The 56394-nt window shown below is 69.5% G+C and carries 56 protein-coding genes (1 of these 56 only partly in view); 19 read left to right on the top strand and 37 right to left on the bottom strand.

The features are described from left to right. The 3 genes from pyk to CFP71_RS33945 form a co-directional block, all read right to left on the bottom strand. Nucleotides 1-457, bottom strand: partial view of a pyruvate kinase gene (pyk, locus tag CFP71_RS33955; RefSeq protein WP_007033718.1) — the 5' end (the start) only. Its footprint begins 968 nt before the window's first position; 457 of the gene's 1425 nt are visible here — the first part of the coding sequence; its start codon is at nt 455-457; its stop codon lies beyond the left edge, outside the window. Between the two features lie 110 nt (nt 458-567). Further along, nucleotides 568-1233 (bottom strand): DUF2461 domain-containing protein, encoded by a 666-nt coding sequence (locus CFP71_RS33950; protein WP_093938033.1) that lies wholly within the window; start codon nt 1231-1233, stop codon nt 568-570. Between the two features lie 92 nt (nt 1234-1325). Beyond that, complete coding sequence (locus tag CFP71_RS33945; protein ID WP_093938032.1) at nt 1326-2546, bottom strand: glycoside hydrolase family 18 protein; 1221 nt, start codon at nt 2544-2546, stop codon at nt 1326-1328. 164 nt (nt 2547-2710) lie between these two features. Between CFP71_RS33945 and CFP71_RS33940 the strand changes: the two genes are divergently transcribed. Then, nucleotides 2711-3019, top strand: coding sequence for an ArsR/SmtB family transcription factor (locus CFP71_RS33940; RefSeq protein WP_005164545.1), 309 nt, complete (start codon nt 2711-2713; stop codon nt 3017-3019). Here CFP71_RS33940 and CFP71_RS33935 read toward each other — a convergent pair. Then, entirely contained in the window at nt 3013-3354 is a 342-nt protein-coding gene (locus tag CFP71_RS33935; protein WP_093938042.1) for a winged helix-turn-helix transcriptional regulator, read from the bottom strand. The two genes, CFP71_RS33940 and CFP71_RS33935, sit on opposite strands and share 7 nt — an antisense overlap. A gap of 104 nt (nt 3355-3458) precedes the next feature. Here CFP71_RS33935 and CFP71_RS33930 point away from each other — a divergent pair, with 104 nt between their 5' ends. The 3 genes from CFP71_RS33930 (at nt 3459) to CFP71_RS33920 (ending at nt 5992) form a co-directional block, all read left to right on the top strand. Continuing rightward, on the top strand, nt 3459-3929 hold the full coding sequence (locus CFP71_RS33930) for a group II truncated hemoglobin (protein ID WP_093938031.1): 471 nt from the start codon (nt 3459-3461) through the stop codon (nt 3927-3929). Between the two features lie 36 nt (nt 3930-3965). Beyond that, complete coding sequence (locus CFP71_RS33925; RefSeq protein ID WP_093938030.1) at nt 3966-5414, top strand: aromatic amino acid ammonia-lyase; 1449 nt, start codon at nt 3966-3968, stop codon at nt 5412-5414. Between the two features lie 140 nt (nt 5415-5554). After that, a complete protein-coding gene (locus tag CFP71_RS33920; protein WP_093938029.1) occupies nt 5555-5992 on the top strand; it encodes a VOC family protein in 438 nt (145 codons plus the stop codon). Here the strand turns inward: CFP71_RS33920 and CFP71_RS33915 are convergent. After that, nucleotides 5989-7506 carry an amidohydrolase family protein gene (locus CFP71_RS33915; protein ID WP_093938028.1) on the bottom strand — a complete coding sequence of 506 codons (1518 nt, stop codon included), beginning with the start codon at nt 7504-7506 and terminating at the stop codon, nt 5989-5991. The genes CFP71_RS33920 and CFP71_RS33915 overlap by 4 nt on opposite strands. Nucleotides 7507-7640: 134 nt before the next feature. Next, on the bottom strand, nt 7641-8666 hold the full coding sequence (locus CFP71_RS33910; protein WP_005164556.1) for a 6-phosphofructokinase: 1026 nt from the start codon (nt 8664-8666) through the stop codon (nt 7641-7643). A gap of 284 nt (nt 8667-8950) precedes the next feature. Here CFP71_RS33910 and CFP71_RS33905 point away from each other — a divergent pair, with 284 nt between their 5' ends. Then, nucleotides 8951-10027 carry a 3-deoxy-7-phosphoheptulonate synthase gene (locus tag CFP71_RS33905; protein WP_093938027.1) on the top strand — a complete coding sequence of 359 codons (1077 nt, stop codon included), beginning with the start codon at nt 8951-8953 and terminating at the stop codon, nt 10025-10027. A 207-nt stretch (nt 10028-10234) separates the two neighbouring features. Here the strand turns inward: CFP71_RS33905 and CFP71_RS33900 are convergent, their stop codons facing one another. Both CFP71_RS33900 and CFP71_RS33895 read right to left on the bottom strand, forming a co-directional pair. Beyond that, nucleotides 10235-10720, bottom strand: a complete 486-nt coding sequence (locus tag CFP71_RS33900; protein ID WP_093938026.1) for a polyadenylate-specific 3'-exoribonuclease AS — start codon at nt 10718-10720, stop codon at nt 10235-10237. Nucleotides 10721-10740: 20 nt separating this feature from the next. Then, on the bottom strand, nt 10741-11502 hold the full coding sequence (locus tag CFP71_RS33895) for a lysophospholipid acyltransferase family protein (RefSeq protein ID WP_093938025.1): 762 nt from the start codon (nt 11500-11502) through the stop codon (nt 10741-10743). A gap of 214 nt (nt 11503-11716) precedes the next feature. Between CFP71_RS33895 and CFP71_RS33890 the strand changes: the two genes are divergently transcribed. The 3 genes from CFP71_RS33890 to CFP71_RS33880 are packed head-to-tail and all read left to right on the top strand — an operon-like array spanning nt 11717 to nt 14165. Continuing rightward, a complete protein-coding gene (locus CFP71_RS33890) occupies nt 11717-12487 on the top strand; it encodes an alpha/beta hydrolase (RefSeq protein ID WP_093938024.1) in 771 nt (256 codons plus the stop codon). After that, nucleotides 12484-13002 carry a hypothetical protein gene (locus CFP71_RS33885; protein ID WP_093938023.1) on the top strand — a complete coding sequence of 173 codons (519 nt, stop codon included), beginning with the start codon at nt 12484-12486 and terminating at the stop codon, nt 13000-13002. The genes CFP71_RS33890 and CFP71_RS33885 overlap by 4 nt, the downstream gene beginning before the upstream one ends. Nucleotides 13003-13022: 20 nt before the next feature. Continuing rightward, nucleotides 13023-14165 (top strand): glutamate--cysteine ligase, encoded by a 1143-nt coding sequence (locus tag CFP71_RS33880; RefSeq protein ID WP_093938022.1) that lies wholly within the window; start codon nt 13023-13025, stop codon nt 14163-14165. Between the two features lie 59 nt (nt 14166-14224). Here CFP71_RS33880 and CFP71_RS33875 read toward each other — a convergent pair whose 3' ends face one another. Genes CFP71_RS33875 through CFP71_RS33845 form a run of 7 tightly spaced genes read right to left on the bottom strand, consistent with a single transcriptional unit; the run spans nt 14225 to nt 19326 of the window. Next, nucleotides 14225-15094, bottom strand: coding sequence for an NUDIX domain-containing protein (locus CFP71_RS33875; protein ID WP_093938021.1), 870 nt, complete (start codon nt 15092-15094; stop codon nt 14225-14227). Between the two features lie 4 nt (nt 15095-15098). Then, nucleotides 15099-16058 (bottom strand): ROK family protein, encoded by a 960-nt coding sequence (locus tag CFP71_RS33870; protein ID WP_093938020.1) that lies wholly within the window; start codon nt 16056-16058, stop codon nt 15099-15101. Nucleotides 16059-16074: 16 nt separating this feature from the next. Beyond that, entirely contained in the window at nt 16075-16497 is a 423-nt protein-coding gene (locus tag CFP71_RS33865; RefSeq protein WP_093938019.1) for a hypothetical protein, read from the bottom strand. Continuing rightward, on the bottom strand, nt 16494-17636 hold the full coding sequence (locus CFP71_RS33860; protein ID WP_093938018.1) for an ArsA family ATPase: 1143 nt from the start codon (nt 17634-17636) through the stop codon (nt 16494-16496). The genes CFP71_RS33865 and CFP71_RS33860 overlap by 4 nt, the downstream gene beginning before the upstream one ends. A gap of 14 nt (nt 17637-17650) precedes the next feature. After that, a complete protein-coding gene (locus CFP71_RS33855; RefSeq protein WP_093938017.1) occupies nt 17651-18091 on the bottom strand; it encodes an SRPBCC family protein in 441 nt (146 codons plus the stop codon). Between the two features lie 27 nt (nt 18092-18118). Further along, nucleotides 18119-18907: a metallophosphoesterase family protein gene (locus CFP71_RS33850; protein WP_093938041.1), complete on the bottom strand. Its 789-nt coding sequence runs from the start codon at nt 18905-18907 to the stop codon at nt 18119-18121. Nucleotides 18908-18915: 8 nt separating this feature from the next. Continuing rightward, nucleotides 18916-19326, bottom strand: coding sequence for a polyketide cyclase / dehydrase and lipid transport (locus CFP71_RS33845; protein WP_167406370.1), 411 nt, complete (start codon nt 19324-19326; stop codon nt 18916-18918). A 127-nt stretch (nt 19327-19453) separates the two neighbouring features. On the opposite strand from CFP71_RS33845, the gene CFP71_RS33840 reads away from it, so the two are divergent. Further along, nucleotides 19454-21250, top strand: coding sequence for an AMP-dependent synthetase/ligase (locus tag CFP71_RS33840; protein WP_093938015.1), 1797 nt, complete (start codon nt 19454-19456; stop codon nt 21248-21250). A 332-nt stretch (nt 21251-21582) separates the two neighbouring features. On the opposite strand, the gene CFP71_RS33835 is transcribed toward CFP71_RS33840, so the two are convergent. The 3 genes from CFP71_RS33835 to CFP71_RS33820 all read right to left on the bottom strand — a co-directional run bounded on the left by CFP71_RS33835 (nt 21583) and on the right by CFP71_RS33820 (nt 25323). After that, complete coding sequence (locus CFP71_RS33835) at nt 21583-22677, bottom strand: FAD-dependent oxidoreductase (RefSeq protein WP_093938014.1); 1095 nt, start codon at nt 22675-22677, stop codon at nt 21583-21585. 67 nt (nt 22678-22744) lie between these two features. Further along, entirely contained in the window at nt 22745-23692 is a 948-nt protein-coding gene (locus tag CFP71_RS33830) for a ferritin-like domain-containing protein (RefSeq protein ID WP_093938013.1), read from the bottom strand. Nucleotides 23693-24078: 386 nt separating this feature from the next. After that, complete coding sequence (locus CFP71_RS33820; protein WP_093938011.1) at nt 24079-25323, bottom strand: aspartate aminotransferase type Ic; 1245 nt, start codon at nt 25321-25323, stop codon at nt 24079-24081. A 176-nt stretch (nt 25324-25499) separates the two neighbouring features. Between CFP71_RS33820 and CFP71_RS33815 the strand changes: the two genes are divergently transcribed. Beyond that, on the top strand, nt 25500-26003 hold the full coding sequence (locus CFP71_RS33815) for a hypothetical protein (protein WP_093938010.1): 504 nt from the start codon (nt 25500-25502) through the stop codon (nt 26001-26003). Nucleotides 26004-26011: 8 nt separating this feature from the next. On the opposite strand, the gene CFP71_RS33810 is transcribed toward CFP71_RS33815, so the two are convergent. The 13 genes from CFP71_RS33810 to CFP71_RS33750 all read right to left on the bottom strand — a co-directional run bounded on the left by CFP71_RS33810 (nt 26012) and on the right by CFP71_RS33750 (nt 37782). Beyond that, the gene (locus CFP71_RS33810; RefSeq protein WP_093938009.1) at nt 26012-26506 is read right to left on the bottom strand and encodes a hypothetical protein; all 495 of its coding nucleotides are present in this window, start codon (nt 26504-26506) and stop codon (nt 26012-26014) included. Then, nucleotides 26503-26991 (bottom strand): hypothetical protein, encoded by a 489-nt coding sequence (locus tag CFP71_RS33805; protein ID WP_093938008.1) that lies wholly within the window; start codon nt 26989-26991, stop codon nt 26503-26505. The genes CFP71_RS33810 and CFP71_RS33805 overlap by 4 nt, the downstream gene beginning before the upstream one ends. After that, on the bottom strand, nt 26991-28226 hold the full coding sequence (locus CFP71_RS33800) for an MCE family protein (RefSeq protein ID WP_208636090.1): 1236 nt from the start codon (nt 28224-28226) through the stop codon (nt 26991-26993). The genes CFP71_RS33805 and CFP71_RS33800 overlap by 1 nt, the downstream gene beginning before the upstream one ends. Then, nucleotides 28223-29431: an MCE family protein gene (locus CFP71_RS33795; RefSeq protein ID WP_093938007.1), complete on the bottom strand. Its 1209-nt coding sequence runs from the start codon at nt 29429-29431 to the stop codon at nt 28223-28225. The genes CFP71_RS33800 and CFP71_RS33795 overlap by 4 nt, the downstream gene beginning before the upstream one ends. Further along, complete coding sequence (locus CFP71_RS33790) at nt 29428-30609, bottom strand: MCE family protein (protein ID WP_093938006.1); 1182 nt, start codon at nt 30607-30609, stop codon at nt 29428-29430. The genes CFP71_RS33795 and CFP71_RS33790 overlap by 4 nt, the downstream gene beginning before the upstream one ends. Then, nucleotides 30606-31637, bottom strand: a complete 1032-nt coding sequence (locus CFP71_RS33785; RefSeq protein WP_167406369.1) for an MCE family protein — start codon at nt 31635-31637, stop codon at nt 30606-30608. Before CFP71_RS33785 ends, CFP71_RS33790 begins: the two co-directional genes overlap by 4 nt. Further along, a complete protein-coding gene (locus tag CFP71_RS33780) occupies nt 31634-32671 on the bottom strand; it encodes an MCE family protein (RefSeq protein WP_093938004.1) in 1038 nt (345 codons plus the stop codon). Before CFP71_RS33780 ends, CFP71_RS33785 begins: the two co-directional genes overlap by 4 nt. Nucleotides 32672-32804: 133 nt before the next feature. Further along, entirely contained in the window at nt 32805-34139 is a 1335-nt protein-coding gene (locus CFP71_RS33775; RefSeq protein WP_093938003.1) for an MCE family protein, read from the bottom strand. Beyond that, complete coding sequence (locus CFP71_RS33770; RefSeq protein ID WP_093938002.1) at nt 34136-34984, bottom strand: MlaE family ABC transporter permease; 849 nt, start codon at nt 34982-34984, stop codon at nt 34136-34138. The genes CFP71_RS33775 and CFP71_RS33770 overlap by 4 nt, the downstream gene beginning before the upstream one ends. A gap of 1 nt (nt 34985) precedes the next feature. Then, nucleotides 34986-35744 carry an MlaE family ABC transporter permease gene (locus CFP71_RS33765; RefSeq protein WP_093938001.1) on the bottom strand — a complete coding sequence of 253 codons (759 nt, stop codon included), beginning with the start codon at nt 35742-35744 and terminating at the stop codon, nt 34986-34988. A 118-nt stretch (nt 35745-35862) separates the two neighbouring features. Next, nucleotides 35863-36624, bottom strand: a complete 762-nt coding sequence (locus CFP71_RS33760; protein WP_093938039.1) for a glucose 1-dehydrogenase — start codon at nt 36622-36624, stop codon at nt 35863-35865. 10 nt (nt 36625-36634) lie between these two features. Continuing rightward, nucleotides 36635-37519: a 3-oxoacyl-ACP reductase gene (locus CFP71_RS33755; RefSeq protein ID WP_093938000.1), complete on the bottom strand. Its 885-nt coding sequence runs from the start codon at nt 37517-37519 to the stop codon at nt 36635-36637. 71 nt (nt 37520-37590) lie between these two features. Next, entirely contained in the window at nt 37591-37782 is a 192-nt protein-coding gene (locus tag CFP71_RS33750; RefSeq protein WP_093937999.1) for a ferredoxin, read from the bottom strand. A gap of 103 nt (nt 37783-37885) precedes the next feature. Between CFP71_RS33750 and CFP71_RS33745 the strand changes: the two genes are divergently transcribed. The 5 genes from CFP71_RS33745 to CFP71_RS33725 all read left to right on the top strand — a co-directional run bounded on the left by CFP71_RS33745 (nt 37886) and on the right by CFP71_RS33725 (nt 43360). After that, entirely contained in the window at nt 37886-39067 is a 1182-nt protein-coding gene (locus tag CFP71_RS33745) for an acyl-CoA dehydrogenase family protein (RefSeq protein WP_093937998.1), read from the top strand. An 8-nt stretch (nt 39068-39075) separates the two neighbouring features. Then, entirely contained in the window at nt 39076-40149 is a 1074-nt protein-coding gene (locus tag CFP71_RS33740; protein WP_093937997.1) for an acyl-CoA dehydrogenase family protein, read from the top strand. After that, a complete protein-coding gene (locus CFP71_RS33735; RefSeq protein ID WP_093937996.1) occupies nt 40146-41657 on the top strand; it encodes a long-chain-fatty-acid--CoA ligase in 1512 nt (503 codons plus the stop codon). The genes CFP71_RS33740 and CFP71_RS33735 overlap by 4 nt, the downstream gene beginning before the upstream one ends. Nucleotides 41658-41723: 66 nt before the next feature. Beyond that, entirely contained in the window at nt 41724-42821 is a 1098-nt protein-coding gene (locus CFP71_RS33730; RefSeq protein ID WP_093937995.1) for an alpha/beta hydrolase family protein, read from the top strand. Nucleotides 42822-42934: 113 nt separating this feature from the next. After that, entirely contained in the window at nt 42935-43360 is a 426-nt protein-coding gene (locus tag CFP71_RS33725) for an SgcJ/EcaC family oxidoreductase (RefSeq protein ID WP_093937994.1), read from the top strand. Nucleotides 43361-43525: 165 nt separating this feature from the next. Here the strand turns inward: CFP71_RS33725 and CFP71_RS33720 are convergent, their stop codons facing one another. Genes CFP71_RS33720 through CFP71_RS33710 form a run of 3 tightly spaced genes read right to left on the bottom strand, consistent with a single transcriptional unit; the run spans nt 43526 to nt 48306 of the window. Beyond that, on the bottom strand, nt 43526-46228 hold the full coding sequence (locus CFP71_RS33720; protein WP_093937993.1) for a bifunctional acetate--CoA ligase family protein/GNAT family N-acetyltransferase: 2703 nt from the start codon (nt 46226-46228) through the stop codon (nt 43526-43528). 1 nt (nt 46229) lies between these two features. Continuing rightward, complete coding sequence (locus tag CFP71_RS33715; protein ID WP_093937992.1) at nt 46230-47402, bottom strand: acetoin utilization protein AcuC; 1173 nt, start codon at nt 47400-47402, stop codon at nt 46230-46232. Nucleotides 47403-47457: 55 nt separating this feature from the next. Further along, nucleotides 47458-48306 carry a sulfurtransferase gene (locus tag CFP71_RS33710; RefSeq protein WP_093937991.1) on the bottom strand — a complete coding sequence of 283 codons (849 nt, stop codon included), beginning with the start codon at nt 48304-48306 and terminating at the stop codon, nt 47458-47460. A gap of 108 nt (nt 48307-48414) precedes the next feature. Here CFP71_RS33710 and CFP71_RS33705 point away from each other — a divergent pair, with 108 nt between their 5' ends. The 3 genes from CFP71_RS33705 (at nt 48415) to galE (ending at nt 51389) form a co-directional block, all read left to right on the top strand. Beyond that, on the top strand, nt 48415-49134 hold the full coding sequence (locus tag CFP71_RS33705; RefSeq protein ID WP_093937990.1) for an iron-dependent transcriptional repressor DtxR: 720 nt from the start codon (nt 48415-48417) through the stop codon (nt 49132-49134). After that, nucleotides 49131-50312 carry a galactokinase gene (gene galK / locus CFP71_RS33700; protein WP_093937989.1) on the top strand — a complete coding sequence of 394 codons (1182 nt, stop codon included), beginning with the start codon at nt 49131-49133 and terminating at the stop codon, nt 50310-50312. The genes CFP71_RS33705 and galK overlap by 4 nt, the downstream gene beginning before the upstream one ends. A gap of 123 nt (nt 50313-50435) precedes the next feature. After that, nucleotides 50436-51389 (top strand): UDP-glucose 4-epimerase GalE, encoded by a 954-nt coding sequence (galE, locus tag CFP71_RS33695; RefSeq protein ID WP_093938038.1) that lies wholly within the window; start codon nt 50436-50438, stop codon nt 51387-51389. On the opposite strand, the gene CFP71_RS33690 is transcribed toward galE, so the two are convergent. The 3 genes from CFP71_RS33690 to CFP71_RS33680 form a co-directional block, all read right to left on the bottom strand. Further along, on the bottom strand, nt 51364-52428 hold the full coding sequence (locus tag CFP71_RS33690) for a DUF4192 domain-containing protein (RefSeq protein WP_093937988.1): 1065 nt from the start codon (nt 52426-52428) through the stop codon (nt 51364-51366). The genes galE and CFP71_RS33690 overlap by 26 nt on opposite strands. A gap of 150 nt (nt 52429-52578) precedes the next feature. Then, nucleotides 52579-53433, bottom strand: coding sequence for a M23 family metallopeptidase (locus CFP71_RS33685; RefSeq protein ID WP_093937987.1), 855 nt, complete (start codon nt 53431-53433; stop codon nt 52579-52581). A gap of 152 nt (nt 53434-53585) precedes the next feature. Continuing rightward, nucleotides 53586-55397, bottom strand: a complete 1812-nt coding sequence (locus CFP71_RS33680; RefSeq protein ID WP_093937986.1) for a Xaa-Pro dipeptidyl-peptidase — start codon at nt 55395-55397, stop codon at nt 53586-53588. Nucleotides 55398-55480: 83 nt separating this feature from the next. Here CFP71_RS33680 and CFP71_RS33675 point away from each other — a divergent pair. Next, nucleotides 55481-56394 (top strand): mucoidy inhibitor MuiA family protein (locus CFP71_RS33675; RefSeq protein WP_143267225.1); only part of this gene is annotated, 914 nt, incomplete at its 3' end.

Genomic DNA, 56394 nt, shown 5'->3' with positions numbered 1-56394 from the left:
TGCTGACGGGGCCGCCTTCGGTGACCTCGCAGACGACGTCCGGGCCCTCGACCTGCTTGACCACGAGGCCGACCTTGCCGTCGTCCACGAGGAGACGGTCGCCGGGCTTCGCGTCGTCGGCGAGTCCCTTGTAGGTGGTCGAGACGCGGTCGTGCGTACCCGCGACGTCCTCGACGGTGATGCGCACGATGTCGCCGTTGTGCCACTCGACCGGGCCGCCCGCGAAGGTGCCGAGACGGATCTTCGGCCCCTGAAGGTCGGCGAGGATGCCCACCGCGCGGCCGGATTCGGCGGCGGCGGTGCGGATGAGGTCGTAGACCTGCTTGTGGTCGCTGTGCGTCCCGTGGCTGAAGTTCATCCTCGCGACGTCCATCCCGGCGTCGACGAGTTGCCGCATCTTCTCCGGCGTAGCGGTCGCGGGGCCCAGGGTACAAACGATCTTCGCGCGTCGGCTCACGTTCGCACAGCGTAGTCCCTCATCGGACGTACGTCTTTACCGATACCGAAAGTTCAAGAAAAGTGTCAGTTGACCTGGGAGATGGGCAACCGGCGAACCAAGTTCGGTGGTTATCGGCGCGGCTTCTCGCTCGGTCCGACGCGGTCCCGGACCCATTCGTTGAACACCCGCAGTTGCCGCCACGACTTCCGCACCCGGTCGAACGTGCCTCGTTCGTGCAGGACGTCGTCCGGCTCCCAGCCACGGACCGCGTACACGGAGCGGTACTTCAGCAGGTCGATGCGCGGGTGGTCTTCCGCGAACCCGCGCGGCTTCGACTTGAGCCTGTCCCCCTTGACCTCCCAGCCCGCCTTCTCCAGTTTCGCGAGGATCTTGGCCAGTTCGGTGCCGTGCACTTCGGTGTCGACGGCTCGGCGGAAGCGGGCAAGCTGATCGGACTCGAAGTGGAAGCCACCACCGCCGACGCGCAGCCCGGCCGGGCCGACCTCGACGTAGTACGCGCCACCGCCCCGGCCCTGCTCGATCACGGCGCCACAGTGGGTCTTGTACGGCGTCTTGTCCTTGGCGAACCGGACGTCGCGGTACGGGCGGAAGACCTTCCCCTCGCCGAAGCCGTCGCCGAACTCCGGGACCAGCTCCGCGAGCAGCGCCTCCATCGGCGCGCGGACGTCGGCCTTGTAGGTGGCCAGGTTCGCGTCCCAGTAGGACTTGGAGTTGTCGGCCTCGAGACCGTCGTAGAAGTCGATCGCGTACTCGCCGAAACCCTCGAAACCCATGCGGTGACGTTAATCCTCACCACCGACAAGTACATGAAGGCCCCCTTCCTGTACCTAGGCGCAAGGAAGGGGGCCTTCATGTACTGAGGAGATTACTTCGCCAGAGCGGTGATCAGCTCGCCGTCGGCCGTGTCACCGGAGAGCTCCCAGAAGAACGCGCCGCCGAGACCCTGATTCTTGGCGTAGGTGACCTTTCCACCGATGGTCGCCGGGGTGTCGTAGCTCCACCAGTCGCTGCCGCACTTGGCGTACGCGGTGCCCGCCACGGTGCCGGTGGCCGGACAGGTGGTCTTCAGGACCTTGTAATCCTGGATCCCCGGTTCGGTGCCCGCGGCCGGGCCGGTCGCGGTGCCGCCCGGGGCTTCCTGGGTGACGCCGGTCCAGCCGCGGCCGTAGAAGCCGATGCCCAGCAGCAGCTTGCTCGCCGGGACACCCTTGTTCTTCAGCTTCTGGATCGCCGCGTCGGAGTGGAAACCGGCGGTCGGGATGCCCGCGTAGTCGTTCAGCGGCGAGTGCGGGGCCGTCGGTCCCTGCGCGGCCCAGGCGCCGAAGTAGTCGTAGGTCATGACGTTGTACCAGTCGAAGTACTGCGACGCGCCGCCGTAGTCCGCGGCGTCGATCTTGCCGCCGTCGGTGCCGTCCGCGGTGATCGCGGCGGTGACCAGCTTCGAGCCGAACTTCGCCCGCAGGGCCTGCGCGAGGTCCTTGATCGCGGCCGCGCCACTGGTGTCGCAGGAGAGCCCGCAGGCGTTCGGGTACTCCCAGTCGATGTCGATACCGTCGAAGACCCCGGCCCAGCGCGGGTCGTTGACCAGGTTGTAGCAGGACTCGGCGAACTTGGCGGGGTTCTTCGCCGCCTCGCCGAAGCCGCCGGACCAGGTCCAGCCACCGAAGGACCACAGCACCTTGAGGTTCGGGTACTTGGCCTTGAGCTTCTTCAGCTGGTTGAAGTTCCCGCGCAGCGCGCCGTTGTCCCAGCTGTCGGCCACCCCGTCGACACTGCCCGCGGCGTCGTAGAACTTGCTGGTCGCCGCCTCGGCGTCACCGAGGGCGCAGCCGCCGCCGGTCACGTTGCCGAACGAGTAGTTGATGTGGGTCAACTTGCTCGCCGAACCCGAAGTGTCGATGTTCTTCACGTGATAATTCCGCTGGTAGACGCCCCATTCGGCGAAGTACCCGAGGACCTTGCCGACCGAGGCGTCCGTCGCCTCGGGAGCGGCGGTCGCCTGCTGCGCCGGCGCGGCGACGGCCAGCGCGCCCAGCGCGACGGCCGCGGCACCCACGATCGCGGTGATCCTGCTCAGACGGGGCATGCGTTCTCCCTTCGACGTCACCATCGGTGACGAAAGGACTGCGGCGGGACACGCACAAGCTAAGTGGACTAGACCACTCCGTCAATGGTTCAGACCAAGACTTTCGGATGGACATTTTCGAACATTCCTTGACGGAAATATGCCACACAAGGCACATTTCCCGGATGATGCAGACTTTCGAGATCCTCGCCGAGCCGCGGCGGAGGACCATCCTCGACCTCCTGCGCGACGGCGAACGGTCGGTCAACGAGCTGGTCGAGGTCCTCGAATTGAGCCAACCGGCCGTATCGAAACACCTGCGTGTCCTACGCGAGGCGGGTCTGGTCACCGTCCGCGTCGCGGCCCAGCGCCGGTGCTACCGGCTCCGCCCGGAACCGCTCGCGGAGGTCGACGCATGGCTCGCGCCGTACCGCCGGTTCTGGGAGGGCCGGATCGACGCACTCGAACGACACCTGGACGACGACAGTCAGTGAATAGGTAACGGCTCGAACGTGATGCCGCGTTCGGCCGCGCGCCGTGTCCCCCAGTCGTAGAGCGCTTCGAGTGCGGGGCGTAACCGGTCGCCGTCCTCGGTGAGCCGGTATTCGACATGCGGCACCCGGCCCTCCCGGCTCTCGCGGAGCACGAGGCCGTCCGCCTCCAGTTCACGCAGGTGCTGGATCAGCATCTTCTCGCTGACGTCCGGCATCCGCCGCCGCAGTTCGCCGTACCGGTGCACGCCTTCCTTCAGATGCGCCAGGATCACCGGCTTCCACTTGCCGCCGATCACGTCGACGGCGAGTTCGACCGCGCAGTGGTACCGCTTCATGACCACTCCCGTTGGCACGCACCGAAAAGTAAGCGGTTGTCCCGCGCGATCCGAGGTGGTTGCCTTGCCGGACCTGGAGAACAGTGCCGCTGGGAGGACATTACGTGACCGAGACGCCGACGTTGTACGAATGGGCGGGCGGGCTGGACGCCCTGCGGCGGCTGACCGCTGTCTTCTACGGCCACGTGCTCAAGGATCCGTTGCTGGAGCCGGTCTTCCGGAACATGGATCCCGGCCACCCCGAGCACGTCGCGATCTGGCTCGCCGAAGTGTTCGGCGGCCCGGAAACCTACAGCGGCGAGCACGGCGGGCACCGGCACATGGTCGGGCGGCACCTCGGCCGGGCCATCACCGAGGAACAGCGCCGCCGCTGGGTGAACCTGCTCTTCGACGCCGCCGACGAGGCCGGGCTCCCGGCCGATCCCGAGTTCCGCTCCGCGTTCGCCGCGTACGTCGAATGGGGCAGCCGGCTCGCGGTGATGTTCTCGCGGCCCGGCCGCGAGGTCACCGTCGAAGAGCCGATGCCGAAGTGGGACTGGGGCAACCGCCCGCCCTGGCAGCCGCCCGCCGGCTGAGGCGCCATAGTGGGGCGGTCGTGAAAGGAGGCCGCCGTGATCCGGGTGGACGGCCGGACCCTGCGCTGCGCGGACGTCGTGACCGCCGCGAGCACCGAGGGACCGCTGAGCATTGACGTCTCGATCGCCGCGCTGCGCGGCGCGGAAAGCGCGTGGAAGCTCGCCGAGGAACTGAGCACGCGCCGGATCGTCTACGGCCGCACCACCGGCGTCGGCGCCAACAAGGAGGACCCGGTCGGCGAGGGCGAGTCGCCGGATCACGGGCTGCGGCTGCTGCGCAGTCACGCCGGTGGCAGCGGCGACGTCATGTCCCCCGGCCAGACCAGGGCGATGATGCTGATCCGGCTCAACCAGCTGCTGGCCGGGCGCGCCGGGCTCAGCCCCGAGCTGATCGGGGCGCTGGCCACCGCGGTGCGGACCGGGGCGCTGCCGCTAGTGCACCGGCTCGGCGCGATCGGCACCGGTGACCTCGCGCCGCTCGCCGAGACCGCGCTCGCCCTCACCGGCGAGCGGCCGTGGCTTTCGGGCAGCGTGCCGCCGGTGCCGGTGCCGGTGCAGGCGGGTGACGCGCTCGCGTTCATGAGCAGCAACGCCGCGACGCTGGCCGAGGCGACCCTCGCGGCGATGCGGCTCGACACCTTGACGAGGGCGAGTCACGTCGTCGCGGCGCTGACGTACATCGCGCTCGACGGGAACCCGGAGGCATACGCGACTCCGGTGCACGAAGCGCGTCCGCACGCCGGGCAGGTCGCGTGCGCGGCGGAGATGCGGCGGCTGCTCGGGATGGAGGGCACGCCCAAACCGGGCAGGCGCATCCAGGACCCGTTCGGGTTGCGGGCGTTCCCGCAGGTGCAGGGGCCCGCGCTGGACGCGATCCACTACCTGCGCGACGTCCTCGCGGTGGAGATCAACGCCAGTACCGAGAATCCGATGATCTCGACGGCGCATCAGGACGCCTACCACCACGCGCACTTCCACACGGCATACGTCTCGACCGCGCTCGACCAGGTGCGCGCGACCGTCCATCAGGTCGCCGAGCTGTCGGTGGCGCGGCTGGGTGACCTGGTGGAGCCGGAGTTCACCGGGCTGCGGCCGTTCCTCGCGGCCGGGCCGTCGGGCAGTTCGGGCGTGATGATCCTGGAGTACGTCGCGCACGACGCGCTCACCGAACTGCGGCAGGCCGCGCTCCCGGCGACTCTCGGCACCGCCGTCGTCTCACGGGGGATCGAGGACCACGCGAGCTTCTCCACGCAGGCCGCGCGGGCGGCGACCGCGGCCGGGGCGGCGTACCAGCAGGTGCTGGCGTGCGAACTGGTCGCGGCCGTCCGGGCGCTGCGGATGCGGAAGGCCGAGCTCGTCGCGCTGCCCGCGCGGGACGCCTACGAGACCGCCGCGGCCGTGCTCGACCCGAGCGTCGAGGACCGGCCGCTCACCGAGGACATCGCGCGGGCCGTGTCGCTTCTGGACACCCTCGCGCTCGTCTGACCCCTCGCGTTTCGTCCTCTGGATGCGGTGGTGGCGACGCGAACCACCGCATTCAGAGGACAAAGTGCGGGGGAGGATGTCGAGAACGGCGAAGCGGCGGCGTCCCCGGGCCGGAAGCACCACAGCGAGGAGACCACAGCATGAGCATCAAGCGGATGGACCACGTCGGCGTCATCGTCAGCGACCTCACGGCCGCCATCGAGTTCTTCGTCGAGCTCGGCTTCGAATCGGAGGGCCGGATGACGATGGAAAGCGAGCTGGCGGACCGCATCACCGCGGTCGACAAGGCCAAATCGGAGATCGCGATGGTGAGCGTCCCCGGCGGTGGCGGGCGGCTCGAACTCATCCAGTACCTCACCCCCGAGGCCCACCCCGGCGACTCGCGCGCTCCGGCCAACACGCGCGGCCTGCGCCACCTCGCCTTCGAGGTCGACGACCTCCACGCCACCCTCGACCGCGTGCGCCCGCACGGCGCGACGCTCGTGGGCGAGATCGTGGACTTCGAGGGCAGCTACCTGCTCTGCTACCTCCGCGGTCCCGACGGGATCATCATCGAGCTGGCCGAAAAGCTCGGCTAGCAGCAGCAACCCCGGCGGGCCAGCGACCGTAGCCGGGTGGCCGAAGCGGGCACGGTCCGGTTCGCGGCGGTCTCGACGGCGTCGAGCATCCCGCGCCGCGCCGTCTTGTCGAGGACGCGGCCGCGGGTGATCACCAGGTCGATCTTCGACACGTTGCGGATGTCGGCGGCCGGGTTCGCGTCCAGCAGCACGAGGTCCGCCTCCTTCCCCGCCGCGATCGTGCCCGACGTCGCCTCCCGGCCGAGGAACTTCGCCGCGTCGCCGGTGACCGTCTTCAGCGCGTGCACCGGCGAAAGCCCCGCCTCGACCAGGAAGGCGAGCTCCTCGTGCAGCCCGCTGCCGGGGAAGGTGTACGGGTTGAGGCAGTCGGTGCCACCGATGAGCCCGACGCCCGCTTGGTGCGCGACCCCGACCAGCCGCAGCGTCTCCTGGTAGTACCGCTCCTGCACGACGATCTCCGCTGGGGTCTTCGGCGCGAACCGCTCGATGCCCACGGCCCAGCTCTTCCGGATGTCGGCGGGCAGGTACTTCAGCCGCGCATCCTGCTTGTGGGTCTCGGCGGGCTGCGTGACGACCCGGTTGATCGTGAGTGTCGGTGAATGCCAGGTGCCGTTGCGCCGCAGCCTGCCGAAATAGGCTCGCGCGGCACCGGGGCTGTAGGTGGAGACCGACTCGAACTCCAGCTGCCGCGCCAGGTTGAAGAAGGCACGGGGCGCCGCCGGGTCGTAGGGCGTCGCCTTCAGCCTGGCGAGGATCTCGTCGCGCCGGGACGAGCAGTGGATGGAAACGCCGAAGAAGTGCTCGAAACTGTGCTGGCCGAGGTCGCTCGTCTCGAAATGGGACAGCTTGTACGGCCAATGCCCGGAGAACCGCAGTCCCAGGTCGCGGCTCTCGTCCGCGACCGCGCGCACCTCGTCGGGGCCGAGGTAGGAGTAGATCTTGACGAACTCGGCGCCCGCGGCCTTCTCCGCGCGGACGGCAGCGCGTGCCTCGGCCGCCGTCGACACCTGGAGCACCGGCGGTTCCAGGAGGGTGACCGGTCCGTCCACGATCCCGCTGCCCAGCACGACGCGCGGGCCGAGCAGCTCACCGCGCTCGATCTTGTCCCGGGTCGCGCGGTTCTCCGCGTAGCCCCACATCTCGCGGGCGCCGGTGACGCCGTACGCGAGATGCAGCGGCGGGATGATCTCTTCGAGGTCCAGGCCGTGGGTGTGCATGTCCCACAGGCCCGGGATGAGGTACTTGCCCCGGCCGTCGATCACCCGCGCGCCACCGGTTTCCGGCATCTGGCCGGAACCGCCGACCCAGGCGATCCGATCCCCGACGAGCACGACCGAGACGTCGCGCCGCGGCGCCGCGCCCGTGCCGTCGATCAGCGTGACCTGGGAGATGACGACGATCTCGCCGGTGGCCGCGGCGGCCGTACCGGGCAGCAGTCCGGCGAGCGCCACCCCGGTCCCGCTCGCGGCGAGCCATTTCAAGAACTCGCGCCTGCTCGATCCCGCACCCACCATGAGAATCCCGCCCCTTCCACCCAAGATCCCCCGGGTGGCCGATTCAACTCGCCGCGACGGCGGGGCCGCAAGGAATGGGAAGGCCCCTTACCCGAGCACAGCACAAAGTAAGGGGCCTTCTCCTGAAACACAGCTCAGCCGAAGAAGACTTCGGCCTCTTCGTACCGCTCGGCCGGGACGGTCTTCAGCTCGGCGGTCGCCTCGGAGAGCTTGACGCGGACGATGTCCGTGCCGCGCAGCGCCACCATCACGCCGAAGTCGCCGTCGGCCACCGCGTCGACCGCGTTGAGACCGAACCGGGTGGCGAGCACGCGGTCGTACGCCGTCGGCGTGCCACCTCGCTGGACGTGCCCGAGCACGACCGCGCGGGACTCCTTGCCGGTGCGGGCGGCGATCTCGTCGGCCAGCCAGGTGCCGATGCCGCCGAGCCGGACGTGCCCGAAGGCGTCCTTCTCACCGGTCAGCAGCTTCTCCTCGCCGCCTTCGGGCAGCGCGCCCTCGGCGACCACGATGATCGGCGCGAACTCCTTCTCGAAGCGACGCTCGACCCAGGAGACGACCTGGTCGACGTTGAAGTGCCGCTCCGGCACCAGGATCACGCTCGCGCCGCCGGCGAGACCGGAGTGCAGCGCGATCCAGCCCGCGTGCCGCCCCATGACCTCGACGACCAGGGCGCGGTGGTGCGATTCGGCCGTGGTGTGCAGCCTGTCGATGGCCTCGGTGGCGATCGAAACGGCCGTGTCGAAGCCGAAGGTGTAGTCGGTGGCGCCGAGGTCGTTGTCGATCGTCTTGGGCACCCCGACGACGCCGACGCCGTCGTCCGTGAGCCGCTTCGCGACCCCCAGGGTGTCCTCGCCGCCGATCGCGATCAGCGCGTCGACCTGCTGCTCGGCGAGCACGGCCTTGATCTTGTCGACGCCGCCGTCGACCTTGTACGGGTTGGTCCGCGACGACCGCAGGATCGTTCCACCGCGGGTGAGGATGTCCTCGACGTCGTTCAGGCCGAGCGGGCGGCTGTCCCCGGTGAGGGGACCGTTCCAGCCGTTGCGGAACCCGACGATGTCCCAGCCGTGCACCTCGATGCCCTTGCGCACCACACCGCGGATCACCGCGTTGAGCCCCGGGCAGTCCCCACCGCCGGTCAGCACACCGACACGCATCAGAAGCCTCCGTCTTGTGTTCCGTAGAGATGACAGTCACATGTCCCGACGCCAGGGTAGCGGCAGTTCTCTGGATCGGTGCAGGGCGGACCACCTCGGGAATCGGTACACGTGATCGATGTGCTAGCTTGGCGTCGTGCAGCGCTATTTCTGGTTTACGAAGCCGGCCCCGGGTGGGCACGGCGGCGTGAACCTGCGCTGACCAGACCACCCCGAGCCGGAATTCACACCGGCTCGGCGAGTTCCCGCGGGTCGGTATCCCTTCGAAAGGAACCAGACCCGCGATGTCTCCCTCCGCTGACACCCTGATCGCCCTCGACGGGCACCGCACGGCGGCCATCAACCCGCTGCTGTCGCCCGCGATGCTGCGGCACGAACATCCGATGACGGCGGAAACCGCCGATACCGTCCTAGCCGGGCGGGCCTCGGCCGTCGACATCCTCGACGGCCGGGACGACCGGCTCCTCGTCGTCGTCGGGCCCTGCTCGGTGCACGACGCGGACGCCGCGCTCGACTACGCCCGCCGCCTCGCCGCCAAGGCCGAAGAACACCGCCGCGACCTGCACATCGTCATGCGCGTCTACTTCGAGAAGCCGCGGACCACGCTCGGCTGGAAGGGCCTGATCAACGATCCGGGCCTCGACGGCACCTACGAGGTCAACCACGGTCTCCGGATGGCGCGCAAACTGCTGCTCGACATCTCCGCGCTCGGCCTGCCGGTCGGCTGCGAATTCCTCGACCCGATCACCCCGCAGTTCATCTCCGACACCGTGACCTGGGGTTCCATCGGCGCACGGACCGCGGCGAGCCAGGTGCACCGGCAGCTGTGCAGCGCGCTGTCGATGCCGGTGGGCATCAAGAACTCGACCGAGGGCGACGTCCAGGTGGCCGTCGACGCCACCCGCGCGGCCGGGGCGAGCCACGTGTTCGCCGGCATCACCCCCGACGGGCTCGCCGCGCTGATCACCACCGCGGGGAACGAGGACTGCCACGTGATCCTGCGCGGCAGCTCCGCCGGTCCGAACTACGACCCCGCGACGGTGGCCGACACGCTGGCGCGGCTGGCGAAGTCGGGGCTGCCGGAGCGCGTGATCATCGACGCGAGCCACGGCAACAGCGCGAAGGACCACGTGCGCCAGGCCGCGGTGGTGCGGGAACTCGCCGGGCGGATCGGTGCCGGTGAGCGGGGCATCGCGGGGCTGATGCTGGAAAGCTTCCTGGTGGCGGGGCGACAGGATCTGACGCTGGGCTCGGCCGCTTCACTGACTTACGGGCAGTCGATCACGGACGCCTGCCTGGGGTGGGACACGACCGCGGAGCTGCTGGACACCCTCGCGGAGGCTGTCGACTCGCGGCGCTGACTTCCTCCCCCGCGGGCGGCGTGTGTGTCATGAGGGGTCCCCATGGGACAGATTTCGTCCCATGGGGACCCCTCATGACACTTCGCGGGTCCTGCGGCTGGGGCCGGGGCCGGGGCCGGGGCCGGGCCTGCCACGAGTGTCATGAAAGGGTCGTTCAAGACGAAAAACGTCTTGAACGACCCTTTCATGACATCCGGACCGAGCGGCCTACCGGTGCCAGTAGGACTCGATGATCCCCCACCGCTGGAAGTTGTGCCGCGCGTCCGCCAGAGCGTCGTGCTGGTCGTCCGGGGCCGCCGGCAGCTTCGGCTTGCCCGCGTCCTCCCAGCGTTGCCGCAGGTCACGGGTGAAGCGAGGCAGCTGGCGCGGCAGCGCGGGCATCGGCCCCCACAGCTGCGCCAGCGCGACGTGGTCGTAGGCGGCGAACCAGGCCCACAGTTCGATCCCGCCGGGCGGCTTGCCGAAGAACTCGAGCAGATCCGTGCGGATCTTCTCGCGGCTGCGCCACGCCGGGTCGGCGGGCGACGGGAGTTTCGGGAGCACGTTGTCACGGACCCAGGGGCCGGCCTTGCCGGGATCGAAATCGGTCGAGACCGCGTAGAACTCGCGGCCTCTTTCGTCCACGACACCGATCGACACCAGATCGATGGTCACGCCGTCCTCAATGAATTCGGTGTCGTAGAAAAAGCGCACCGCAGAACCCTAGTGGGGCCTCAGCCGACCTTGGTGTCCGGGATACGGGCGACGTCCTGGGCGGAGGGCTGCGCGGGCACCTTCGGGCGGAGTCCCGCCTCGTCGGCGGCGAGCAGTTCCTTCGCCTTGGCGGCGTAGATGTCGACGTACTCCTGGCCGGAAAGCTCCATGAGCGCGTACATGATCTCGTCGGTGATGGACCGCTCGATGAAGCGGTCACCGGCGAGACCCTCGTAGCGCGAGAAGTCGAGCGGCTTGCCGAAGCGGATCTCGAGACGGCGCGGCCACCACATCTTCGAGCCGATCGGGTTGACCTTGTCCGTGCCGACCATGGCGACCGGGACCACGAGCCCGCCGGACTCGAGCGCGATCCGCGCGACGCCGGTCTTGCCCTTGTACAGGCGGCCGTCCGGGGAGCGGGTGCCCTCGGGGTAGATGCCGAGGAGGTGCCCCTCGCGGACCAGCCGGGTCGCCGTGTCGAGCGCGGCCTGCGCCGCGTTGCCGCCGGAGCGATCGATCGGGATCTGGCCGACACCGCTGAAGAACCACTTCTTCAGCCGGCCCTTGATGCCCTTCTCGGTGAAGTACTCCGACTTGGCCGGGAAGGTCACCTTGCGCTTGACCCGCAGCGGCATGAAGAAGGAGTCCGCCACCGCGAGGTGGTTGCCCGCGAGGATCACGCCACCGTCGTCGGGGATGTTCTCCGCACCGACCACCTTGGTGGGCCACAGCGCCTTGAGCAGTGGCCCGATAAACACGTGTTTCATGAGCCAGTACAGCACTGCGAAAACTCCTCCTAGCAGCTCAACCCCTGTGCCCGATGGTCAAGACTACGAACCGCGCACCCCCGGCACAACGAAGTCCACCCGGTTACCCGCACCCAGCGACGGATCTCACACCCGATCCGGCCCGATTCCGGCAGTGGCCGGGGGCCCACAAGCCGCTCCGGTCGTGCGAACATAGTAGACCTACCCAGCTCTCACGGAAGGCGATCGCATGGCCGTCCTCGCCGGCGCGGAACCGTTCGCTCATACCGGTTCGACCGAAGCAGGGTTCCTGCTGTGCCACGGGTTCACCGGTACCCCCGCGAGTATGCGGCCCTGGGGCGACCACCTGGCCGAGGCCGGATACACCGTGCGCTGCCCGCTGCTGCCCGGACACGGGACCCGATGGCAGGACATGAACCGGACAGGCTGGGAAGACTGGTACGGCACGGTCCGCGAGGAGCTGCTGGCGCTCTTCTCGACCTGTGACTCGGTCTTCGTCGCCGGGATGTCGATGGGCGGGACGCTGACCCTGCGGCTCGCCGAGGAATTCGGCGACCGGATCGCCGGGATCGTCCTGGTGAACCCGTCGGTCCTGACGCTGCGGTGGGACGCCAAACTGCTGCCCGTGCTGTCGCGGATCCTGCCGTCGGTGCCGGGCGTGGCCAACGACATCGCGAAGCCGGGTGAGAAGGAGCTGGCTTACTCGCGCACGCCCGTGCGCGCGGCGGCGAGCCTCGCGAAGCTGTGGAAACTCACCCGCGCGGACCTGCCCAAGGTGACCCAGCCCGTGCTCCTGCTGCACTCGGCCGTCGACCACATCGTGGAGCCGGTCAACTCGCAGGTGATCCTCGACGGGATCGGCAGCGAAGACGTCACGGAGGTGGTGCTGGAGAACAGTTTCCACGTCGCCACCCAAGACCACGACGCAGGCCTGATCTTCACGCGTACGGTGGACTTCGCCCGGTCCGTGCGCCGGGCGGGACAGGTGGACGCCGGATGAACAGAGGCAAGGACGGGCCGGAGGACGTCGACGCGACGTTCGCCGAGATCGTGGCCGACCTCCGTGCGGAGGGCGTCGGGCTGTTCCCCGAAGAGGACCTGGAGAGACCGGCCGGGAAATCCGCGGAAAAGGCGGAGAAGGCTGAGACTTCTTCGGAGAAGGCACCCCGCCCCGAGGCGACGGAACCAGAACCCGAACCGGGCTGGCGAGGCGGCGGCACCAGCTGGGACAAGACCGTCTTCGAGGGCGACCCGGGGTCGAGCGACGACGAGGGCCACTTCGTGCCGCCCGAGCCGCCTCCCCTGCCGCGTCCGCGCAAGGGTGCGTTCGTCGTCCTGCTGTTCTTCTTGCTGGGACTGCTGCTCCTGATCGCGCCCACCCTGATCGGCATGGGCACGCGGCTCGGCACGCCGCTCGGCATCCTCGCCCTCGCGACCGCGATAGCGCTGCTCCTGCTGCGGGTGCGCCAGGGGCCGCCGCCCGGTGCGGACCCGCACAACGGCGCACAGGTCTGAGCTGCCGGACAATTCCGACCATGAAGATCGACTTCACTCCCTCGCGCCGGTCGACGGTCGGCGCGGAATGGGAACTCGCCCTCGTCGACCGGCGGACCGGTGAACTCTCGTCCGTCGCGGAGCAGGTGCTCGACGCCGTCCGTCCCGACGGCGAGGAGGAGCACCCGAAGATCAAGCAGGAGCTGCTGCTCAACACCATCGAGGTGATCAGCGGGATCTGCGACACGATCGCCGAGGTCAAGGCCGATCTGAACACCTCGCTCGACGTCGTCCACTCGGTGCTCGACCCGCTGGGCGTGGAGCTGTTCTCGGCCGGGTCGCATCCGTTCTCGACGTGGTACCAGCAGAAGGTCACCGACAAGGAGCGGTACGCCAAGCTCATCGACCGGACCCAGTGGTGGGGACGGCAGATGCTGATCTACGGCGTCCACGTGCACGTCGGGCTCGACCACCGCGACAAGGCCCTGCCGATCCTTGACGCGCTGCTCAACTACGCGCCGCATCTACAAGCGCTTTCGGCGTCGTCGCCGTACTGGGGCGCGGAGGACACCGGGTACGCGTCGAACCGCGCGCTGATGTTCCAGCAGCTGCCCACGGCGGGATTGCCGTTCCAGTTCCGGAAGTGGGAGGAGCTGGAGAGCTACGTCGACGACATGTTCACCACGGGCGTGATCGACCACTTCTCCGAGATCCGCTGGGACGTCCGGCCCGCCCCGCATTTCGGGACGATCGAGATGCGCGTCTGCGACGGGCTGCCGACGCTGGAGGAGGTCGGCGCGATCTCCGCGCTGACCCAATGCCTGGTCGACGACTTCAGCGCCCGCCTCGACGACGGCGAGATCCTGCCGACGCTGCCGCCGTGGCACGTCCAGGAGAACAAGTGGCGGGCGGCGCGCTACGGCGTCGACGCGATCGTCATCCTCGACGCCGCGGGCAACGAGCGGCTGGTCACCGATGACACCTACGACCTGCTGAACCGGCTCGAACCGGTGGCCCGGCGGCTGGACTGCGCCGACGAGCTGCGGTCGGTGGAGACGATCCTGCAATACGGGCCCAGCTACCTGCGGCAGCGCGCGGTGGCGAAGCAGTACAACGGCAGCCTGCGCGCCGTCGTCGCTTCGCTCATCTCGGAGATGCGAGAGGGCACGATCCCGCGCTCCTAGCCCTCGCGTTTAGTCCTCTGAATGCGGTAGTTCGGCGTCGAATTACCGCATCGAGAGGACTAAACGCGGTCGAGGTGGCCCAAGAGGGTGCCGGGGCCGAAGGCGGAAGCGCCCGCGGCCTCGACGCGGGAACGCAGTTCGCGGTCGGCCGTCACCACGACGACGTGGTCGTCCGGGCCGGCCTCGCGAGCGGACCGGGCGACGGCGACGATTTGGGAGTCCCCGTCCGTCTCGGCCTCGACGACCTCGACGCCGGGCACCGTTTCGACTCCGCGCGCCTTGCCTTCGACGACCAGCACGATCTTCGGCCACCACGACCATTCGTCGCCGCCGGGGAGCGCCGGATCGGCGAGCCCGGTCTCCGCCAGGATCGCGAGCTTGTCCCGCAGCCGTTCCGCGGCGCCGCGCCGATCGCGCCACCAGCCGTCCGGCCGCGAACCGACGACGTTCGCGCCGTCGACCACCAGTACCAGCCTGCGATCCAAGTGTTCCCTCAATCCCGGCCACGCCACCGCGAAATCCCGGTGCAACCGGAAGTCCGCGACCTCTCCCGCGCGGACCCAGCGCAGCTCGGCGCTCTCCGCGTTCTTCACCCTGGCCGCGAGCGTGCCGATCGGCGCGGCCAGGATCGTCGTGTAGCGCCAGTTCCCGTGGTCGACGTGCGACGCCGACAGCGGCCGGACCCGGGCGGGCGGGATGTCGGCCTCCTCGTGCGCCTCGCGGGTGGCGGCCTCTCGTGCGCTCTCCCCCGCCTCGACGGCGCCTCCGGGCAACGCCCAGGTGCGTCCATGATGGACCCACCACGCCCGGCGTTGCAGCAGGACACCGCGCGCGGGATCGGACAGCAGCAACCCGGCGGCGCCGTTCAAGCCCCAGTGAAGGTGCCCGAAGTCGCACTTCACGAAGCCGTTGCCGTCTTCCCGGGTCACGCTTTCAGCCTGTCACACCGACCTCGGCTCCGGGCGCCTTCGCCGCGTCGACGGCGAGTGCCGCGGCGCCCACGATGGCGGAATCGTCGCCGTGGTGCGCGGCCCGGATCCGGGCCAGCGGACGGTGCCCGGCACCGGTGATCTTGCCCGCGTAGCGTTCCCGCGCCTCGTCGAGGAACAGCGGGGCCGATTCGGACACGCCGCCGCCGATCACGATGATCTCGGGGTCGAAGACGTCGGCGACCAGCGCCAGGCCCTCGGCCAGCCATTTCGCGAGTTCGGTCATCGCGCGCTGGGCGATCGGGTCGCCGTCGCGGGCCGCGCCCGCCACCCGGCGCCCGGTCACCGAACCCGGGTCTCCCCTGGTCTCGCGAGCCAGCACGGTCGAGCGGCCGGGATGCCGCGCGAGCAGCTCCACCGCGGTCGCGGCCAGCGCCGTCCCGCTGCAGTACCGCTCCCAGCAGCCGTACTTCCCGCACGGACAGGGCCGTCCGCCGGGGACGACGGTCAGATGCCCGAGTTCCGGCGCGACCCCGTGCGCGCCCCGGTAGATCTTGCCGTCGAGCAGCAGACCCGCGCCGATCCCGGTGCCGAGCGCGATCAGCGCGGCGACATGGGCGCCGCGGGCGGCCCCGAACCGGTACTCGCCGACCGCGGCCGCGTTCACGTCGTGTTCCAGGGTCACCGGCAGGCCGACGCGCTTTTCGATGCGTTCGGCGACCGGCGCGGCACGCCAGGACAGATGCGGCGCGAACATCACCGTCCGCCGGTCCTTGGCGACGAAACCTGCGACAGCCAGCCCGACACCGGAGACGTCGTGCCGGTTGCGGAGGTCTTCGACGACCCCGGCGATTGCGTCTTCGAGCGCGTCCTCCTCGCCAGGCGTTCCGACCCTGGCGGTGTCCATCAGCGAGCCGTGCTCGTCCACCACGCCGGCGCGCACACTCGTGCCCCCGACGTCCACCCCTATCGTCAGCAACTCAGTTCTCCCGGTCCGGTTGCCAGGCGTCGCGCCTGGTCACCGTGATGTGCTGGACCCGCGAAGCTCCCACCGGCGCATCTTCCCGCGCGGGCTCCTTCCGCGCAGGCTGGAACCCCGGCATGTGCACCCCGCCCTCGGGCTCCCAGCGATCGGCCAGCACCGCCCGCAGCAACGCGACGAGCTGCGCGGCCTGCTCCATCAGCCGGGCCACGAACTCGGGCCGTTCCCCGCGGAAGACCCCGACGATCGCGCAGAGCGGGCACCAGCCGCCGTCGGTGTCATGTTCCGAACAGCCGTGCCCGGCGGAGATCAGGCCCTCCAGCCACGGCGCGGCGTGCTCGACGACCAATTCGACCAGCAGCCTGATCTCTTCGGCCAGCTTCAGGCCGTCGGACGGCGTGTGTCCACTGTTCTCGCTCACCCGGGTCCCCGGTTCCCGGCCAGGCTCACGACCAGGCCGTGCGCGTCGGATTCCGCACCGGTGATCCGGCACGGGCGCAACATCTCCGGCAGCGCGATGAGCCGCCGGAAACCGTCCACGGTGACGGCGAGATCATCGTCCACTCTGGCGAGGTCCACTTCGGAATCCCGGTGCAACGGCACGGCGATCCGCAGTTGATAGCCGTTGTCCGATTCGGACACCTGCAAGAGCGGGGTGACACCTTTTTCGGTTCCGGCCAAGGGATCCAGCCCTCGGTAGAGCTCGTACGCGATTTCCTGCAACGCCTCCAGGCCCACGGGCTCCACGGCGCGGTGCTCGACGGGCTTCACCTGATCGGGCCCGAATCCCGCGTCGCCGAGTTCGGCGAGGACGGCGTTCTGCTGGGTGCGCCTGGTCCGCATCCACGAGGCCGCGGCGCCGCGCCAGAACCCGGGCGCGGGCATCAGCCGGTTGACGATCAGGCCGTCGACCAGGATTCCGCGCAGGGCCAGGGAACTGAGCGTGCGGCGGGCTTCCGCGACGACGACACGTTCCGGCGTCAGGACGAGCCGCACGGTGGTGGTGGCCGGATCGGTCAGCAGGGTGCGCAGCGACTCCAGATGCGCGCCGAGCCGCCGTACCGCGGCCGCCGTCCGCCGGGCGCCCGGTTTGAACATCCTCGACAGGTAGCCCGAGACGGCTTCGGGCAAAGCCAGCAGGCGCAGGGTTTCCGCGGTCGGCCCGCAGTCGACGACGACCGTCTCCCAGGGACCGTGCTCGGCGAGCCGCTGGACCTCGGTGAGGGCGAGGAGTTCGTCGACGCCGGGCACCACGGTGAGTTCTTCGGCGTCGAGCGAGTCGAGGCCCGCGCCCGCGAGCGCGGACTGCAGTTCGTGCCGGAGTTCGCGCCAGGTGCTGTCGACGAGGCCGCGGGTGTCGATCTGGACGGCGTGGAGAAGCGTGTCTACTTCGGACGGTTCGGCGCCGAGCGCGCGGCCGAAGGCGTCACCGAGGGAATGCGCCGGGTCGGTCGAGACGACCAGTGTCTTCCTGCCCCGCCCGGCCAGGGCCGCGGCGGTCGCCGCGGCCAGCGTGGTCTTGCCGACACCCCCTTTGCCGGTGAACAGCAGGATCCGCATGCCTACCCTTCGACTCAGGATGCCTCAGCGCGCTTCTTGAGCTCCTTGAGCGCGGTGTCCATGACCATCTTCTCGGCCTTGCGGCGCAGCAGCCCGATCATCGGCAGCGCCAGCTCGACGGACAGCGTATACGTCACCTTCGTGCGGCCGCCGCCCAGCGCTTCGAGGGCGTAACGACCGTTCTGGGCCTTCTGCATCTGCCCCTTGACCAGGTGCCAGCTGACTCCCCGGCCGTCGGCGTCCCAGTCGTACTCGAGGGTGTAGACGTCCTTGATCGGCCCGGCGTCGAGGGTGAGTTTCACCTGCTTGGCGCGGCCGTCGCCGTCCTCGCCGAGCACTTCGGTCTCCCGGACGGCCTTGGCCCATTCCGGGTACGCGGGAAAGTCGGCGATGACGGCCATGACCCGCTCGGGCTCGGCGTCGACCTCGATGGATTGCGTGGACTGCTCGGCCATGCCCCGAACTCTAGCCGGGCCCGCGTGTCACCAGCGAAGCACGTACGGCTGTGCCGTCTCTTTGAAGTGACCGACGTTACGGCATTCGGTCCTGCCGACCCTCGTCCGCGCGGACAGCGGCTGGTGGACGTGCCCGAAGACCGACCAGCGCGGCCGCTGTTCGCGGATGAGGTCCACCAGCGCCGCCGACCCGATCTCGGACCGCCGCGCGACCACGTCGTAGGTCAGTTCCGGGATGGCGGGCGGGATGTGGGTGCACAGGACGTCGACGTCCTCCAGCGTGCCGACCGCGGCGTCGTACTCCTCGCGGGTGCGCAGGTACGGGCGCCAGAAGCCGTTGCGGCGCGGGACCACGTTCGGCGGGAGCAGCGCGCCGCCGATGAACCCGAAGCGCAGCCCGCCGAACTCGGCCACGCCGCCGTCGAGGACGGAAATGCCGTCGCCGGCGAACTCGGGCCACAGCGAGGGGTCGTCGACGTTGCCGGGGGTCGCGAACGTCGGCGCGGTGAGGGCACCGAACAGGACGGCGTACTGGTCGTGGATGGCCTCGCCGACGGCCGCGGCGGGATCGGCCAAAGTGGCCCACAACGATCGCGAGAAGGCAACGGTCTCATCACGAGTGCCTTCACGCCGCAGCCGCGCGAACTCGCCGACCTTCTCGGCGCCGAACAGCGCGCCCATGATGCCCTTGTCGTGCTCGCGGTAGTCGACGAAGTCCAGCAGGTCGCCCAGCACGATCAGCGCGTCGGCGCCGTCGCCCGCGCGTTTGAGCGCGTCGGCGTTTCCGTGCACGTCCGACACCACGTGAACCCGCATGCCCACCCCTACTCGCTCCGGGGACCGACCCCGGGTTCGCGCCCGTCCTCCAGGACTTCCTTGAGCCCGAGCGCGATCGCCTTGGCGGCACGGGCGCGGCGGTCGAACTCCCGCCGCAGGTCCCGGGCCTGGAGCGCACGCGGCTCCCCGTCCGGACCGGCGGGAGTGGCACGCAGGAAGTAATGCAGCAGAGTGCCGTCGAGCACCGGCTCGAGCCAGACCTCCATGGTACCGATCAAGGCGCCGCGCACGGTCCAGCGCAATCCTTCGTCGCCGCGGTCGGTGTAGACCTCGAGAACGAGGTCCGGCCAGTAACGTGACCAAGATCGTGGATCGGCGAAAGCGGCGGCCACGGTGGAGGGCGGGACCACGAGGAAGGTCTCGTCGACGATGTCGAGAGCTGGCGGCGCCTGGTTCACAAGCGGCAGAATGTCATGCCCTCGGTATGGCCGATTCGTCAGCATGGTCTTAAGGTGCACGGCACGCTAAGTTGACTGGCGGGTAACACCGGTCACACCACTTTGCACGCGAACACGGAGGTTCCTCGTGCGCGAATACAGCGCCCCCGCCGCCAATCCGGTGACCGACGACGAGAACCTCGCGGACGTCGTCTGGGCGAACGCCGAGCGGTTCTCCGATGTCGTGAGTTTCCGCCGCCAGGTCGACGGTACCTGGTTGGACGTCACCGCCAAGGATTTCGCCGCCCAGGTTCTGGCCGTGGCCAAGGGAATGGCCGAGGCGGGCATCGCACCGGGCGACCGGATCGGGCTGATGTCCAAGACCCGCTACGAATGGACCCTGATCGACTTCGCGATCTGGGCCGCCGGCGCGGTCACCGTCCCGATCTACGACACCTCCTCGGCCGAGCAGGTCCACTGGATCCTTTCGGACTCGGCCGCGAAGGGCGTGTTCGTCGAGACCGACGAGCACCTCGCGACGCTCGAATCCGTCAAGGGACGCCTCGGCACGCTGGAGCACACCTGGCAGATCGAGGCCGCCAAGCCCGCCGTCGACGCCCTCACCACGCAGGGCGCCGAGCTGAGCGACGACGACCTGCACGAGCGCCGCCGCACCGTGAAGGCGGGCGACCTCGCCACGATCGTGTACACCTCGGGCACGACCGGCCGCCCCAAGGGCGTCGAGCTGACCCACCGGAACCTCCTCGCCGAGATCCGCGCCGACATCGCCGCGTTCCCGCAGCTGATGGAGCAGGGCAACTCGCTGCTGGTGTTCCTGCCGCTCGCGCACGTCCTCGCCCGCGCCATCGCGGTGACCGCGCTCAGCGCGCGCGTGACCCTCGGGCACACGTCGGACGTCAAGAATCTCGTCGCCGACCTCGGCACCTTCCGGCCGACGTTCGTCGTCGCCGTGCCGCGCGTGTTCGAAAAGGTCTACAACAGCGCGAAGCAGAAGGCGCACGGTGACGGCAAGGGCAAGATCTTCGACGCCGCCGAAGCCACCGCCGTCGCCTACAGCCAGGCACAGGACACCGGCGGCGCCGGGCTGGGCCTCAAGGTCAAGCACGCGCTGTTCGACAAGCTCGTGTTCAGCAAGCTGCGCGCGGCGCTGGGCGGCCGGTGCGTCGCCGCGGTGTCCGGCGGTGCCCCGCTCGGCGTACGGCTGGCGCACTTCTTCCGCGGCATCGGCGTCCCGGTGTTCGAGGGCTACGGCCTGACCGAGACGTCGGCCGCGGCCTGCGTCGGCACCCAGGACGGATTCCGCGTCGGCACCGTGGGACGGCCGGTCGCCGGCACCTCGGTCCGGATCGCCGACGACGGCGAGATCCTGCTCAAGGGCGACGTCGTGTTCGGCGGCTACTTCAACAACGCCGAGGCGACCGCCGAAGCGCTGGAGGACGGCTGGTTCCACACCGGCGACCTCGGCGAACTGGACCGCGACGGGTTCCTCAAGATCACCGGGCGCAAGAAGGAGATCATCGTCACCGCGGGCGGCAAGAACGTCGCGCCGTCCGGTCTCGAAGACACCATCAAGGCCAGCCCGCTGGTCAGCCAGGCGATGGTGGTCGGCGACCAGCGGCCGTTCATCGGCGCGCTGATCACCATCGACGAGGAGTACTTCCCGTCGTGGAAGTCGCAGCACGGCAAGGCTTCCGACGCCTCCGTGTCGGATCTGGCCGACGACGCCGAGCTGCGCGCCGAGATCCAGGAAGCCGTCGACCAGGCCAACAGCGCGGTGTCGCAGGCCGAGGCGATCAAGAAGTTCACGATCCTGTCGAAGGACTTCACCGAGGCGGGCGGGGAGATCACGCCGAGCCTGAAGCTGAAGCGCAACATCGTGAACAAGAACTACGCGAACGACATCGAAGCCCTGTACAAGAAGTAGCCCTTGGTGCGTGAAGGCCCCCTTCCCTCGGCTGAGTCGCGGGAAAGAGGCCTTCACGCGCGTTCGGGTCGGGTGAGTCGCGGCTGGGTTCGGCGGGCCGACGTTGCGAAAGCCACTTCCGCAACGTTGAAGGTTGCGAAAGTGGCTTTCGCAACATCCGCGCCGGCTCGGTGAGTGTCCACAACGGACTGAGATGTCCCGAAGGCCACCCTTGAGACATTGAGTGTCCTGAAGGGGCATTCGGGACACTCGCGTGCTTCGAGCCTGCCGTGAAGGCCTCCTTCCCTACCTTCAGGGTAGGAAAGGAGGCCTTCACGGACTTGCGACCCGTGTCAGCCGATCGTCGCGTCCCAGTCGATGTGGTGCCGGTAGAGCCAGTTCCGGTCCCGGTCGGACGTCGTCGACGACGACACGGCGGCACTGTTCGCCACCAGCTTCTCGACCCGTGTCCGCCGCAGCCGTTCGTAGGCCGCGAAAGCCGTTGGCGCGTCAGGAAGATCCCGCAGGCACTGCGCCAGCACGACACTGTCCTCCAGCGCCATCGACGCGCCCTGCCCGGCGGCGGGCGAGGCCGCGTGCGCCGCGTCGCCCACGAGCACCATCGACTCGTTGAACCACACCGGCGTCGAGGGGACGTCGTAGGAGTGACCGCCGAAGACGTCGTCCCCCGTCGACTCGATGATTTCCGCCGCGGGCAACGGTTCCCCGTCGAAGGTGACGAAGGCCGCCGTGCGCCATTCCTCCGGGGTCAGCCCGGACCGGACTCCTTCGGCGGAGGGAAGCCGCGCGAACCAGTACGTCGAGCCGTCGGGAGCGCTCGTGTAGCCGAAGAAGGCGTGCAGGCTCTGGATCATCCGGTACAGCGACGGCGCCTGCGGGACGCTCGCGTCGGTCGTGTAGCCGTAGACGACGTCGAGGCCCGTCGAGCGCGGCGGCGGGCACGACGGGTCGATGACGTTGCGGAGGACAGACCGCAGGCCGTCGGCGCCGATCAGGATGTCGCCCTCGGCGAGGGTCCCGTCCTCGAAACGGGCGACACCCGGCGACGCGGAAACCAGCCGCTTCCCGCGTTCGACGGTGATCCCGCGCGAGATCGCTTCCTCTTGCAGCGCACGGTAAAGCGCCGCGCGCGTCAAGGTGCGCGGCCCAGCGAGACCGTCCACATCGAACGACCGCCGCTCGACGGTCTTCCCGTCCGGCGTGACGAGCTCCAGCCCATCGGCGGCGAAGGAGTTCGCGATCACCGGCCCGTCGGCGCCGATCGCGCGCAGGGCGTCCATGCCGTTGTGCATGATCGTCAGGAACGCGCCCGCGTCCTCGCCGCCGGACGCGTGCGCCTCGTGCACGCTTGCCTCGATCCCGGCCCGCCGCAACGCCATCGCGGTCACCGTGCCCGAGACGCCGCCGCCGATGATCACTGCCTTCACCGCGAACCCCCTGTCGTGTCGCCGACACCCGACGGTACCGGGGAATCGGCGACACGACAGAGGGGAATCACGCGCCGCCGCTGGCGACGATGTCGCCGTTGACCCCCTTGGGGAAGAACCCGCCTTTCTTCACCGGGCCCGGGTTCAGGTAGACGACGTTGAGCACCCGATCGGCGCCGCGGCCGAAGCAGACGCCGTTGTTGTCGGTGGGCACGATGTTGGCCTGGTTGCCGAGCAGGATGCCCTGATCGTCGTCGCCGGGCCCGTCGAGCGCGTCGCGGGCGTTGGAGATCTTGGCCGCCGCGTCGCCGAGGTCCCGGTCGAACAGGGACGTCCGGATGGTGGCGGCGTGGTAGGCCTCGGCGGCCAGGATGCCGGCGGCCGCGTCCAGGAACGTCTTGTTGGTGATCAGCGGGGCCGCGCCCTTGTACGCCGTCACACCGACGTCCTCGAACAGGAACGCCGCGAGCAGGAAGTTCTTCTCATTGGCGAACGGGTCGAACTGCTGGTACTCGCTGATCAGCCCGGCCGCCTTCGCGGCGGCGGTGAAGCTGTCCTTGAGGTCGATCGCGGGCCGGGACACCGCGGCCTCGCCGAGCGCGCCGCGCAGGAACTTGACGTGCGCGACCTCGTCGCCCGCGATCTCCTTGGCGAACTGGTGCAGCGCCTTGTCGTGGAACATCACCTTCTTGCCGCCGGCCACCCCGCCCTGGGTGCCGACGCCGCCGGTGAGGTCGTCCGGCAGCCCGCGGCCGTGGACGGCGAAGGAGTAGAACTCGGCTTCGAGATACTCCAGGTTGAGCGCGAAATTGAGCACGGCCGCGTCACTGGGAGCGCCCGCGGCGGCAGCGGCCTCACCCGTCGCCGAAGCGGACGACGTGGCCTGCACCCCGAGGTACGTCGCCCCGACGACACCGAGGCCCGCCGCGCCGGCGGCCTTCAAGAACCGGCGGCGATCCGTGCGGTTCTCGGCACTGCGCGATATCAGGGTGCGAACAAAAGGCTTTCCGAACACGAGTGGTTCCTCTCGTCTTTGCGGTGCACACCCACCCACTCGGACGTTCGGAACCACTCGTGGCCCGGATTGGAGAAGATCTCGGACCTGTTTTCAGGATACGTCCACCCTGTCACGGACGATGTCACGTGATTGGACGGACGACACCCGTGATCAGACGGACGACACGCGTGTCCAGGCAGACGGCTCGGCGCGTGACCCTGGCCGTGCGCGTGTCGTCCGTCTGATCACACGTGTCGTCCGTCTGAGCACGGGTGTCGTCCCCTTGATCACGCGTGCCCGCCTGAGCGGCGCCCCCGGCGGGCCACGTTGCGAAAGCCACTTTCGCAACCTTGAAGGTTACGAAAGTGGCTTTCGCGACACGCACTCTTCGCCTGGACCTCTAACTAGTTCTTCGTCGCCGCGGCGAGGCGGACGCAGACGGCGAGACCGCGGATGGCCTCTTCGACCTCGGCCAGCTCCGGGAAGGTCGGGGCGATGCGGATGACGGCGTCGGCGGGGTCGTCGCCGTATGGGTGCGTCGCGCCGGCCGGGGTCAGGGCGATACCCGCCTCCTTGGCCAGCCGCACGACCTCCTTGGCGGTCCCGGACGGCACGGTCAGCGAGATGAAGTACCCGCCGGTCGGCTTGGTCCAGGACGCGAGGCCCGATTCGCCGAGCTCCTTGGTCAGGATCTCGTCGACGGCCGCGAACTTCGGCCCGATGAGCTCGGCGTGCTTGCGCATGTGCTCGCGGACGCCGTCCTCGTCGCGCAGGAACTGCGCGTGGCGGAGCTGGTTGACCTTGTCCGGGCCGATGGTCCGCTTGCCGATGAGGCCGGTCCACCAGGCCAGGTTGGCCTCGGACGCGCCGAAGAAGCCGACGCCGCCACCGGCGTAGGTCACCTTCGAAGTCGAGCCGAAGACGAACACGCGGTCGGCGTTGCCCGCCTCTCCCGCCAGCGCGAACAGGTCGGCCAGCGGCGCCTCGACGTCGGTGAGGTGGTGCACGGCGTAGGCGTTGTCCCAGAAGATCCGGAAGTCCGGGGCGGCCGTGGTCATCGTGGCCAGGCGGCGCACGGTGTCGTCGCTGTAGGTGACGCCGGTCGGGTTGCTGTACTTCGGCACGCACCAGATGCCCTTGACCGCGGCGTCCTCGGCGACGAGACGCTCGACGACGTCCATGTCCGGGCCGGTCTCGGTGAGGGGGACCTGGACGAGCTCGATGCCGAAGCGCTCGGCCAGCGCGAAGTGCCGGTCGTAGCCGGGCACCGGGCACAGGAACTTGACGCTCGGCTCGTCGGCCCACCGGCGTTCGGCGCCCGGAAGCTTGCTGAGGAAGGCCTGCACGATCGAGTCGTGCATGAGCTCCAGGCTGGAGTTGCCCGCGGCCAGCAGCTGCTCGGCCGGGACCTGGAGCGGTCCGGCGAAGATGCGGCGGAGCTCGGGCAGGCCCTTGAGGCCGCCGTAGTTGCGGACGTCCGTGCCGTCCTCGGCCTTGCGCACGTCTCCGGGGAGGGCGAGCAGCCCGTCGGCGAGGTCCAGCTGGCGGGGGGACGGCTTGCCGCGGGTGATGTCCAGGGAGAGGCCACGGTCGACGAGGGCCGCGTAGTCGCGGCGGGCGCTCTCGACATCGACAGGTGCAGTGGTCATGCCTAACGCTAAACCCGGCGGTGGATCGGCGTGAGACGAGGGTGGCCCTCGGCCCGCGCGCGCAAGATCGGATAACGGTTCCGGCGCGTTTTTCACCATTCGTAACGAGGCCAAATCCCCTAGTGACGCCCCCGCGTTTTCCCGCATTTTCGGTATCACGAGGAAAAGGGGAGAAAATGGAAGCGCAGAAATGGGCGGCGATCACACTGATGGCGGCGGGCGCCTTGGCCGCGTGCGCGGTACCCAATCAGGGAACGGCGACTCCGGCCGTCGCGGTGGCCGCTCCGCCGAACACGATCGTGATTCAGCCACCGGTCGCCGCGGCCCCGCCGCAGACGGTTTATGTCGCACCGCCCGCGACGCAGACCGTCTATCCCGCACCGTCGGTTCCCGTGGCGCAAACGGTGATCGCCTTCTACGACGCGCTCAACCGGCGTGATTTCCTCACCGCATGGAATCTCGGGGGTCAGCGGCTGGCGAAAGGCGGCACTTATGCCTCCTGGAGCAACGGATACGCGACGACTTCGTGGGTGGCGCTCACCGTGCGGAGCACGATCGGGAACACCGTGTACGTCGACCTCTCGGCCCGGCAGACCGATGGTTCGACGCGCGTTTTCTCCGGCTCTTACACCGTTTCCGGCGGCGCAATCACCGCGGCGAACATGAAACGCGTCTCCTGACCGGAAATTCAGAGCGCGGTCAGTTGCGAGATCTTCCACCGGCCGTCGACGCGCCGCGCGGTGACCGAGAGCTGGGAAACCGTCGACTGCGGGACGCCTCCCCCGGCCGCGATCGTCTGCTGGTCGAGGAACAACAGCACCTCGGCCTGGTCGCCGCGCAGGGACCGGACGCCGAGCGAGCGGACCGTCGTCGTGCGTACCAGCTTCTGCTCTTCGGCCCGTTTCCGCGCCGAGGCGAACTGGTCCCGGTACTGCCCGGTCGCCTCGCCGGTCAGCACGTCGGCCGCGGCCCGCTCGGTCCGTGCCAGGTTGCTGTAGTCGTAGGAGAAGACGGCTTTCACCCCGGCGCCGACCTGGTCGGCGACCTCGGCCGTGGCTGCCTGGTCCACGAGCGCCGCGTTGCCGTCCGAGCCCAGCGAGGACGCCTGGAGGCCGAACCACACCGCGCAGCCGGTGGCCAGGACGATGATCGCGATCAGCAGCCGCGGGGTGCGCGCGGTCACGAGCCCGCCGCCTGTACCGCGCTGACCTTCCAGCCGTCCTCGACGCGCTGGTAGTCGACGGTCAGCCTGCTCACCTTGGGCGCGGCCGATCCGCCGCCGGTGCTGACCTGCACGTCCAGCACCGCCATGAGCCTCGCCGTGCCGGCGGTGGCGTCGAGTTCGGTGACCGCGGCCTGCTTGAGCTTGGCGGTGGCGACGGTCTTGCTCGTGTTCGCCCGGTCGATCTGGATCTGCCGGTCGCCGGTGAGGTCCTTGCCGAGCCGTCCGGTGGTGACGCCGAGCCAGCGGTCGACGTCCTGGGCCCCGCTGCGGTAGTCGATCGTGTTGAGCACTTCGAGCTGACCGGACGCGGCGGTGAGGACGGCCTCGCGTTCCCGGCCTCTGGCCAGGCCGTCGTCCCGGGCGGCGCTCCACCACGACCAGCCGGACCAGGCGGCCGCGAGAACCGCCAGCACGGCGACGACGGTGAGGGCGCGAGTGAGCACTACTTGCCGCCCAGCAACGCGCCCAGACCGCCCGGCGCGGATCCGGTGAGCAGGTTCAGCACTCCCGGCAACTGGGCCGATTCCGCGGCCTGCGGGGTCTGCTTCGGCTTCTCCGGGACCGCGGGCGGCTTCCCGGCGTACGGGGCGTTCTGCGAGCCTCGCACGCCTGTGGGGCTTCCCGGCGGCTCGGCGCAGTAGGCCTGGGTGTTCACCGGCGCTTCGGTGGTGTCGTTGGCGGGACGCTGTTTGGTGCCCTCGTAGCCCTTCGTGCACGAGACCGGGTCGAAGAAGTTGAACACGACGCCGAGATGGCCCGTGCCGTCCGGCGACGTCGACCGCGAGAACGCCGAGATGATCGGGTACGCGACGAGGAGTTCCTCGATCGCGTCGGTGCGGGCGGAGGTGATCTGCGCGGTGGTGAGCGTGTTCGCGAACAGCACCCCGAGATCCGTCCCCGAAACCGCGAGGACGTCGCTGATCTGGCGGCTCAGCTTGGGCGCCTCGTCGATCACCCGACGCAGATCCGGGTCGGACGTCTTCAGCTGCGCGGCGATCGTCTTGAGCCCGCTGGAGAACTGGGTGATGTTGTCCGCTTGGCGCCGCTGGGTGTCCAGCACCGTCCGCGAGTTCGCCAGCAGGCCCTGGGTGTCGGGCAGGTACTGGGTCGCGGTCGCGGTGAGCGAACCGGTACTGTCCAGCAGCTGCCGCAGATCCGGGCCGGCGTTCGCGAACGCCTCGTAGGTCTCGTCGACGACGGTCTTCAGCGATTCCGGCTTCACGCTCGACACCAATTTGTCCAAATTGGACAGCACGGTGTCCGGCGCGAGCGGGATCGACGTCTTGTCCCGTTTGATGACGGAACCTTCGGCCAGGTACGGACCGTTTTCGTGCATGGGCAGCAGATCGACGTACTGCTCGCCCACCGCCGACCGGTTCGCGACCGCGGCCTTGGTGTCCGCGGGGATCTTCGGCGCGCCCGAATCGATGTCGAGACCGAGGTCGACGCCGTGCTCGGTGAGCGTCATCGACGCGACCTTGCCGACCGCGACCCCGCGGTAGGAGACCTCGGCGTTGACGAAGATCCCGCCCGAGTCCACGAGCTGCGCGGTGACGAGGTAGCCGCGGGTGCCGAAGAGCCGGTCCAGCCCGGCGTACTTGCCGCCCGCGTAGACGACCGAAACCACCGCGATGACGAGGAACACCGCCATCTGGATCCTGGTCTTGCGCGTGATCACCGGCCACCTCCCAGGATCGGCCCGAGGATCCCGCCGAGCACGCCGCCCAGGACGTCCCCTTGAGGCGTCTGGGCCTGCGGCGCCTGCGGGAGATCGCCGGGCAGCGGCAGCACCGGCGGCGCGGCGCCGCCAGAGAACGGGATCGCGCCGGGTGTGCCGGTGCCCTGAGAACCCGGCAGCTGGATGATCGGCTGCGACGAGTTGTTCATGTTCTCCAGGAACGTGTCCAGGTTCAGGTCGATCTTGGCTTCGACGTTCGCGTAGTCGCCCTTGATCACGTTGCCCGCGTAGTCCGGGAACGGGTACGTGAGCAGGATCCGCAACGCGGTCGGCAGGTCCTGTCCCGCCTCGGTCAGCTTCTTGAGCGTCGGCTGCAACGCGCGGAGGTTGGCCACCAGTGAGTCCTTGCTGGCGTTGATCGTCTCGGTCGCGACCCCGGACAGCGTGTTCAGCGACTGGAGCATGCCGACGAGCTGATCACGTTGCTCGGTCACGACCTTGAGCCCCGGCGAGAGGTTGTCGAGCGCGTTCGTGAGGTTCTGTGTCTGGCCGACCAGGGTCTTGGACAGCTTGTCGACGCCGTCGATGGCGCGCAGGATCTCGCCCTTGTGCCCGTCGAGTTCGGTCGCCAGCTTGTCCACCTGGGACAGCAGCCCGCGGACCTCGGCCTCGTTGCCGGTGAGCGCTTCGTTCAATTCGTGGCTGATCTTCTGGATCTGCTCGACCCCGCCGCCGTTGAGCAGCAGGGAAAGTGCGCCAAGGACCTCTTCGACCTCGGGGTTGCGGTTCGTGCGGTCCAGCGGGATCTTCGCGCCCTCGGCGAGCGCTCCCTGCGGCTTTTCGGGAGCGTGCAGGTCGACGAACTTCTCCCCCAGCAGGCTCGACTGCCGCAGTTCGGCCCGCGCGTTCGCGGGCAGCGCGATGTCGCCGTTGACGACCATGTTCACCCACGCCGAACGCGTGTCCGGCGCCAGGTCGATGTTCTCGACCCGGCCGACCGGGACGTCGTTGACCTTCACACTCGCCTGCGGCACGAGGTCGAGGACGTCGGAGAACTGCGCGGAAATCCGGTACGGGTGATCGCCCAGATCGGCGCCGCCCGGCAAGGGAGTGTTGTACAGCCCCGAGAAACCGCCGTCACTGCAGCCGGCGAGCACCAGGACGCCCGCCATCACTCCCGCGATCTTCTGCCGTTGCCGCCTCATTTCGGGAGTCCCTTGGCCATGACGTCGATCAGCGGGAGCGGCAGCGGCGGCAATTCGCCACTCTGCAAAGAAGCGAGCACCTGCGGGATCGACGGGAGTTTCAGCGTGCCGTCGAGGACCGGCGCGAGCTGCTTGCAGATGTTGCCCAGCGCGTCCGGGATCGGCTTCGGCGTGCTCGCGCTGATCAGGCGGCACACGGTCAGGATCGGCGGATGTGTGAGCTCGTTCAGGTTGTCCCGCACCGCGATCGTGCCGGACGCCGCGTCGTAGGAGTTGATGAAATTGGTCGCCCCGGTCGGCGCGATGTCGATCACCTCGGCGAGCGAGGCCCGCTGGTCCACGAGCACCTTCGTCAACCCCGCCAGCTTGTCTACATTGGACGAGAGCAGGTCCTTGTTCTCCGCGACGAACTTCTCGACGTCGCCCATCGCCGTCGCCAGCGAGTTCAGCGCGGCGCCCACGTCTTCGGAGTCCGCGGCGAGGAACCCGCTCACGTCCGCCGCCCGGCGGTAGAACTCGTTGAGCTGCTTGTCGCTTTCGGCCAGCGCGCCGGTGAAGGAGTTCAGGTTCTGGATCGTGGTGAACAAGTCCCCCTTGGAGCTGTCCAGGGTCTTGGCCAGTTCGGACAGCCGGGTCACCGTGGTGTTGAGGTTCTTCCCGTTGCCGTCGAGGTTCGCCGCCGCGGTGTCGAGCACGTCGGACAACGCGCCGTTCTTGTTGGCACCGTTGGGTCCCAGGCTGGTCGAGAGCTTGTCGAGGCTCGTGTAGAGGTCGTCGAGTTCGGCCGGTGTGGCCGTCTTCTCCTTGGCGATCACCGTGTCCGTGGCCATTTCCGGACCGCTCTCGTAGGCCGGGGTCAGCTGGACGTACCGGTCGCTCACCAGGCTCGGCGCGACGACGACGGCGCCCGCGTCGGCAGGAATCGGGGTGCCGTCGTCGATCCGCATGTCGACCCGGACCGCCTCGCCCTGCGGCGTGACCCCGGTGATCTCGCCGACCTTCACCCCGAGCACCCGGACCGACGATCCCGCGTAGAGCCCGACGGTCTTCCCGAAGTAGGCGCTGATCCGCGTCCCGCCGGGTTCTTTGAACACCAGCCACAGGCCGGCCGTCGCGATCAGCACGAGGACGCAGGCGAACGCGACCCAGGTGTAGACCGTGCGGGGTTTGCCGCTCATCGTCCGCCCACCCCCTGGTTCGGCGCCGCGATCGGCGGGGTGCAGCCCTCCGGGTTGACCTGGAAGGCGCCCGCGATGATCGTCGGCGGCAGCAGCCCGCACAGGTAGCCCTCGAACCAGCGCCCGTTCCCGGTCGCGTTGGCGCCGACGCGGGCGAACGGCGCCATCAGCGCGAGGCTGCGGTCGAGGTTGTCCTGGTTGCGCTGCAGGATGTCGGTGACCTTCCCGAGTTTTTCCAGCGTCGGCTTCATCTGCTGCCGGTTGTCGGCGACGAGCCCGGACAGCTGCGCGGAGACCTGTTGCGTGCCCTTGAGCAACGTGCTGATCGCGTCCTTCCGGTTCTGCAGTTCGGCGAGCAGGAGATTGCCGTCGTCGAGGATCCGTTTCAGCTGGGCGTTGCGGTCGGACAGTGTCTTGGACACCTTGCTCGTGTTGGCCAGCAACGTCTTCAGGTCACCGTCACGGGAGGAGACCGTCTTGGACAAGGAAGAAAGACCGCCCAACGCGTCCTTCAGGTACTGAGGACTGTCCTTGAGAGCGTCGGAGAGGACGGTGAAACTCTTCGCCAGCTGCGCGGTGTCGATGTCGCCGACCGTGCCCGAAAGCTGCTGGAACGCGTCCTGGAGCTCGAACGGTGTCCGCGTGCGGTCGAGCCCGATCGTGGTGTTCGGATCCTGGCTCCCCTCGCCTTTCGGGGTCAGCGCGAGGAACTTCTCACCGAGCAGCGTCTTGATCTCGATCGACGCGGCGGTGGCGTCGCCGACCCTGACGTCCTTCACCCGGAACTTCACCAGCACCTTCTTGCCCGCCAATTCGACCGAGCTGACCTGGCCGACCTTGACCCCGGCGACCTGGACCTCGTTGTCCGGCGCCAGCCCGGCCGATTCGCCGAAGTACGCGGAGTACGTCGTCCCGCTGCCGAACAGCGGGATCCGGTCGGAGAAGTACGTCGTCGCCGTGACCAGCACGATCAGGATGAGCGCCACTCCGCCGACCACGGCCTGGTTGCGTTCCTTGAGTGGCTTCACGGCCCGCACCTCTCCGGTCGCTGCGTGCCGGGCAGCGGCGTGATCGGCAGTTCGATGTTGAGCGACTTGATGCCGATGCTGCCGGAGATCCCGCACAGGTAGTAGTTGAACCAGCTGCCGTAGCTCAGCGTCCTGGTGAACTTCTGCAGGTTGCCCGGCAGTACCTGCAGCAGATGGTCGATCAGCTGCTCCGAATCGCCGAGGTTCTGCGACAGCGCGCCGAGTTGCGCGACGTCGTCCTTGATGGCGGGCCGGGCGTCGGCGAGGAGTCCGGTGGTGGTGACGGTGAGGTCGCCCAGCGCCTTGACCGCGTCCCCGATCGGCTGCCGCTGCTCGGACAGCCCCGTGACCAGCCGCTGCGTCTGGTCGATCAGCTCGCCGAGTTGTGGCGAACGCTTCTCGACCGTGCCGAGCACGGTGTTGAGGTTCGCGATGACGTCACCGATGATCTTGTCCTTGCCCGCGATGGCCGAGGTGACCGACGCGGTGTGCGCGAGCAGGCTGGTGATCGTGCCGCCCTCGCCCTGGAAGACCTGGATGATCTCGTAGGAGAGCTTGTTGACGTCCTCGGGGTTCAGCGCGCGGAAGAGCGGTTTGAACCCGTTGAAGAGGACGGTCAGGTTCAGGGCCGGTTTGGTGCGTTCGGGCGGGATGATCCCGCCGCGCGGCAACGACTTCTCGTCCCCGATGTCCGTGCCGAGCGAGAGGTACCGCTGCCCGACCAGGTTGCGGTACTTGATGGTCGCGGTCACCGACGCCGGCAGCCGGTGACTGGTCTGGACGTCGAAGTGGACCTGGGCGAAGTTCTTCTCGCCCTCCTCGACCTCGATCTCGCCGACCTGCCCGACCTTCACGCCGACGATGCGGACGTCGTCGCCCTCCTTGAGCCCGGACGCGTCGGTGAACTTGGCCGTGTAGCCCGAGGTCTCGCCGAAGTTGGTGTTCGCGATGGTGGCGCCGAGGATCGCGGTGAGCAGCACGGTGACCACGGTGAAGACGAGGATCTTGATCAGATCCGGAACGAAGGACCTCATCGGACCGCCCTCCCGCCGGCTGCGGCCCGGGGGCTGAAGGACGCTTTCCCCTCATCAGACGCGGTGAAAGCTCCCTTCACCGCGTCGCATGCGGTGAAGGGCCCCTTCAGCCCGCTCCCGGCTGACGTTGTCCTCATCGGAGCTCCACCTCCGCACCGCGGTACAGCGGTCCCACCAGCAGGCTCCCCCAGTTCGGCACCTGGTCCGGCGTCGTCCCCATCGCCGGCGACACGAGCAGGTCGATCAGCCGTTGTTCGTCCGGCGTGTTCACCACCGAGCCGCCCACGTTCCCGCCCGCCGGAATGGTCCCGTTCGAGGGCAGCCTTCCGTCCGGGTCACGCGGAGGAGCGGGCTTCGAGGACCCGTCGTCGATCGCGCCGTCCGGCGGATACTGCGGCCAGCGGCCCGGCGGCGGAACCTCCGGATAACACCGCGGGCCACGTTTGTCGTTGTACTTGGGCTCGTCGACGCCGGGCAGGTACTTGCCGCGGCTCGGCGTGAACTCGATGGTCACCCGGCTGACCTCGGGATGCGCGGTGCCCTTGCCGAAAGCGAGTTCCGCGCGGGGCACCGACCCGGCGAGCTGCTTGAGCAGGCACGGGTACTCCGGCGCGTACTTCGCGAGGACGTCCAGCGTGGGCTGGAGGTTGGTGGTGAGGCGGATCAGGTTGTCCTGGTTCACTTTCAGGAAGCTCGTCAGGTCGAGCGACGCGGCGGTCACGGTCGAGTAGACGTCGGCGAGCCCGCGCTGGCTCTCGACCAGTGTCTTGCTCGTGGTGGTCAGATCCGACAACGCGGCCAGCAGATCCGGCGCGGCCTTGTCGTAGATCTCGGCGGCGTCGGCCAGCCCGGAGATGTCGGCCTTGAGGTCGGGCAGCGACGGGTTCACTTTCCCGAGGTAGTCCGAAAGTCCCGCCATCGTCGCGCCGAGCTGTTTGCCCTGACCGTCCAAAGCGGACGCGACGGCGTTCAGCGTGCTGGCCATCTTCTCCGGCTGGACGGCCTGCAGCAACGGCATCACGTTGCCGAGCACGGTTTCCAGCTCGATCGCGCTGCTGCTGCGGTCCTGCGGGATGACGTCGCCCTCGCCGATGTGCCGCTCGGGCCGCTCGGGGATCTGCAAGGCGACATATCGCTCACCGAACAACGTCTTCGGCAGCAGCCTCGCGGACACGTTCGACGGGATGACCTTGGTCTTGTCCGGTTGCAGCGCCAGGTCCATCGTCGCGTGGTCGCCGTGGGCCTGGATCGACCGCACCTCACCGACGACCATCCCGCGCACCTTGACGTCCGCGCCCTCGCGCATCTGGTTGCCGATGCGGTCGGTCTCCAGTTTCACCAGGGTCACCGTGGTGAAGGCCTTCTGGTAGAAGGCGATGGTCGTGACGAAGAACAGCACGACCACCACGAGGAAGACCAGCCCCAGCACCTGGTGCCGGAGCCGCCGCAGCAGAATCCCCCTGTTCACCCGGAAATCCTCACCGTCGTCGTCGCGCCCGAGATCGCGAGGCTCAGGAAGAAGTCGAGAACCGAGATCAGCACGATCGACGTCCGCACCGCGCGGCCGACGGCGATCCCCACCCCGGCGGGCCCACCGCTGGCGGTATAGCCGTAATAGCAATGGGAAAGGATGACGAGCACGCTGAAGATGATCACCTTGACGAACGACCAGAGCACGTCCTCGGGCGGCAGGAACAGCGTGAAGTAATGGTCGTAGGTGCCCGCCGACTGGCCGTAGAGCCAGATGGTGATCTGCCGCGAGGCCAGATAGGACGAGAGCAGGCCGACGGCGTAGAGCGGGATGACCGCGCTGACCCCGGCGATCACCCGCGTCGTCACGAGGTAGGGCAGGCTCGGCACACCCATCACTTCGAGCGCGTCGATCTCCTCGGAGATCTTCATCGCGCCGAGCTGCGCGGTGAACCCGCAGCCGACGGTGGCCGAGAGCGCGAGCCCCGCCGAAAGCGGCGCGACCTCGCGGGTGTTGAAGTAGGCGGAGATGAACCCGGTCAGCGCGGCCGTGCCGAGCTGGTTCAGCGCCGAGTAGCCCTGCATGCCGACGATGAGCCCGGTGAACAGCGTCATCCCGATCATCACGCCGAGCGTGCCGCCGATCACCGCGAGCGCGCCGGTGCCGAAGCTGACTTCGGTCAGCAGCCGGAAGATCTCGCGGCCGTAGCGCCGGATCGTGCGCGGGGTCCAGGCCAGCGCACGGAAGTAGAACGACAGCTGGCCGCCGAAGCCTTCCAGCATCGCGCCGGGACGCGCGATGATCTCGAGCGTCCGGTCCGAAACAGCGGGTTCGCTCGCCATGTCACATCGCCTTCGGCGGCACGATCCGCAGGTAGATCGCGGTCAGCACGACGTTGATCAGGAACAGCAGCAGGAACGTGATGACCACGGCCTGGTTCACCGCGTCGCCGACGCCCTTCGGCCCGCCCGCCGGGTTCAGCCCGCGGAAGGCCGCGACCACCCCGGCGACGAAACCGTAGAGCAGTGCCTTGATCTCGCTGACCCACAGGTCCGGCACCTGCGCGAGCGCGTTGAAGCTGGCGAGGTACGCGCCCGGGGTGCCGCCCTGCATGACGACGTTGAAGAAGTAGCCGCCGAGCACGCCGACGACGCTGACCAAACCGTTCAGCAGCACCGAAACCACGATGGCGGCCAGGACCCGGGGCACGATCAGGCGCTGGATCGGGTTGACCCCGAGGACCTCCATCGCGTCGATCTCTTCACGGATCTTGCGGGCGCCGATGTCGGCGCAGACCGCGCTGCCGCCCGCGCCCGCCACCAGCAGCGCGGTGATCAGCGGGCTCGCCTGCTGCACGATCGCGAGCGCGCTCGCCGCGCCGGTGAACGACTGCGCGCCGATCTGCTGGGTCAGCGATCCGAGTTGCAGGGCGATGACCGCGCCGAACGGGATCGCCACCAGCGCCGTCGGCAGGATGGTGACGCTGGCGAAGAACCAGCACTGCTGGATCCATTCGCGGAATTGGAACGGGCGTTTGAAGATCGCCCGCAGGACCTCCCACGACAGGGTCGCGAGCCTGCCGACCTGTGTGAGCGCACCCATACCCGGGACGGACACCGTCGCTCCCACAGAACCTCCCAGTCGCCTGCCCGAGTTTCTACTCCACCTGTCAACGCCCCATTGCGTCGGCGGTGTTCACCTTGCTCTCGGCACCTCCGCGCTAAATCTTGAGGGCGTGCGTCGCGGTCGCGCCGCCGTCGGCGACGAACTCCGAGCCCGTGCTGTACGAACTGTCGTCACTGGCCAGGAACAGCACGAGTTTCGCGATGTCCTCCGGCCGCCCGACGCGGCCCAAGGCGACCTTCTTGCCCACCCACGACATGTCGATCTTCTGCCCACCGGCCGCCGCGGCGACCATCGGCGTGTCGATCGCGCCGGGATGGACCGAATTGACCCGGATGTTCTTCGCGCCGAGTTCGAGCGCGGCGACCTTGGTCATCCCGCGGATCGCGAACTTGCTCGCGGTGTAGGCGACGAGATACGGCATCCCGGCGAGTCCTTCCACAGAGGACACGTTGACGATGGAGCCGCCTCCGGCCCCGGTCATCGGTTCAACGACCGAGCGCATGCCGAGAAACGCCCCGATCTGATTGACCCGCATGACGCGTTCGTAGTCGGCAAGCGTGGTCCTCCCGAGTTCCGAGAAGTGCAGGATGCCGGCGTTGTTGACCAAGACCGTCGGCGGGCCGAACTCCGAGACGGTGCGTTCGATCGCGGCGTCCCATTCGGCCTCGTCACCGACGTCGAGATGCTGGTAGACGGCGGATTCGCCGAGTTCGGTGGCGAGTTTCTTGCCGTCGAGGTCGTTGATGTCGGCGATCACCACGCGCGCGCCCTCGGCGACGAACAGCCGCGCGGCCGCCTCGCCTTGCCCGCGGGCGCCGCCGGTGATCAGGGCTACCTTGCCGTCGAGCCTGCCCATCGTCATCTCCTCACGGCAGCGACATGATTTCGGATGCGGAGAACATGCGTTCCGGGTCGCGGTCGGCGAAGTAGCCGCCCACGCTTCCGGCGAGCTCGTCGACCGTCCAGGTCCCGTTGACCGTGTCGAACCGCTGCTCCACCGACGGCGGCCGCATGAGCGCGACCATCCCGCCGTAGACGAGGAAGACCTGACCGTTGACGCGGTCGGACTCGGGCGAACAGAGGAAGGAGACGAACGGCGCGACGTGGTCGACCGAAAGCGGGTCGATCCCTTCCGGCGCGTCGGCGCCGAAGACGGCTTCGGTCATCGCGGTGCGGGCGCGCGGGCAGATCGCGTTGGCGCGGACGCCGTAGCGGGAAAGACCGCGCGCGGTGGAGACGGTGAGCGCGGCGATGCCCGCCTTGGCCGCGCCGTAGTTCGGCTGGCCGGGGGCGCCGAGCAGGAACGACTCCGACGCGGTGTTGACCACGCGGCCGTACACCGGCGCGCCGTCCACTTTGGACTTGTCACGCCAGTACGCCCCGGCGTTGCGGGAAAGCAGGAAGTGCCCGCGAAGGTGGACCCGAAGCACCGTGTCCCATTCTTCGTCGGACATCGAGAAGAGCATCCGGTCGCGCAGCACGCCCGCGTTGTTGACCAGGACGTGGAGTCCGCCGAAGTGGTCGACGGCGGCGGAGAGCAGCGCGTCCGCGGTCGAGGACTCCGACACGTCGCCGGTGACCGCGACGGCCTTGCCGCCTTCGGCCTCGATCTCGTCGGCGACCACCTGCGCGGCGGTCGACACGTCGTTGACCACCACCGACGCCCCCGCCGCGGCCAGCGCCAGCGCCTCGGCCCGGCCGAGTCCCGCGCCGGCCCCGGTCACGATAGCCGTCTTGCCGTCCAAACTCACTCCGGGCCTCCTCGCCTCACCGCACACACTAGAATCTGTTCTCGCTACATGCAAGGTCCAAATAAACGGTGCTAACCGCGTATGAGCAGGGCGTTTTTCGGACAGCTCGCCACAGCTTGAGTAACACGTTCTACCTGATTCTGCGGAACTTCGGTCGATTCGAGGATCAGCTCCTCGTCGTCGTCGAGATCGAAGACCTCGGGCGCGAAGCCGACACAGATCGCGTTCGCCTCGCAGAGCGAGCGATCGACGTCGATCTCCATATTCCCTCCTCGCCGCCACACCTGGTACAACTAGAACAGGTTCTACCCTACCGCCGCGAGCGGCCATGGCACCAGTAACGAGCACCGACGGCAGAGGTGACGGATGCGGATCGACTACACGCCGGAGCAACGGGCACTGGCCGGGGAACTCCGGGAGTACTTCGCCGGGCTGATGACCCCCGAACGCCGTGAAGCCCTGGCCGACGACGGCGGCGAGTACGGCGACGGCCTGGTGTACAAGGAAATCGTCCGGGATCTGGGCAGTGCGGGCTGGCTCGCGATCGGCTGGCCCCGCGAGTACGGCGGGCAGGACCGGCCGATGCTCGATCAGCTCATCTTCACCGACGAAGCGGCCGCGGCGGGGGTGCCCGTCCCGTTCCTCACGGTGAACACCGTCGGGCCGACGATCATGCGGTACGGCACCGAAGAACAGAAGGCGTTCTACCTGCCGAAGATCGCCGCCGGCGAGCTGCACTTCGCGATCGGCTACTCCGAGCCGGGCGCGGGCACCGACCTGGCGTCCCTGCGCACTCGCGCGGTCCGCGAGGGCGACGACTACGTCATCAACGGCCAGAAGATGTGGACGAGCCTGATCGAGTACGCCGACTACATCTGGCTGGCCGCCCGCACCGACCCCGGGGCCCGCAAGCACAAGGGCCTGAGCATGCTGATCGTGCCGACGTCGGCGCCCGGTTTCTCCTGGACGAAGGTGCGCACGGTCGCCGGGCCCGGCACGAGCGCGACCTACTACGACGACGTGCGCGTCCCGGTGACTTCGCGGGTCGCCGGGGAGAACGAGGGCTGGCCGCTCATCACGAACCAGCTCAACCACGAACGGGTCGCGCTGACCTCGGCCGCGCCGATCCAGACGTCGTTGCGCGACGTGCGGACCTGGGCGCAGACGACCAAGCTGCCCGACGGCTCCCGCGTCATCGACCAGCCGTGGGTCCGGCTGCACCTGGCGCGGATCCACACGCACGCCGAGTATCTGAAGCTGCGGAACTGGCGGATCGCCTGGGCGGCCGCGAGCAGCGACCTCGGCCCGGCGGAGGCCTCGGCGACCAAGGTGTTCGGCACGGAGTTCGCGACCGAGGCGTACCGGCTGATGATGGAGATCCTGGGAGCGGGCGCCGTGGTCCGCGAGGGCTCCCCCGGCGCCCTGCTGCGCGGCCGGATCGAACGGCTGCACCGTTCGTCGCTGATCCTCACCTTCGGCGGCGGCACCAACGAGATCCAGCGGGACATGATCGCCGCGACCGCCCTCGGCCTGCCCGTCACGCGCTAGGAGACACGATGGACTTCACGCTCACCGAAGCGCAGCAGGATCTCGCGTCGCTCACGCGCCGGATCCTGACGGACAAGGTCACGCCCGACGTGCTGGGGCCACACGGTTCCGGCGGGTTCGACGCTCCACTGTGGACTTCCCTGGCCCAGGCCGGAGTGATCGACGCCGCCCTGCCGCAGTCGGTCGGCGGCGGCGGGTTCGGGCCGCTGGAGCAGTGTTCGGTACTGGCCGAGATCGGCCGCGCGGTCGCACCGGTCCCCTATCTCACGTCGGTCGTGATGGGCGCCGCGGCCGTCGCCGAATTCGGTGACGGGCGGCTTGCCGAGCGCTGGGTCGTCCCGGTGCTGCGCGGCGACCACGTCCTCGCGGTGGCGCTGCCGGACTACGGCGTGCCGTGCGGGTTCACCGCCGAGGCCGACGGCGACGGCTGGCGGCTGACCGGCGCGCAGACCGCGGTGGCCTCGGGCGCGTTCGCGCACGGGTTCCTCGTCGAAGCCGCCATCGACGGTGGCCGTCAGGTGTTCCTGCTGGACCGGGACGCGGTGACCGTCTCGGCGCAGCGGACCGTCGACCACGCCGACGCGGCGCTCGTGGAACTGTCCGGTGCCAAGGCCGAGGTCTCCTTGGGCGACATCGGCGAATGGCTGCGTCTGCGCGGCACGATCGGTGCCTGCGCGCAACAGCTCGGCGTCGTCGAGCGGGCACTGGAGCTGACCGCGGAGTACGCGCGGGAACGCAAGCAGTTCGACCACCTCATCGGGAGCTTCCAGGCGGTGCGGCAGCGGCTCGCCGACGCCTACGTCGACGTCGAAGCCGTCCGGCTGACGTTGTGGCAGGCCGTCTGGCGGCTGAGCGAGGGCCTGCCGTCGGCCGAAGAGGTCGCGACGGCGAAGTTCTGGGCGGCGGAGGCGGGTCACCGCGTGGCGCACACCGCCGTGCACATCCACGGCGGGGTCGGCATCGACGTCGATCACACGCTGCACCGCTACTTCGTCGCGGCGAAACGGCTCGAGTTCACCTGGGGTGGCGCGACCGCGCAGCTGCGAGGTCTCGGCGACCTCCTGGCCGCGGACCCGGCATGACCCCCACGGTCACGGAGCTCCTGCTCGCCAGAGCGGAGGACCGCTCGACCGGGCTGCTGTTCGAGGACCGGCGCTGGACCTGGGCCGAACACGTCCGGGCCTGCGCCGGACACGCGGCCGCGCTGAACGGGATCCTGCGGCCCGGCGGGCATTTCGGGCTGCTGGCCGACAACATCCCCGAGTTCTCGTTCCTGCTCGGTGGTGCCGCGCTCTCGGGGCACGTGCTGGTCGGCCTGAACCCGACGCGCCGGGGCGCGGCCCTGGCCCGCGACGTCGCGCTGGCCGACTGCGAGCTCGTGTTCGCCGAGGAGAAGTACCTTCCCCTGCTGTCCGAGGCAGGCGTCCCGGTGCGGCCGCTGAGCGAGCTCGAACCCTCGCCCGAGACGGTCGTTCCCGTGGCCGCGAAGCCCGAAGACCTGCTCATGCTGATCTTCACCTCCGGCACCAGCGGCGATCCGAAGGCCGTCCGGTGCACCCACGGCAAGGTCGCCTACCCCGGCGAGATGCTGGCCTCCCGCTTCGGTCTGTCCACAGAGGACACCGCGTACGTGGCGATGCCGATGTTCCATTCCAACGCCATCATGGCGGGCTGGTCGGTCGCGCTCTCCTCGGGCGCGGGGATCGCGCTGCGGCGCCGGTTCTCCGCCTCCGGTTTCCTTCCCGACGTCCGGAAGTTCGGGGCGACCTACGCCAACTACGTCGGCAAGCCGCTGTCCTACGTGCTCACCACTCCCGAGCGGGACGACGACGCCGACAACCCACTGAAACTGGTCTACGGCAACGAAGGCGCGGAGGCCGACCTCGCCGTTTTCGCCAAGCGCTTCGGCTGTCACGTGGTCGACGCGTTCGGCTCGACCGAGGGCGGCGTGAACTTCGGCCGGGACGCCACCACCCCGCCCGGCTCACTCGGCCGGCTGCTCGACGGCGTCGCCGTACTCGATCCGGAGACCGGGGAACCCTGTCCCCCGGCGGAATTCGACGCGGCCGGGAAGCTGCTCAACGCCGCCGAGGCGGTCGGCGAACTGGTCAACACCGGCGGGCCGGGCTTCTTCGCCGGGTACTACGGCGACCCGGCCGCCGAAGCCGACCGGATGCGCGACGGGATGTACCACACCGGCGACCTGGCCTACCTCGACGCGGACGGCTACTGCTACTTCGCGGGACGGCTCGGCGACTGGCTTCGCGTCGACGGCGAAAACCTCGGCACCGCCCCGATCGAACGCGCGCTCCTGCGGCATCCCGCCGTCCGCGAAGCCGCCGTGTACGCGGTGCCGGATCCGCGCGTGGGAGACCAGGTGATGGCCGCGCTGGTCTGCCGGTCTCCGGTCGACGCCGGTGAGCTCGCCGCTTTCGTCGCGGCGCAAGGCGACCTCGGTCCGAAACAGCGCCCTCGGTTCGTGCGGGTGATCGAAGAGCTACCGCGCACGGCGACGCACAAGGTGCTCAAACGGGAACTGGCCGCGGACGGCGCCGGAGACGCCTGGGAGCTCCGCTACCCCCAGGACTGATCCCAGGGTCGGCACCGGTGATCTTCCCGATGCCCGGACAGCTGATCGCTCCCTAAGTTCGTTGCCATGAAAAGAATTCCACAGAGGATGGGTGTACTGGCCACGGCTCTCGCCCTCCCCGCCGTCCTTCTCGCACCGACCGCTTCGGCGGCCCCTGTCCGTTTGAGCCTGCCGGCGCCGACCGGCCCGTACGCGGTCGGCAGTACCGACCTGCACCTGATCGACCACTCCCGCCGGGACCCGTGGGTTCCCGGCACCGTCAGGGAACTGATGGTCACCGTGCGGTATCCGGCTCTGCCGAGCGGGAAACCGAAGGCGCCGTACATGGCGCCGGGAGTCGCGAAGGTCGTGGCCGAGGGCGACGCCGTCAAACTGGGCGTCGAGGCGGACACCCTCGACTACCGCTTTCCCACGAATTCCCGGCTCGGCGCGCCCGCCATCGTCGGGAAACGGTCTGTCGTGCTGTATTCACCCGGCGGCACCTTGTCCCGTTCGCACGGCACCGTCCTGCGGGAACAGCTCGCGAGTGAGGGGTACGTCGTCGTGGCGATCGACCACACCCACGAGGCGGAAGCGGTCGAGTTCCCCGGTGGACGTGTCGAGAAGAAAGCCCTGCCGCCGTCGAGCGTCGAGGTGTCGAAGCGCGTGATGGAGACCCGTGTCCAGGACACGCGATTCGTCCTCGACAGGCTTCGGCTTTCCCGGGTCGGCATGTTCGGCCACTCCGCGGGCGGGTTCACCGCGGGCGAGACGATGGTGGAGGACCCGCGCGTCGTCGCCGGGGCGGATCTCGACGGCAGCATGGCGCACTCGCAGTCGCGGCGGATCTTCGGCCGCGTCGCCGACGAAGGTCTCGACCGGCCGTTCCTGCTGATGAGCGCGGGTGACCACAGCGCGGCGTCGGACGCGTCCTGGCAGGAGTTCCAGCGCAACCAGCGCGGCTGGACCCGCGAGACGCGCCTGCCGGACGGCGAGCACTTCAGCTTCACCGATTACCAGACCCTGTTGCCCCAGCTGGGCAACGCCCCGGCCGCGTTCGTCGGCACCATCGACCCGGCGCGGAGCGTCGCGATTCAGCGAGCCGAACTGAGCGCGTTCTTCGACAGGTACCTGCGTCACCGAAGCAGCGACGCCACCAGCGTGCCCCTGGGCAACGCCTCGTAGTCGTCGTGACTCCACCCGGCCTCGGTGACGGGGCCGGGTGGAGGTCACGCAACCGGACGACTCCTTGAAACGTCTTTCCCAGCAAGGGGTAGTCGCCACGAGGGAGGACAGCGATGACCACCGAGGAGATCATCACTTCGCTGGAACGCGCCTGGAACGCCGGTGACGGTGAGGCGTGGGCCGCGAACTTCGCCGAGGACGTGGATTTCGTCGACGTCGTCGGCCGCATCCAGCGCGGCCGCGCGACGATCGCCCGCGAAAGCCAGAAGATCTTCGACACCATCTACCGGGGCAGCAGGCTGGAACTCCGCCAGGTGTCGAGCCGCCCGCTCGGCGGCGGATTCGACCTCGTGCACTCCGAGACGGTGATGTCCATCCCGGCGGGTCCCCTCGCCGGGGAGCAGCGCGCGGTGCAGACGATGCTCGTCCACGACGGGCGGGTCGCCGCCTTCCACAACACGATCAAGGGTGATATCGCGTCGTTCACCGGCCACGACCCGGATCTCGCCGCTCGCTCGCCCCAGGAGTGGGATTCCTGACCGGCGCCGTTCCCGGCAGACTCACGGTGCGACGCGCCTGAGGAAGCACTGGCGGACACCGGCGAGTTCGGGGTGTGGTCGGTGCTGTTCGCCTTCCCGTCACGGCGGCGTTCGGGATCCTCGCGCCACTGGCCGTGAGCGTGTTCGCCGTGGTGCTGCCCGGACTCAAGCAGGGGCGTTGATCGGCCTCAGCCGTCGCGGTCCGGTGTCGGGGCGGGTCGGCGGCGGGCCCAGCACGATCCGGGCGTTGGCGACGAAGGCGCCGTCCGGCGAGGCCAGGATCGGGTCGAGCGTCATCGAGCGGACCTCGGGGTTGTCCTCGGCGAGCGCCGCGACGCGCAGCACCATGTCCTGGAGCGCGGCCAGATCCGCCGGTTCGTCACCGCGGTACCCGGTGAGCAACGGCGAGGTCCGCGGTTCGCGCAGCAGGGTGGCGGCGTCGACGTCGGTGAGCGGGACGGCGCGGTAGGCCCGGTCCCCCAGCAGCGTGCTGACCAGCCCGGAGAGCCCGAACGACACGAGCGAACCGAACGACGGGTCGTCCTGCAGCCCGATCACGCACGACAGGCCCTTGGGCGCCATCCGCTGGACGTAGACCTCGTCGTCGCCGGAGATCTCCCGCAGATCGAGGTACGCCCGGCGCACACCGTCCGAAGAGGACAGATCGAGCCGCACCCCGGCGAGGTCCGGCCTGCCGCGCAGCCGCTCGTCGACTGCCTTGAGGGTGACCGGGAACCCGAGGTCCTCGGCCGCTTTCACCGCCTCTTCCGCGGAGGTCACGACCTGGAACGGGACGACGTCGATGCCGTAGCAGCCCAGGAGCCGGACCACGTCGTCGTCCGACAGCAGCGTCGTCTTGCCGTCCTCGCCCGCCAGGAGTTCACCGACGATGACCTGTGCCTGTTCGGCGTGCAGACCGGCGGGCCGCACCAGGTTGCCCTGCGGCCGCTGCCGCCAGGCGGCGTAGCGCACGACTCGCGCCAGCGCGTTCACCGCGCGTTCGGGGCTGGGGTACGACGGGACCGAACCCCGCGTCGGCACGCCGTCCTCGGACGGGACGGCCAATTCATCCGGGACACCCTCGACGGCGAGGAAGGTCGACACGATCGGCTTGTTCTTGTCCATCTCGACGACGGCTTCCCGCAGCGCGCGGGCGTACGCGGTACCCGGGATCGCGAGCGGGGGCACGAAGACCACCACGAGCGCGTCGGTCTCCGGGGAGTTGAGGGCTTCGCGCACGGCGGCGGCGAATTCCTCCGGGCTCGCCTGCGGCCCGACGTCGACCGGGTCCGAGGTCAGCCGGAGACCGTGCGCCCGCGCGGTATCGGCGGCGAGCAACCCGATGGCGCTGGAGTTGCCCACGATGGCGATCCGCGGCCCGGCGGGCAGCGGCTGGTGGGCGAAGACCAAGGCGGTGTCGAAGAGTTGCGCGAGCGTGTCGACGCGGACGACGCCCGCCTGCTCGAACAGGGCCTGGACACTGGACTCGTCGACCTCCGCCGAGGTCGCGGCGAGCTGCGGGCGGACCGCGTGCCTGCCGGATTTCACCGCCACCACCGGTTTCGTCCGCGCCAGCCGCCGGGCGAGCCGCGCGAACTTGCGCGGGTTGCCGAACGATTCCAGGTACAGCAGGACGAGGTCGGTCGCCGGATCGGTCTCCCAGTACTGGAGCAGGTCGTTGCCGGAGACGTCGGCCCGGTTGCCCGCCGAGACGAACGTCGAAAGCCCGAGGCCGCGTGCCTCGGCGTCGGCGAGGATCGCGGTGCCCAGCGCGCCGGACTGGCAGAAGAACCCGGTGTGGCCGCGAGCGGGCAGACGGGGCGCGAGGGTGGCGTTGAGCCGGACCGAGGCGTCGGTGTTGAGCACGCCCAGCGCGTTCGGGCCGACGACGCGCATCCCGTGCGCCCTGGCCTCCCCGACCAGCCTCAGCTCGGCGTGCAGCCCGTGCGGTCCGGCTTCGGCGAACCCGCCGGAGACGATCAGGAGAGTCTTGACGCCCTTGGCCAGCGCACCGTCCAAAACGGACTCGACGGCCTCGGCCGGAACGGCCACCACCGCGAGGTCGACGGCGTCGGGAATGTCCACGACGGACGGATACGCGCGGACGCCGCGCACGGACTTGTGCTCGGGGTTGACCGGGTAGACGGTGCCCGCGAAGTCGGCGCTCAGCAGGTTCGTGAGCGCGACGTAGCCGATCTTCGTCGGATCGGTGGACGCGCCGATCACCGCGACGGACTTCGGATGCAGCAGGTTGTGCACGCTGCGCGCCTCGGCGGCCTGCTCCCGGGACCGGGCGACCGCGAGGGACTCCTCGGTCGGGTCGATGTCGAATTCCAGATGCAGCACGCCCTCTTCGATCTCGCGGCTGACCTGGTAGCCCGCGTCGCGGAACACGCGGACCATCGCCGCGTTCTCGGCGAGCACTTCGGCGACGAAACGCCGCAACCCGGATTCCGAAGCGGCGGCGGCCAGATGTTCCAGCAGGATCGACCCGAGCCCGCGGCCCTGGTGGGCGTCGTCGACGACGAACGCGACCTCGGCCGACGGCCCTTGGTCGAGCCGCTCGTAGCGGCCGACCGCGACGATGTCGTCGCCCAGCAGCGCGACGAAGGCGACCCTGTCGTGGTGGTCGACGACGGAGAACCGTTCGAGGTCCCGCTGCGGGATCCGCGGATAGGCGCCGAAGTACCGGAAGTACCGGGTGCGTTCGGACAACCGGCCGTGGAAGGCGACGAGGCCTTCGGCGTCGCTGGGGATCACCGGGCGCAGGTGCACCGTGCCGCCGTCGGAGAGCAGGACGTCGGCCTCCCACTCGCGCGGGAAGTCGTACGGGTCGCGCTTGGCATCCGCGGTGTTTCCAGTGGCCATGTCAGTCCCTCGGATCGTCCGGATCGAGGCCGTGCAGCGGGAAGATCGCGCGGCGGGTGTCGCGGATGGCGATGTCGACCGGTTCGTCCGCCCCGTCCCCCCACGGGACGAAGGTGGTGTCACGGCCATCGGACATGCCGGGCGGGATCTCGGCTTTCGGCGCCGCCCGGGAGATCGACGCGACCCAGTCCGGCGGCAACGCCGTCGCCGGGTCGACGTCGCGATCGAGCACGGTGGCGAGCAGATGGGTCCAGGACCGCGGCACCACCCGGATCAGCTGGTAACCCCCGCCGCCCACGGCGATCCAGCGGCCACCGGCGTGCGCTTCGGACAGTTCCCGCAACCGCCGGTAGATGGCGCGATGACCGTCCACCGAGAGCGAGAGATCCGCCAGCGGGTCTTCCTCGTGCGAGTCGACGCCGCACTGGGTGACGAGGATCTGCGGCTGGAACTGCTCCAGCAGCGACGGCACCACCGCCTCGAACGCCCTCAGCCAGCCGCCGTCGCGGGTACCGGGCGGAAGCGGGAGATTGACGGCGGTGCCCTCGGCCCCGCCCTTGCCGATCTCCGCCGAATAGCCCGTGCCCGGCCACAGCGTGAACGGGTGCTGGTGCAGCGAAACGGTCAGCACCCGGGGGTCGTCGTAGAACGCCGTCTGCACGCCGTCGCCGTGGTGGACGTCGGTGTCGACGTAGGCCACGCGGTCGAAGCCGTGGTCCAGCAGCCACGAGATCGCCACCGAGCAGTCGTTGTAGACGCAGAAGCCCGACGCCTTGCCCGGCATCGCGTGGTGCAGCCCGCCGGCGATGTTCACCGCCCTGGTCGCCTCGCCGTCGGCGATCTTGCGCGCGGCCAGCAGCGTCGAGCCGACGACCAGCGCGGAAGCCTCGTGCATGCCGGTGAACACCGGGTTGTCCTCGGTGCCGAGCCCGTGCGCGAAATCGGCACCGGTCATCGGCGCCCGCCGCACGGCCTCGATGTACTCGTCCAGGTGGACACGGCGCAGCTCGTCTTCGCCCGCGGCGTCGGGGACGAGCAGCTCGACCCCGTCGAGCACGCCGAGTCCGGTGGCGAGCCGGATGGTCAGTTCGAGCCGCACCGGGTTGAACGGATGCTCGCCGCCGAGGTCGTAACCCAGCAGCGAGGAGTCCCATACGACGGCCGGTGCTCGCATGGTGCGAACTCTAGTGCCCGATCGCGGCCAGTGCCCCCGTTCCGGACGCCGCGGGTCAGCCGGGGAGGTCCCCCGTGGCCACCGGGCGCTCCGGATCGCGGGACCAGTGCGACCACGAACCCGCGTACAGCGCCGCGGGCTCCGGGTGACCGGAGACCTCGAGCGCGAGCACGACGGACGACGCGGTGACGCCCGATCCACAGTAGACACCGACCGGCGTCTCCGGCGTCACGCCGAATCCTTCGAACCGCTCGGCCAGTTCCGAGGCGTCGCGCCAGCGGCCGTCCTCCGCGAGATGCCCGGAGAAGGGGGCGTTGACCGCGCCGGGGATGTGCCCGGCGCGGGGGTCGATCGGCTCGGTCTCCCCCGCGTACCTCGGCTTCGCCCTGGCGTCGAAGAGCAGCCCGTCCCTGGCGAGCGTGGCGGCCCCTGCCGCGTCCAGCACCGGCATGCCACCGGGTTCGACGACGAGGTCCCCTTCCTCCGGCGAGGGGACCTCGGTGGTGAGCGGGCGCTCTTCCTCGGCCCAGGCGGCGAACCCGCCGTCCAGTACGGCGACCTCGGCGTGCCCGGCCCAGCGCAGCAGCCACCAGGCGCGGGCCGCGACCGATCCGTCGGAGTCGTCGTAGACCACGACCGGGTGCCCGGCGCGGACCCCCGCCGCCCTCAGATGCCGCTGCAGGGTCTCCGCTTCGGGCAGCGGATGACGTCCGCCGTCACCCGGCTCCCCGGCGAGCGCCTTGTCGAGGTCGACGTACACCGCTCCCGGGAGATGCGCCTCACGATAGGAATCGGCGCCGGGCGGGCCCGCGAGCCGCCAGCGGACGTCGAGGACTACGGAGCGTGCCGAATCCGGGCCGGAGAGCTGCGCGGCGAGTTCGCTGGTGGTGATCATGGGGCGCATGCGGCCATCTTCCCGTGCCTGACGGCTCCGTGCCCAGCTTGGGGGACTTTTCCCGGCACGGCGCTTGTTGTCCCCACGCCTGCGTCGCTGTCAGTGCCAGCGACTACGATGAGCAACGCGGACGAAGGGGACAGCGTGAACGATCTCATCGACACCACCGAGATGTACTTGCGTACGATCTACGAGCTCGAAGAAGAAGGTGTCGTCCCGCTGCGGGCCCGGATCGCGGAGCGGCTGCAGCAGAGCGGCCCGACCGTGAGCCAGACCGTCGCGCGGATGGAACGGGACGGGCTGGTCGTCGTCGCGGACGACAGGCACCTCCAGCTGACCGAGCACGGGCGCGAGCTCGCCATCGCGGTCATGCGCAAGCACCGGCTGGCCGAGCGCCTCCTGGTCGATGTCATCGGCCTGGAATGGGAGCACGTCCACAACGAGGCCTGCCGCTGGGAACACGTGATGAGCGAGGCCGTCGAGCGCAAGCTGGTCAAGCTGCTCGACCACCCCACCACCTCGCCCTACGGCAACCCGATCCCGGGACTGGACAAGCTCGGCGACGGCGATCCCGCCCCGCCGGCCGAAGCCGACCTCGTGCGGCTCGACGAATTCGCCCGGATGGGTGGCGGCGAAGTCGAGATCCGCCGCATCGCCGAGCACGTTCAGCTGGACGAGACGCTGATGACCGAGCTCAAGTCGGTCGGCATCGTGCCCGGCAGCCGGGTCAAGGTCGGCAAGGCGGCCCCCGGCGGGACCATCGAGGTCACCGGTGGCAGCAACACCGCCCTGGTGGCCACTTCGGCCCTGCACGCCGTGCTGGCGCAGGCCAGGTGAGCGCCGCGTCCGACGCCGCGGCGACCTTCCGGACCCTCCACGGCCGGGCTCCGGCCGGGGTCTGGTCGGCGCCTGGCCGGGTGAACCTGATCGGCGAGCACACCGACTACAACGACGGGTTCGTGCTGCCGTTCGCCCTCCCGCACCGGCTCGCCGCCGCGGCGACCCCGCGCGAGGACGGCGTGCTCACCGTGGCCACGCTCGGCTCGGACGGCCGGGTCCAGGAATCGGGCCCGCTCATCATCGGCGATCTGAAGCCCGGCTCGGTCGAGGGGTGGGCCGCGTACCCGGCGGGCGTCGCCTGGGTGCTGCGAGACCAGGGCCTCGGCGCCGGCGCGGACGTGGCGATCGCGGGGGACGTGCCCTCGGGGGCGGGACTGTCCTCCTCCCACGCTCTCGAATGCGCTGTCGCTCTCGCCCTCCTCGGGCTGGCGGGCATCACCCCGGGGACCGGCGCGGGGGCGCCGAGCCTGCACGAGGTGGCCCGCTGGGTGCAGCGTTCGGAGAACGACTTCGTCGGGGCGCCGACCGGCCTGCTCGATCAGACCGCGTCCCTGTGCTGCACGGAATCGAACGTGCTGTTCCTCGACGTCCGTTCCGGCGAGCTGGAACAGGTGCCGTTCCCGCTGGAGGAGTCCGGCGTCCGGATCCTGATCATGGACACCCGCACGAAGCACTCGCACGCCGAGGGCGGCTACGGCGAACGCCGGCGGGGCTGTGAACGCGCCGCGGAACTGCTCGAAGTGAAAGCGCTGAGGGACATCGGCGTCGACGGGCTCGACAACGCGCTCGCGAAGCTGCCGGACGAGCTGGTGCCGCTGGTGCGCCACGTGGTGACGGAGAACCAGCGGGTCCTCGACACCGTGGACCTGCTGCGCGCCGGCCGGATCACCGAGATCGGCCCCCAGCTGGACGCCTCGCACGTCAGCATGCGCGACGACTACCGGATCTCCACCCGCGAACTCGACCTCGCCGTCGATTCGGCCCGCGAGGCCGGGGCGCTCGGCGCGCGGATGACCGGCGGCGGTTTCGGCGGCTCGGCGATCGCCCTCGTCCGGGAGTCCGATGTGGATGTCGTCGGACGCGCGGTGAAGGCGGCGTACGAGGCGGCGGATCTGCGCCACCCCAGGCTTTTCACCGCGGTGCCCTCGCGCGGCGCGGGCCGCGACGAGCTGTAGGGCTCGCGGTCGCGAGACCCCCGGGCGTGCCGGGTGCCCGGGGGCGAGGACACTGGGCCGCGACCGGATCCGCAGTAGAAAGGCGCCAACGTGACCGACGAACCGACCAAGACCCTGAAGCTGATGGTGACGGGCGGAGCCGGTTATGTGGGCAGTGTCTGCGCGGCCCGTCTCATCGAGGCCGGGCACGACGTCACCGTGGTCGACGACCTCTCCACCGGGCACGCCGACGCGGTGCACCCGGACGCCACCTTCATCGAGGGTGACGCCGCCGAGGTCGCTCGGCGCCTCCTCGGCGACGGCTTCGATGGCGTCCTGCACTTCGCCGCCAAGTCGCTGGTCGGCGAGTCGATGACGGATCCGGCGAAGTACTGGGAGGGCAACGTCCTGACCACGCTTCGCCTGCTCGAAGCGATGCGCGACCACGGCACGAAGCGGCTGGTGTTCTCCTCCACCGCGGCCACCTACGGCGAGCCTGAGTCCTCCCCCATCCCGGAGACGGCGCCGACGCGGCCGACGAACACCTACGGCGCGACGAAGCTGGCCATCGACCACGCGATCACCTCGTTCTCTCGTGCCCACGGCATCGCCGCCGTCAGCCTGCGCTACTTCAACGTCGCCGGCGCCTACGGCTCCTTCGGCGAGCGGCACACCACCGAAACCCACCTGATCCCCCTCGTGCTCCAGGTCGCCACCGGGGACCGCGAGCGGATCCAGGTCTTCGGTGACGACTACCCGACGGCGGACGGCACCGCCATCCGCGACTACATCCACGTGGTCGACCTCGCCGACGCGCACCTGCTGGCCCTGCAGCACGCCGTCGACGGCGAGCACCGCATCTACAACCTCGGCAGCGGCACCGGCTTCTCCGTGCTCGAGGTGATCGAGGCGTGCCGCCGCACCACCGGTCACGAGATCCCCGCCGCGGTCGCGCCGCGCCGCGAAGGTGACCCGTCGGTGCTGGTGGCCTCCAGCGAGCGGGCGGGCGAAGAACTCGGCTGGAAGCCGGAGCGCACCGACCTCGACGGCATCGTGGCCGACGCGTGGGCGTTCACTCAGTCCCGCCAGGCGGTCTGAGCCAGAACGCGGGCGGCTCTTCTTCCTGTCGCCGCAGCACCATTTCGGCCACTTCGGACGGAGGCAGCATCCCGTCCAGGGCGGCTGTCAGCAGTCTGACCATCCGGTGTTCCGGATCGACTTCGCGGGCCCTGGCCAGCGCCATGTTGGCGATGGTCAGGTCACCGCGGACGTAGGCCGCGTGCCCCTTCAGGCACAGTGCCTCGGCGGACTCCGGTTCGGGCAGCTCGCGTGCGAGACGGAGCCAGAGGTCCTCCGCGGCGCGCGCCAAAGGTGAGCCCACAGGGGCCGCGGTGAGCAGGCAGGCGTCCCGGACCTCGACGAGGGAGAGCGCCCACGCCAGCCGGACGGCCTGCTCGTCGGTGATCACCTCGTCGCCCCGCCCGGCACGGGCCAGCGCGGCGCTCACCTCGGCGAGCCCCGCCTCGACGAGATCGTCCTTTCCCCAGGGCGGATCGGCCATCCTGCTCAGGATGTCGCCACGGCGCGCGAGCGTCTCCGGTGGACCGGCCGCGAAAAGGCGCTCCAGATCCGCCCTGCTCTCGTGGGTGACCTGGCCTTCGCTGGTGGTGACCGCGGCGGCCATCGACTTGCGCGGGTCGGGCAGGACGCCGCCGCAGTCCGTATCGCGATAGCACCGCCATCGCGCTCCCTCGGTGATGGACGGTGCCCACAGCGAGTGCAGCAACGGGATCCCGTAATCGGCGAGCGAGGATTCCAGGCGACGGAGGAAACGGCGGCGAGGTGGCCGCCCGGACGGGTTCGGGGAACCGCCGCCGACGACGGCCACCGTGGCACCGGTGTGATCGGTGACGGCGAGCCGGACAGCGAGGTCTCGCGCCTGGTCTCTCTCCAGGCCGGGTGGTGGAAGGTCCACGCGCATCGTGAGGCCTTGGCTCTTGCGGTCCGGCCCCTTCTGCCCGAAGACGACGACGGAGTTCTCGGGGTGGAACCCGAGGATGTACGGGATCGCGGCGAGCAGGTCCGCCGGATCCTTCAGATCGACCTTGGTCCTGCCGGTCGTGGTGGTTGTGGTCATGCCCCCACCCTGCGGCGGGAATGGGGCCGCTGGGTGGGGGCATGACACATCTGTGGACAGCCGGGACCGTTGTGGACAACCGCCACCGGGACCGGCCCCGGGGGCGCCGGATTGTCGGTGGGGTGATCTACAGTGCCCGGCCCCGCGGGGTCAGTCGCAGTGTTCGAACGGGCTCTCGTAGGCGTTCGCCCCGACCGAGCCGCCCCACTTGACGCAGGTCGAGGCGGCCGTCTTCTTCACGGGTCCGGCGTAGTAGGTGAAGCTGCCGGAGTCGGTGGTGCGAGCCGAACCCTGGACTTCGAGGAAGGCCGAAACCGGCGACGCGGTGCCGAGCGAAACCGCCTTCAACGTGGTCACGCAGTTGGACTTGGTCGAAGCGTTGTAGAGCAGGTACGCGGTGCCGGAGCCACCGGCGAGCGCCTGCGAGTCGACGACGGAGAACCCGCTGCCGCACACCTCGGTGGCTTCGTACGGGTTGCCGCCGCACGAGTTCTTGCTGGTGAAGTTGGTGTGGCCGTAGTAAGGCACCGCGACGCCGTTCAGCTTCGCCTTCTGGGCGACACCGTTGAGCCGCTCTTCGAAGTGCAGGTGCGGGCCGGTCACACCGCCGGTGGCGCCTGCCGTGCCGAGCTGCTTGCCGAGGCTGACGGCCTGGCCGACCGACACCGACTGCGTCGAAAGGTGCGCGTACCGGGTGGTCCAGCCGCCGCCGTGGTCGACCTCGACCCAGCGCCCGTAGCTCGTGCTGCCTTCGTTGGCGACCCGGCTGACGGTGCCGCCCGCCGCGGCCACCACCGGCATCCCGGTGATCCCCGACTTCTGGAAGTCGACCGAGTTGGCCGGGCTGTGCCCGCTGAACGTGGCGGCCGTGACCGTGACACCGCATTTGAACGGGACCTGGAAGTTCGGGGCGGCCGACGCCTGCGTCGTACCGGCGAGGGTCAGGCCGAGCGCGGGGACGACAGCCGCCGCGGCGAGCACTGCGAAGCGGCGCAACCTGGACATGGAGACCTCCATCGGGTGGGGAAGCCGGACTCGCCGAGCAAAGCCGGAGGAAATACATTTTCCATACAAGCGCGAGGTCCGGTGGGCATTTTCCCCGAAAACGCCGGATGCCACGCCCCGGGCGGGACGTGGCATCCGGAGGACGGACGGACTCAGCCGAAGGCGGCGCGCAGCGCGGGCTTGCCTCCCGCCACCGGCAGCACCAGCGAAGTCCGGTTCAGCTCGACCGAGACACCCGCGCCCGGCTTCGGCCGGAGCGTGTAGTCGTGGTCGCTGGAGGCCACCAGGAACTCGATCTTGTGCCCGGCCGCGAGCAGGTAGTCCTTCGCGACCAGTTCCACCTCGACCTTGTAGTTCTCACCAGGGGTGATCGGGTCGGTCTTGGCGGGATCGCGCCGGTTCTGCGGGTCGGTCCAGCCGCGGGTGATCACCTTCGCCGACCCGTTCGGGGCCCGGTCGACGAGCACCGCCGTCACGTTCGCGGCCGGCTTGTCGAAGGACAGCGAAAGGTCGGCCTTCACCGTGCCGGAGAGGCGGACGGGCTGGCTCGCCGCGGTGGTCGAGTACAACAGCCGGTTGCCCGACGAGGCCGCGTTGGCGAGCTGTTCGACGGTCTTGCTCGCGTCGTCGGCCAGCTTCTCGACAGTGGCCTTGCCCGGCACGGGGTTGCGAGTGTCGAGCTTGCCCTTCGAGGAGCCACCAGGCCACGGGTAGAGCTTCACGTCCTGGGTGCCGGGAAGCGGCCACTCGGGCTCGTCCACCCACGACTTGTCCTCGCGCTGGATGGTGGCCTTCGGCTCGCGCTCGATGCCGTTGTCGATGCCGTAGAGGTAGTGCGACATCCACTTGTTCAGCGTGGTGAGCCAGACGTCGCGGCGGAGGCTCATCGGGTCGGCGTGCCCGGCCTGGTGCAGCCAGATCTTGTGCTCGACGCCGTGCGCCTTGAGCATTTCGTACCAGCGGGTGCCCTGGTCGGTCTTGACGTTCCAGTCGCCGAGGCCGTGCACCACGAGCACCGACGCGCGCACCTTGCTCACGTCGTTGCGGTAGTTGCGCACGTCCCAGAAGGGGCTGTAGTCACCGGTCACCCGGTCCTGGTCGACGGCGATCTTGTCGATGAGGGGACGGCAGACGGTGCGATCCTGACGGGTGTGGACGTAGTCCGCGAGCACGTCGGCGTCCTCGCCCTGGAAACCGCCGGCCGCGACGACGGCGCCGTCGTTGCGGTAGTAGTCGTACCAGCTGGAGATGGCCGCGATCGGGACGATCGTCTCCAGTCCCTTGACGCCGGTGCTGGCCACCGCGTTGGGCAGCGTCCCGTTGTAGGAGACGCCCATCATGCCGGTCTTGCCGGTGCTCCAGTCGGCGACCGCGGCCTTGCCCGCCGCGTCACGCGCCGTCGCGCGGCCGTTCAACCAGTCCACAATGGACTTGGCGCCGATGGTCTCGTTGACGTCGCCGGTGCTCGGGCAACCGGTGGACTGGCCACTGCCGAGCGACTCCCCGTACACCACGGCGAAACCGCGGGCGACGAAATAGTTCTGGTAGCTCCAGTTGATCGGCGCCGGGTTGGGGCCGACGGTCCTGGTCGCGATCTTCGGGCCCGCGGGGGCGCGCTTGGCGCCGGGCACGTACAGCTCCACGTCGACGTTGTGGTTCGCGACGTCGTTGCCGCCCGCGTAGTACGGGCTGGCCTGGTAGACGACCGGGACCTTCATGCCCTGCTGCGTCGCGCGGGGCCGCACGACCTCCGCGTGCACGAGGTCGTCCTTGCCGTCGTGGTCACTGTCGACCGGCGCGGTGACCCAGACGTTCTCCCGGATGACGTCCGCCGGGTCGAACACCGGTTGTGCCTGACCGTCCTTGAAAACCGGCGCCGGTGGCGCGTCGGCTTGAGCGGGCAGCGCCGTCGCCGGCAGGACCAGGACGGCGGTGAACAAAGCGGCGAGTCTGGCGACTCTCACGGGACCCCCAAAAGGCGGGCGGGCAAGACCCAGCTGAGGTTTCCGGCCCCCCGAACGGGTGTCAAGAGACTAACGTCGGAGGCATGCCGAGCACCGTGGAAGCCCCGATCGTCGCCGTCACCGTCTATCCGCACCATGCCCGGATCACGAGGCGGGCGTCGGCACGCCTCGACGGGGAAACCCGCTTCGCCTTCGCGGGCCTGCCGTGGAACCTGGACACCGATTCGGTCCGGGTCACCGGTTCCGGACCGGCGGTCATCGCCGGGGTCGACGTCACCGTCGAGCGCCACCCCGTGCCCGCGGACGCGTCGCTGCGCACACTGACGGAGCGACGGCGGACCGATCAGGCCGTGGTCGACGAGGTCGCGGACGCGGTCTCCGCGGAGACCGCGAAGGTCGATCTGCTGACCGGGCTGGCCACGCGCAGCGGGAAGAGTTTCGCGAAGGCGCTGGCCGCGGGCACGGCGGAACCGCCCCGGGTCGCCGAAGTAACCGACGCGCTCGGCATCCAACTGGCCGAGGCACTGGGGAAACGCCGAGAACTCGGCATCCGTCTCGCCCGGCTCCGTGACGACCTCAAGGCGCTGGACCGCGAGATCGAAGCGAAACAGGGGACGTCCGAAGTGGACAGCGCGACGGTCACGGTCGAGCTGGAAGGCCAGGAAGACGGCGCGGAAATCGGTCTCGAACTGTCGTATGTGGTCGCCAACGCCAGCTGGGAACCGGGCTACGACGTCCGCGTACGCGGGGAAGACGTCGCGGTGACCTGGTACGGGCGGATCACCCAGCACACCGGGGAGGACTGGCCGGAATGCGAGCTGGCCCTGTCGACGGCACGGCCGGCGAACACCGTGGAGGTGCCGGAACTCGAACCGTGGTTCCTCGACCGCGTGCGGCCGATCCAGCCGCTGGCGGCGCGCGCCGCGTACGGCAGCGCGTCACCGGCGGGCGGCGGGATCCCGGAGTCGGCCCGGATGCCGGCGCCGAGCGGTCGGCC

This window comes from Amycolatopsis thailandensis, assembly GCF_002234405.1.
Classification (GTDB): Bacteria; Actinomycetota; Actinomycetes; order Mycobacteriales; family Pseudonocardiaceae; genus Amycolatopsis; species Amycolatopsis thailandensis.
This window is presented reverse-complemented; position numbering and strand designations above follow the sequence as displayed.

Excerpts from the sequence above, each read along its gene's own strand:
- CFP71_RS33715 (WP_093937992.1), bottom strand. The coding sequence starts at position 47,402 with ATGCGAGCACCGGCCGTCGTATGGGACTCCTCGCTGCTGGGTTACGAC.
- CFP71_RS33765 (WP_093938001.1), bottom strand. The coding sequence starts at position 35,744 with ATGGGTGCGCTCACACAGGTCGGCAGGCTCGCGACCCTGTCGTGGGAG.
- CFP71_RS33780 (WP_093938004.1), bottom strand. The coding sequence starts at position 32,671 with ATGAGGTCCTTCGTTCCGGATCTGATCAAGATCCTCGTCTTCACCGTG.
- CFP71_RS33945 (WP_093938032.1), bottom strand. The coding sequence starts at position 2,546 with ATGCCCCGTCTGAGCAGGATCACCGCGATCGTGGGTGCCGCGGCCGTC.
- CFP71_RS33735 (WP_093937996.1), top strand. The coding sequence starts at position 40,146 with ATGACCCCCACGGTCACGGAGCTCCTGCTCGCCAGAGCGGAGGACCGC.
- CFP71_RS33880 (WP_093938022.1), top strand. The coding sequence starts at position 13,023 with ATGAAGATCGACTTCACTCCCTCGCGCCGGTCGACGGTCGGCGCGGAA.
- galE (WP_093938038.1), top strand. The coding sequence starts at position 50,436 with ATGGTGACGGGCGGAGCCGGTTATGTGGGCAGTGTCTGCGCGGCCCGT.
- CFP71_RS33850 (WP_093938041.1), bottom strand. The coding sequence starts at position 18,907 with ATGCGGGTTCACGTGGTGTCGGACGTGCACGGAAACGCCGACGCGCTC.
- CFP71_RS33915 (WP_093938028.1), bottom strand. The coding sequence starts at position 7,506 with ATGGTGGGTGCGGGATCGAGCAGGCGCGAGTTCTTGAAATGGCTCGCC.
- CFP71_RS33685 (WP_093937987.1), bottom strand. The coding sequence starts at position 53,433 with ATGTCCAGGTTGCGCCGCTTCGCAGTGCTCGCCGCGGCGGCTGTCGTC.
- CFP71_RS33935 (WP_093938042.1), bottom strand. The coding sequence starts at position 3,354 with ATGAAGCGGTACCACTGCGCGGTCGAACTCGCCGTCGACGTGATCGGC.
- CFP71_RS33910 (WP_005164556.1), bottom strand. The coding sequence starts at position 8,666 with ATGCGTGTCGGTGTGCTGACCGGCGGTGGGGACTGCCCGGGGCTCAAC.
- CFP71_RS33905 (WP_093938027.1), top strand. The coding sequence starts at position 8,951 with ATGTCTCCCTCCGCTGACACCCTGATCGCCCTCGACGGGCACCGCACG.
- CFP71_RS33885 (WP_093938023.1), top strand. The coding sequence starts at position 12,484 with ATGAACAGAGGCAAGGACGGGCCGGAGGACGTCGACGCGACGTTCGCC.
- CFP71_RS33770 (WP_093938002.1), bottom strand. The coding sequence starts at position 34,984 with ATGGCGAGCGAACCCGCTGTTTCGGACCGGACGCTCGAGATCATCGCG.
- CFP71_RS33820 (WP_093938011.1), bottom strand. The coding sequence starts at position 25,323 with ATGACCACTGCACCTGTCGATGTCGAGAGCGCCCGCCGCGACTACGCG.
- CFP71_RS33740 (WP_093937997.1), top strand. The coding sequence starts at position 39,076 with ATGGACTTCACGCTCACCGAAGCGCAGCAGGATCTCGCGTCGCTCACG.
- CFP71_RS33690 (WP_093937988.1), bottom strand. The coding sequence starts at position 52,428 with ATGACCACAACCACCACGACCGGCAGGACCAAGGTCGATCTGAAGGAT.
- CFP71_RS33720 (WP_093937993.1), bottom strand. The coding sequence starts at position 46,228 with ATGGCCACTGGAAACACCGCGGATGCCAAGCGCGACCCGTACGACTTC.
- CFP71_RS33920 (WP_093938029.1), top strand. The coding sequence starts at position 5,555 with ATGAGCATCAAGCGGATGGACCACGTCGGCGTCATCGTCAGCGACCTC.
- CFP71_RS33745 (WP_093937998.1), top strand. The coding sequence starts at position 37,886 with ATGCGGATCGACTACACGCCGGAGCAACGGGCACTGGCCGGGGAACTC.
- CFP71_RS33760 (WP_093938039.1), bottom strand. The coding sequence starts at position 36,624 with ATGGGCAGGCTCGACGGCAAGGTAGCCCTGATCACCGGCGGCGCCCGC.
- CFP71_RS33710 (WP_093937991.1), bottom strand. The coding sequence starts at position 48,306 with ATGCGCCCCATGATCACCACCAGCGAACTCGCCGCGCAGCTCTCCGGC.
- CFP71_RS33790 (WP_093938006.1), bottom strand. The coding sequence starts at position 30,609 with ATGAGCGGCAAACCCCGCACGGTCTACACCTGGGTCGCGTTCGCCTGC.
- CFP71_RS33855 (WP_093938017.1), bottom strand. The coding sequence starts at position 18,091 with ATGGCCGAGCAGTCCACGCAATCCATCGAGGTCGACGCCGAGCCCGAG.
- CFP71_RS33860 (WP_093938018.1), bottom strand. The coding sequence starts at position 17,636 with ATGCGGATCCTGCTGTTCACCGGCAAAGGGGGTGTCGGCAAGACCACG.
- CFP71_RS33725 (WP_093937994.1), top strand. The coding sequence starts at position 42,935 with ATGACCACCGAGGAGATCATCACTTCGCTGGAACGCGCCTGGAACGCC.
- CFP71_RS33705 (WP_093937990.1), top strand. The coding sequence starts at position 48,415 with ATGAGCAACGCGGACGAAGGGGACAGCGTGAACGATCTCATCGACACC.
- CFP71_RS33940 (WP_005164545.1), top strand. The coding sequence starts at position 2,711 with ATGATGCAGACTTTCGAGATCCTCGCCGAGCCGCGGCGGAGGACCATC.
- CFP71_RS33815 (WP_093938010.1), top strand. The coding sequence starts at position 25,500 with ATGGAAGCGCAGAAATGGGCGGCGATCACACTGATGGCGGCGGGCGCC.
- CFP71_RS33750 (WP_093937999.1), bottom strand. The coding sequence starts at position 37,782 with ATGGAGATCGACGTCGATCGCTCGCTCTGCGAGGCGAACGCGATCTGT.
- CFP71_RS33950 (WP_093938033.1), bottom strand. The coding sequence starts at position 1,233 with ATGGGTTTCGAGGGTTTCGGCGAGTACGCGATCGACTTCTACGACGGT.
- CFP71_RS33730 (WP_093937995.1), top strand. The coding sequence starts at position 41,724 with ATGAAAAGAATTCCACAGAGGATGGGTGTACTGGCCACGGCTCTCGCC.
- CFP71_RS33890 (WP_093938024.1), top strand. The coding sequence starts at position 11,717 with ATGGCCGTCCTCGCCGGCGCGGAACCGTTCGCTCATACCGGTTCGACC.
- CFP71_RS33795 (WP_093938007.1), bottom strand. The coding sequence starts at position 29,431 with ATGAGGCGGCAACGGCAGAAGATCGCGGGAGTGATGGCGGGCGTCCTG.